A 55,646-nucleotide genomic window follows, 5' to 3' on the forward strand; every position below is an offset into this window, starting at 1 on the left:
TCATATGTGCATCGGTTGATGCCCTTGACCTCGTTGATGATCCGGGTTGCCGTTTCACCAAGGAACTCATGGCTGAACGGGTAGTAATCCGCCGTCATCCCGTCGACCGATGTGACGGCGCGCAACGCACAGGCGTAGTCATATGTGCGCCCGTCGCCCATCACGCCGACGGTGCGTACGGGAAGGATGGCGACGAAAGCCTGCCAGATGTCGTCATAAAGCCCGTGTTTGCGGATCTGATCGATGTAGATCGCGTCGGCCTCGCGCAGAATCTCCAGCTTTTCGCGGGTGATCTCGCCGGGGCAGCGAATGGCCAGGCCCGGTCCGGGGAAGGGGTGGCGCCCGATGAAGCTCTGCGGCAGACCAAGCTCGCGACCCAAGGCACGTACCTCGTCCTTGAACAATTCGCGTAGCGGTTCGACCAGTTTCAGGCCCATCTTTTCCGGCAGGCCACCCACGTTGTGGTGGGACTTGATCGTTACAGAAGGTCCGCCCGAGAACGACACCGATTCGATCACATCAGGATAGAGAGTGCCCTGAGCCAGGAATTCGGCGCCGTCGATGGTATCGGCGTGTTTCTGGAACACGTCGATGAACAGTTTTCCGATGATCTTGCGCTTGGTCTCGGGGTCGCTCTGACCTTCCAGTTCGCCAAGGAACAGCTCGGATTCGTCGGCGTGGATCAACTGAATGTTGTAGTTGTCCCGGAACATGCCGACGACTTCTTCGGCCTCATTCTTGCGCAGCAGCCCGTGATCGACGAACACGCAGGTCAGCTGATCCCCGATTGCTTCGTGAATAAGGATCGCGGCAACCGAGCTGTCGACGCCACCGGACAATCCGCAAATGACCTTTTTGTCTCCGACTTGTTCGCGGATCTTGCGGATCATCTCTTCGCGATAGGCGCCCATGGTCCAGTCACCCTTGAACCCGGCCAGCTTGACGAAGTTTTCATACAGTTTCGCGCCCTTTGGCGTATGGTGTACCTCGGGGTGAAACTGCACGGCATAGAAATGCCGCGATGGATCAGCCGTGATCGCATAAGGTGCGTTGGGCGAGGTTCCGAAAACCTCGAACCCCGGTGCGATTTCACTGACATGGTCGCCGTGGCTCATCCAGACTTGTTCATCGCCGTCCGCGAACCAGCCTTTCAGGATATCCAGTTTGTCTTTGGGTGTAACAAAGGCGCGACCAAACTCGGCTGTGCCATGGCCGCTTTCGACCTTGCCGCCAAGCTGATGCATCATCACCTGCTGTCCATAGCAGATGCCCAGGATCGGAACGCCAAAATCAAAAATCTCTTGCGGAACACGGGGCGAGCCCTCGCGCGTCACGCTGTCCGGACCGCCCGAGAAAATCACGGCGCGCGGCGCCATTTCCCGCACGAAATCCATCGTGACATTCTGGTAAGGGTGAATTTCACAATAGACATTCAACTCGCGCAGGCGGCGGGCGATAAGCTGCGTAACCTGGCTGCCGAAGTCGATGATCAGAAGGCGGTCGTGGGATGTCTGGGTCATAACCGGCTCATAAGTTGCAAGCCTTGCATGTGCAAGCGGTATGGCGTCATTTGGTGCAAAAGCTGAGTCAATCCGGCGGAAAGATCAGGTGCCATGTCAAAGATCGAGTTCAGAACGGCTGCTGTGGCGGATGCAGACGAGGTAACGCGTTGTCTGGGAAGTGCCTATGCAGATGCGATGAGCCGGATCGAGGATCTGCCGGACGTTACTGCCGGAATCGCGGATGACATCAAGACCCACCGCGTCATGCTTGCGATATCCGGTGGTATAGTCGGGGTGATCGTTTTTGACCAAGTTGACGACGCAATCATGGTGTTCAACCTTGCGGTTTCGCCCGAAGCCCAAGGGCAGGGGGTTGCGCGGCGATTGATGCAGTTTGCCGAAGAAGAAGCACAGGCGCGGAATCTATCCAAGTTGAAGTTGCGAACTCATAAAATGATGAAAGACACGATTGCGATGTATCGGCACATGGGCTGGAAAGTGACGGATCAGGCGGGCAGCGGCCTTACCATGGAGAAAGCGTTGGCGGTCGATCCTGACTGACCGGTTGCTTCTTGGTGGGGCGGCAATGTCGCTTTTCCCCCCAGAGCGCCGCAATCCCTATGCTTGAGTTCCGGCAAACCTGTATCAAAACGCTCAATCTAACCAATCAGACGGGATTTTCTCATGGCAGAGGCAAACACCCGGCGCAGGGCGAGAGGTGGCGGTGGCGCTGCCCGCCGTGCCGAGCGTACCGCAGTTCGTATCGAGACTGCGAAATACATCGAACGCAACATTCCGAATTTCGAGATCCTCAACGAAGAGGCGCTTGAGATTATCGAAAACAACGCTGAAACCGTGCTGGAAGAAATCGGCGTCAACTTTGTCGACAACCCGGCCGCTTTGGAACGTTGGCGCGACGCAGGCGCGGATATTGACGGTGAGCGTGTGCGCATTCCGCGAGGTCTGGCCCGTGAACTGATCAAGACAGCCCCCAGCCAGTTTACCCAGCACGCCCGCAACCCCGAAAAATCGGTTGTGATCGGTGGCCGCAACATGGTTCTGGCCCCGGTCTACGGTCCTCCGTTCGTACGTGATGCGCAGGGTGGACGCCGCTATGCAACCATGGACGATTTCAACAAGTTCGTGAAACTTGCCTATATGTCCAAGTGGTTGCACCACTCGGGCGGTACGGTGTGTGAGCCGACCGACATTCCGGTGAACAAGCGCCATCTGGACATGCTGAAGGCGCATATGACCCTGTCGGACAAACCCTTCATGGGCTCGGTGACCGATCCCAGCCGGGCACAGGATTCGGTTGAAATGTGCGAAATCCTATTCGGTAAGGAGTTCGTGCAGGAAAACACAGTGATGACTTCGCTGACCAACATCAACTCGCCGTTGACATTCGACGATGTGATGATGGGCTCGCTGGAAGTTTATGCGCGCAACAATCAGGCCTGCATCATCTCGCCCTTCATCGTGGGCGGTGCGATGGCGCCGGTCTCGGTGGCCGGTACTTTGACGCAGGTTCTGGCCGAGGTCATGGCCGGCGTTGCCTACAGCCAGATCATCCGTCCGGGTGCCCCCGCGATTTTCGGTGCATTCGTGACATCGATCGATATGAACTCGGGTGCGCCGACCTTCGGCACACCAGAAGCCGCGCATATCACGTATGGTGCAGGTCAGCTAGCGCGTCGTCTGAACCTGCCATACCGGTCGGCCGGATCGTTCTGCGGCTCGAAGCTGCCGGATGCGCAGGCAGCGTATGAAACAGCGAATTCGCTGAACATGGGTCTGCTGTCGGGCGTGAACTTCATGCTGCATTCCTGCGGCTGGCTGGAAGGCGGTCTGGTCGCCGATTTCGAGAAGTTCGTCATGGATGCGGATCAGTTGGGAGTGCTGCATTCGCTGGCCAAGGGCGTTGCATATGATGAAAACGCGCAGGCCATGGACGCAATCCGCGAAGTCGGGCCGGGTGGTCACTATCTCGGTTGTGCCCACACGCAGGCCAACTTCAAGGAATCCTTCTGGAAATCCGAAGTGCTGGATTACAAGCCATATGAAACCTGGCAGGAAGAAGGCGCGCGTGACACACGGGCTTTGGCGACGGCACGGGTTGAACATTTGCTGGCCAATTATCAGCAACCCCAGATTGACCCGGATATCGCAGCGGCGCTGGAAGCCTATATCGCCGAGAAAAAGGCCTCCATGCCGGATGCATTCGGTTGATTATTGAAGAACCGAGGCGCGGCTGGCCTGATACAGCTGCGCCTCACCCAACAGCGCAATAAGAAGATCCAGATGCCGCACCAATGAATAGGCGGCATCATCTTCTTTTCGCAGTTCATTTACCTCTCTTTCCATCTCGAGCAAACGCAGCAGCGCCTGACCTGAACCGGGCAGCGACCCGTATCCCAGGATGCGTTGCAGATGCCTGTCCCGATTGTAATCCCGCGCCCCGAATCTGGCAGCACGCGCCAACATGCGTGGGCGGCGGAGGGTTGCGATCATTGTCATCAGGTCCTGCATGTCATGTGTCCCTTTTCAGAAAATTGATGGGTCCTGTTTGACACAACCTAAGCGGGTGTTGCCTTAGTCAGAGTCTCCCCGAACGATGGTTTCACGACTGTTTATCTTTTTGAATCAAATCTGGTTCTTGCCTTGTGTGGTTAACGAACGAGTAACGAATGGACCTCTAGTTAGATTTGGTTAACCCACATTCCGAGGGCGAAAAGTGGCAGTTTGTTTTGTCGACGAGGGCAAATAATTATGGAAAACAACATGGCTTTCACCATTCCGGCATGGGTTCCAGAAGGGGCGCAAAGATACCTTGCTCATACCGAGACCGGTCGCTCGATCCGCGATATCGCGCGATCAGCCGGGTGCCATGCGTCAACTATCCTCAGGCAAATTCGACGCATCGAAATGCGCCGCGACGACCCATTGGTGGATGCGGCGTTGCAATCGCTTGCAGAGACACATTTTTCAGCTTCGGATTGCGCCGACGGTCCGGCAAGCGGGTCAGAAAACGCGGCTGAAGAAGAGTTTGAAAATGAGGCATTGCGTGTGTTGCGCCGCCTGAGCGAGACGGGTTCGGTCCTTGCCGTGGCCGAGGAAATGGACAAGGCGGTCGTCGTACGCGACACCGGCAATGCCGGGGCAACAAGAACCGCGGTCGTAGAGTGCAGGATCGCGCAGGCCTTGGCCTTGAAAGACTGGATAACCTGTGACAATCCCGGTCGTATTTCGCGATATCGGATTTCCGCAGCCGGGCGAACGGCGCTAAGTCATCTGATCGCCAAGGCAGAAAACAAGGCGCGTGCCGGGACTGACTTTGGTTTTGCCGAAGCTCAAACTCCCTTTCAGGGCAGGTCTTCAGGCGGGTCCGCCGAGCGGGTCAAGCGCATTCGGTACAGTGCCGCGGAAAGCCCGTTGATTGCATTGTCGCGCAGACGGGATCGTGACGGAAAACCGTTTCTGGATGAATCCCTTGTCAGCGCCGGCGAGCGCTTGCGCGAAGATTTCGAGCTGGCACAGATTGGGCCTCAGGTTTCACAGAACTGGGATCGTTTTCTGACGACAGGTGGTCGAAGCAGCTTTGACAGTGAAAGCCATGGAGGAAAGGGGGCTTCTGATGCGAAGGACCGCGTTGCTCGCGCCTTGTCCGACCTGGGGCCGGGGTTGAGTGATGTTGCGTTGCGATGCTGTTGCTATCTGGAAGGGTTGGAGCTGGCGGAAAAGCGAATGGGTTGGTCAGCACGGTCCGGAAAGATCGTCCTGCGGATCGCCTTGCAACGGCTGAAACGGCATTATCAGGAACAGGCGGAACGAGACCGGATGATCGGCTGAACAGAAAAAAGGCCCGGTGTATACGGGCCTTTTCTTTGGATTTGCGGCTTAGGCCATTTCAGGTTCTACTGACGCCTTCAGGTGCTTCATCAGGTTTTCCGGCGAGGACACGCCATAGGGGTCTTCCGGGCAGTTATCCATCAGTCCGGGCTCTTCGAACCACGCCTCGACAACGCCATCATTGACGATGGCCGCGTAGCGCCACGAACGCATTCCGAAACCCAGATTGTCCTTTTCGACCAACATGCCCATTTTCCGGGTGAACTCCCCCGATCCGTCGGGGATGACTTTTACGTTCTTCAGGTTCTGATCCTGGGCCCATTTGTTCATCACGAAGCTGTCGTTGACGGACATGCAGTAAATCTCGTCGATCCCCATGGCCTTGAAATCGGCATAGCCGTTCTCAAATCCAGGCAGCTGATAAGTCGAACAGGTCGGGGTGAACGCACCCGGCAATGAGAACAGGATCACGCGCTTACCGGCGAAATAGTCGGCTGTTGTCTTGTCTTCCCAACGGAATGGGTTTGGTCCTTCGATGGAATCGTCGCGGACACGGGTGTGAAAGGTCACGTCGGGCAGTTTTGCGCCGGTTTTCATAGTCAAACTCCTGTGATTCACATATGATTTTGGTGTGAGTTAAAACAGTTCCAAACCGCATTCAATCGCGTAAACGCTGGGATGGCGAATAAGGCCAACCTCTTGCTAAATATCGGATTTAAATCGCAAATACGAATATGCGCATGATGCCCTTCTGCGCTTGCGAGGATGCAACGCATAGCGGCTATGCGCCGCTGGTGTAACACCGCGCTTCTGTCTATGTTATGAGCGACAAGAGTTGACCCAAAGTCAGGAAAACGACCGTGCGAGATCTGAAGATCCCCGAACAGCGCCATCCGGAAAAAGCCCACCGTCCGGACAATGCACAGCCCAAGAAACCAAGTTGGATCAGGGTCAAGGCACCTGGCGGCAAAGGCTATGCGGATACGCGGCGGATCATGCGCGACAACAATCTGGTAACGGTCTGCGAAGAAGCAGGGTGCCCCAACGTAGGGGAATGCTGGAGCCAGGGTCATGCCACCATGATGATCATGGGCGAGATTTGTACGCGCGGCTGTACTTTCTGCAACATTGCAACCGGTCGCCCCGACGACCTTGACGCGTTTGAGCCCGGTCGCGTGGCCCATGCGGTGGAAAAACTTGGCCTGAACCACGTGGTGATCACCTCGGTGGACCGTGACGATCTGCAAGACGGTGGGGCCGAGCATTTTGCGCAAACCATTCGCGCGGTGCGTCATCGGTCTCCGAAAACCACGATTGAGATTCTGACGCCTGACTTCCTGAAATGTGATGAGGATGTCCTTGAGATTGTGGTCGAAGCGAAACCGGATGTGTTCAACCACAATCTGGAAACGGTGCCGGGTCTCTACCCCGAAGTGCGCCCGGGTGCGCGATACTTCCATTCCCTGCGCCTGCTACAGCGCGTGAAAGAGCTTGATCCGTCGATCTTCACCAAATCGGGCATCATGGTCGGGTTGGGTGAAAACGAACAGCAAGTGCGTCAGGTCATGGATGACATGCGCGCGGCGGATATCGATTTCCTGACCATCGGCCAGTACCTGCAACCGACCCCGAAACATCACGGAGTGGATCGGTTCGTAACCCCGGAAGAGTTCGCATCTTACGAAAAGGCGGCCTATGGCAAGGGGTTCCTGATGGTATCCGCGACACCTCTGACCCGGTCTTCATACCATGCGGGCGACGATTTCGCCCGGCTTCGCGCGGCCCGGCAAGCAAAGCTACAGCAAGCGTGACGCCAGAGCGGATCGCGCAGCTCATCCGCCTGCGCCACGAGTTTCATCAACAGCCAGAGCTTTCGGGGCAGGAGGAGAATACCGCAGCGCGGGTTGCGGATCTTTTGCGCCAAGCGGATGCGGACAGGGTTCTGTGCGGCATCGGCGGGCACGGTGTTGCTGCCGTTTACGACAGCGGTGTTCCCGGCCCAACAGTTGGAATTCGATGCGAACTGGATGGGCTGCCAATTCAGGAACTCTCGGATCTGGCTTATGCGTCTAAGATTGCAGGCAAAGGGCATCTGTGCGGCCATGATGGCCACATGGTGATGGTCCTCGGGGTTGCAGAAGCGTTGAAGGACCAGCGCCCGAAGTCCGGCCGCGTGGTTCTGATTTTCCAACCCGCCGAAGAAACCGGACATGGTGCGATTGCTTGCCGGGCCGATCCTCAGTTCGCTGAGGTTTCGCCTGACATCGTGCTGTCTCTGCATAATTTGCCGGGGCTGGAACTGGGGGCGGTAGAACTGTGTGAAGGCCCCGCGAACTGCGCCTCGCGCGGGATGCAAATCGTTCTGACAGGCAAGACCTCACACGCAGCCGCCCCCAAGGACGGCGTGTCACCGGCAGGTGCTTTGTCCACGTTGATGCCGGCATTGGCCAACCTGGGGGCGGGCGGTGACTTGGATGACGCCTACGCTCTGACCACGGTCACCCATGCCACACTGGGCGAGCGGACAGTTGGCGTCGCACCGGGGCAGGCCGAGTTATGGGTGACCCTGCGCACGGTTTCGGACGCGCGGATGGAGAGCCTGATGGCCGAGACGGAAACTCTGGTCAGAAAGACGGCGAAGGCCGAAGGGCTGGCGGTGGAAATCAGATATCACGAGGTGTTCGAAGCCTGCGTCAATGACCGAAAAGCCGTTGCTGTTTTGGCAAAGGCCTGTGCCAAACAGGGCGTCGCGTGCAGGCTGGTCGATCAACCACAGCGCTTTTCCGAAGACTTCGGCCAGTTTGGCAAAGGCGCGCAGGCGGCCATGTTCTGGTTGGGGGCGGGGCAGGACCATCCGCAACTGCACAACCCGGATTACGATTTCCCGGATGCGCTTATTCCGATTGGAACCGGGATTTTCCTGAGCGCGATTGATGTCGTGCTTCGCAAAACCTGCTAGACGCGATCCACTTACTTGACCAGATCACCAACGATTCCAACGGCTTCTATAACTGTCTTCGTATCATCAGATATAGAGAGAATTTCATCATCCACCCGGATATAGCGCTGGCCGGGGCCCAACGGCTTAAGCTTCCAGTTGCCGAGATCGTCAATGTAGTCGAAACTCAGATCATCGGGCAATTTCTGGCCACGCGTATATCTTTTGATTTGACCGGGCGGAACAGCTTTGCCGTTTGACTTGATAGATTTCTCTACCTTGTTTTTATTGGCACCTTGCCCTTTGACCTTGTTGTCTTTTGCAGCACCCGAACTTGCAAGTGCCACGATCGCCGTAACGACAGCAGCTGTCGCGACTACACGCTTCATCCATAGTCCTCCCAAGCTGATAGGAAGGGTAAGGGGGGCAATGATGCCTGTCTATTGCTATTCGGTTTTTTGAATTTGGGGCGCTGGGTCGACACTCAAGTTGCCCGACAATAGTACATTTAGTTGTCGGTAAACCGAACCTTGCCGATAAACGGCAGGTTGCGGTTGCGCTGCGCGTAGTCGATCCCGTAACCCACGACGAATTCATCCGGAATTTCAAAGCCAATCCAGTCTGACCGGAAATCAACTTCGCGACGGCTGGGTTTGTCGAGCAGGGCAATCGACTTGAGCCGTTTCGGCTTGCGGCTGCGCAGCAGGTTGGTGACGTGGTTCAGCGTGTGCCCGGTGTCGACGATATCTTCGACAACAAGCACGTCACGGCCTTCGATCGCGCCGCGCAAGTCCTTGAGAATGCGCACTTCCCGGCTGCTCTCCATCGAATCGCCGTAAGAGGACGCCTCAAGAAAATCTACCTCGATTGGAAGATCCAGCTCACGTACTAGATCAGCGATGAAGACGAAACTGCCGCGCAGCAATCCTACGACGACAAGCTTGTCCGTATCGCCGAACTCATCCGTAATTTCGCGGCATAACTCTTCGATTCGGGCGGCGATGGCCTTGGCCGAGATCATCTCATCTATCACATATGCGCGGTTAGTCATCGCAGCCCCCTTGATCTTTGGCGCGCAACATACGACATGACGCGCCATTGTCACCTGCAAATACCGGACATCATGCCAATCCATTCGGAAACCCGCCACCTGCCATACACAGCCCAGCAGATGTATGATCTTGTTGCGGATGTGGGCAATTACCCCAAGTTTCTGCCCTGGTGCGCCGCGGCCCGGATCCGCAAGACCTATGCGGTTGGTGAGGCCGAGGTGATGGAGGCCGATCTGGTCATCTCGTTCAAAGTTTTCCGCGAACGGTTCGGCAGCCGGGTGACCCTGTTTTCCGATCAGAAAAAGATCGATACCGAGTATCTGGACGGGCCTTTCAAATACATGAAATCCGACTGGCAGTTCGAGGACGCGCCCGATGGGGGCTGCAACGTCTCGTTCCATGTGGATTTCGAGTTCAAGAACGCCATCCTGCAAGGGATCATCGGCGTTGTGTTCAACGAAGCCATGCAGCGGATCGTCCGCGCCTTCGAGGCGCGTGCGAAAGAACTCTACGGCTAGGCCTTTACCCTGCAAGGGCGCACGCTAGACTGCGCCCATGACGGATTTCACGGCAGCATTGGCCACCTTCGCGGCGGGCCCGGTTTCAACGACGGCTCAGGCGCGGATTGTCACGTCGCTGTCCGTTCTGGATTGGATGGCAGTTGGTCGTGCTGGGGCGTCCGAGCCGGTGTCCTGCATCGTTCGCGATATGGTCCTGGCCGAGGGCGGGAACGCTCAGGCCCACCTGTTCGGAGGGGGCGCGGCCCCATTGCGCGGCGCGGCTTTGGTGAATGGAACCATATCCCACGCGCTGGATTACGATGACACGCATTTCGCGCATATCGGGCATCCGTCAGTCGCCATTCTGCCTGCGGCCCTTGCCGTGGCCGAGTGGGATGACCGCATTCTGGTCGATCTTCTCGAAGCCGCGCTGGTCGGTATGGAAACGTCAATCCGTGTCGGCCTGTGGCTGGGCAGGGGGCATTATCAGGCCGGGTTTCACCAGACAGCGACATCCGGTGCATTCGGGGCCGCTGTTGCCGTGGGGCGGTTGCTAGGATTGGATGAAACCCAGATGCGCTCCGTTTTGGGTTTGACGGCAACGCGCGCGGCCGGGCTCAAGGCCCAGTTCGGAACCATGGGCAAGCCTTACAATGCCGGGCTAGCCGCTTCGGCCGGGGTCGAGGCGGCTGTGCTTGTTCAGCGTGGATTTCAGCCCAACGCCGACGCGTTGGGAGGCACGTATGGATTTGGCGCGACCCATCAGGGTGCAGCGGATCAAGGCGCGCTGGAGGGTTTGGGCGATGAATGGTTGTTCGAAACGGTAAGCCACAAGTTCCACGCCTGTTGTCACGGCCTGCACGCGGCGTTGGAAGCGGCGCGCGCGCTGGACATCGCGGAACCCGAAGTGGCCGAGATCAAAATCAAAACCCATCCCCGTTGGATGAGTGTGTGCAATCAGCTGTCGCCCACAACCGGGCTGGGGGCCAAGTTCTCTTACCGGACGGTCATCGCGATGCAGGCGCTGGGGTACGATACGGCTTTGCCGGGCAGCTACACCGACAAGGTCTGCGCGGACCCGCGCATTACGTCTCTGCAAGACCGCATCACGGTCGAAGCGGATGAAAGCCTGTCGGAAACGCAGGCGCACCTGGCCTTGCTGCGCCGTGACGGTATTCGCCGCGAGGCGACGCATGACCTGATGACCCCAATGTCGCTGTCTGACCGCGAGGATCGTGTGCGCGCCAAAGCGTCGAAGCTGATCGGAACGGATGAGGCGGACGCGATCTGGTCGATGCTGCGCACCGGCGGTCGCGCCCGTGATCTGGCCGAACGTATGGCGGGTTAAGCCACGCGCCAGTGCAGCGGAAAGCCCGGGTCGAACACAGTGACAGGTCCATCGCCCGTGTCGATCTTTGACGGGTATGCAACCGGCTCGCCCTTGGTCAGGGTGATCGTCTCTTCGTTCACGGGCAGGCGGTAAAAGCCCGGCCCGTTGAGAGAGACGAACGCCTCGAGCTTGTCCAGCGCACCTTCGCGGTCGAACATCTCGGCCACCAGAGACATGGTATTCGTCGCAGTGAAACACCCCGCGCAGCCGCAGGCCATTTCCTTGTTGGCATCCGTGTGCGGAGCGCTGTCCGTGCCCAGGAAGAACCGCGCGTCACCCGACGTGGCGGCCGCCAGCAGGGCCAGGCGGTGTTCCTCGCGCTTGGCGACCGGCAGGCAATAGTAATGCGGTTTGATCCCGCCCACCAGAATATGGTTGCGGTTGATGATCAGGTGGTGCGCGGTGATCGTCGCGCCCAGATCCGCCTCGTTGGCTTTGACATAGTCCACGCCATTGGACGTGGTAATATGTTCCATCACCACGCGCAGGCCCGGCGTCGACTTGCGGATCGGGTCCAGAACGCGGTCGATGAACACGGCCTCGCGGTCAAAGATGTCGATCTCGGCGTCGGTCACTTCGCCATGAACACACATGGGCAGGCCGATCTCGGCCATTTTCTCCAGCACGGGGCGCACCTTGTCAAAGTCACGCACGCCCGAGGCCGAATTGGTCGTGGCCCCCGCCGGGTACAGCTTGACCGCTTTTATCAGCCCGCTGGCATGTGCGGCCGCGACGTCCTGCGCATCTGTATCCTCGGTCAGGTACAGGGTCATCAGTGGCTCGAACGTCATGCCGTCGGGCAACGCAGCCATGATACGGTCACGGTAAGCGGCGGCCTGATCGCCGCGTACAACCGGTGGCACGAGGTTCGGCATTATGATCGCACGGGCGAAATGACGGGCGGTTTCGGGCAGAACGGCCTGCAACATGGCGCCATCGCGCAGATGCAGATGCCAGTCGTCGGGGCGGTGGATCGTGAGGGTATCAGTCATGATCTTCCGCTAGCATAGCTGCCCTGAAAGACCAACCAGCCCGGAACGTGTTGGCGAAAAAACTTGTCAACCAACCGGAACGTCGTAGCTCTGACAGGGGCTAGGGCCTTGACGCAAAGGCGCATGCGTGACCTGTTTGTCCGCGAAGAAGAGAGGGGTTCCATGACGCAGCCAAATTCCATCGATGCCGTACAGCAGGTGCTGGGAAGTCAGGGCTATGTCTGCGGACGCGCCCTTGCCACGGTTGTGTTCCTGTCGCTGAAGCTTGGACGCCCGTTGTTTCTGGAAGGCGAGGCGGGTGTCGGAAAGACGGAAATCGCCAAGGCGCTGGCATCCGGTCTGAACCGCCGCTTGATCCGGTTGCAGTGCTACGAAGGTCTGGACGCGTCCACGGCCGTTTACGAATGGAACTTTCCGGCGCAGATGGTCGCGATCCGAACGGCCGAAGCTTCGGGCGGAGCCGACCGAGGCGCGTTGCAGGCGGAACTGTTTTCGGATGAATACCTGATCGAACGCCCGCTGCTTCAGGCAATGCGCCCGGACGAAAACGGTGCACCGGTTCTGTTGATTGACGAACTGGACCGGACCGATGAACCGTTCGAAGCCTTTCTGCTGGAGGCCCTCAGTGATTTTCAGGTCACGATCCCTGAACTGGGCACTGTTGCAGCACCCGAACCACCCATTGTGATTGTCACGTCGAACCGGACGCGGGAAGTGCACGATGCCCTCAAGCGTCGCTGCCTGTATCACTGGGTCGATTATCCCGATTTCGAACGCGAGATCGAAATTCTGCACGCGCGCGCGCCCGAGGCCGCCGATGCGCTCAGCCGCGAAGTCGTGGCTTTCGTTCAGCGTCTGCGCACCGAGGACCTGTTCAAGAAGCCCGGCGTGGCCGAAACCATTGACTGGGCCAAATGTCTGCTGGCGCTGGACGTGATGAACCTCAGCCCCGAGGTGATCGGTGACACGCTGGGGGCGATCCTGAAATATCAGGACGACATTCAAAAACTTCAGGGGTCCGAGGCCAAACGCATCCTCGACGAGGCCAAGGCCACGCTCGAACCGGTCTGATGTTTCATCTTTTTCCAAATACTCCGGGGGCATGGGGCCAGAGCCCCCATTACGTCTGATGGCCGAGCAAATCCCGCTGGATATTCCCGACAACCCGAAGCTGGCGCAGAACATCACCCATTTTGCCCGCGCGCTGCGGAAGGCGGGGCTGCCGATTGGTCCGGGGCGCGTGATCGATGCAATTCGCGCGGTACAAGCTGCGGGTTTCACCCAGAAACGGGATTTCTACTGGACGCTGCACGCCTGTTTCGTGAACCGCCCCGAACATCGCACGGTGTTTGCACAGGTCTTCCGAATGTACTGGCGCGACCCGCGATATATGGAACACATGATGGCCATGATGCTTCCTGCCATTCGGGGCGTGCAGGAGGATCGCAAGGCGGATGCTGGCGAAAAACGCGCGGCTGAGGCCCTTCTGGACGGTGTCGAACAGGACGCGCCCGAACAGCCGGTGCAAGACGAAGGCGAAACCGAAATCGAGATTGATGCAACGCAGACGGCATCGTCCGAGGAGCGTCTTCGCAATCTGGACTTCGAACAGATGAGCACCGCCGAAATCGCGCAAGCCAAGCGCGTTCTGGCGCGGTTGACCCTGCCGGTCAAACCGATTGAATCGCGCCGCGGACAGGCCAGTCATCTGGGGCACCGTATCGACCGCGCCCGCACCTTGCGCGCAGCCATGCGGCAAGGGGGCGAATTGCGCGATATCGCACGGCTAGAGCCCAAACCGCGGTGGCCAAACCTTGTGGCCCTGTGCGACATCTCAGGTTCAATGAGCCAGTACAGCCGTGCCATCCTGCATTTCCTGCACACGGTCTCGAACGCCAAGGGGGCAGGTTGGGCCAAGGTTCATGCCTTCACTTTCGGCACACGCCTGACCAATATTACCCGCCACCTGCATCATCGGGACGTTGACGCAGCGCTTGCAGCTGCCGGGGCCGAGGCGCAGGATTGGGAAGGGGGCACACGCATCGGCGACTGTCTGCATCAGTTCAACAGAGACTGGTCAAGACGTGTCATGGGGCAGGGGGCCGTTGTTCTGCTGATCACCGACGGTTTGGAGCGGGGTGACCCGGAGAGCCTCGAGAAAGAGATCGAGCGGCTGCACCTGTCCTCAAAACGCCTGATCTGGCTGAATCCGCTGCTGCGCTGGGACGGGTTTGCCCCCAAGGCTCAGGGGGTGGCAGCCATGCTGCCCCATGTCGACAGTTTCAGGGCAGGGCATTCCATAGCCTCGCTCGAAGATCTGGCCTCTGTGATCTCACAACCCGATGACCAGGGGCAGAAAGCACGGCTGTTGGCCGCGCTTTCCGAATAGTTGCCTATGACAACTGTTCTTCGTTGCACTTACGCGCCATCTCCATGGCTTTGTACGTGCCGGTCAGATCGACGGTAAATGCATAGGATGTCTCGGGAAACACGATCATGACCTTTTTCTTGGCCAGATCATCCGCGAATTGCGGGCTGTCTGACAGGACATAGCCACCGGAATAGCCCTTGGTGATATTGCCTTTCATGCCTGTGGCTTCACCCAGATAGATGTTGTCCCCGATCAGGATGGCCACTTCTTGCGTCTCGCCACGTTTGATGTCGGTCTCGGCTTTGGTGAACACCCCCACATATCCCACGCCGCGATCTTCGGTCAGGCCCATCTGAACGACGTTTTCCGCATCGTCCACGGCCTCGATCAGGCAGGACTTCTTTTCGTTGTCGATGAAGACTTTCCAGCCTTCTACTTCTCCGTAGCGTTCGAATGTGTCAGCCCACGCTGCGGTTGAAGTCAAAAGGCCAACCACTGCGCCCAGTGCAAGAAAATGTTTCAACTGCTTGTCTCCGAAAAAATGTGTTTGATACGCGGCTCGGTCGCTTGGCCGGCTGCCCGCGCAGGCTAAAACCCGTGGCACTAACAATCAATGCTGTGATTTCTTGAATGCAGTTCAGGCCTTAGCTTCTGCTCGCTGGGTTCAATATAGACGTTTTGACAGGGGCGTCGCGCTTTTCATCACGCCAATCCTGCTTATGTTGGGAAACAGACGACGTCTGGAGGTTCTGATGGAGCGATTCGACAACAGCCCGGAAACGGCACTGAAGTGGCACCGCGATGGCAGCGGCGCCGCCCTTGCCACGGTTGTCGAAACCTGGGGCAGCGCGCCGCGTCGGGTTGGTTCCCAGCTGGTGATCGGCGGCGATGGCCGGATCGAAGGCTCGGTGTCGGGCGGCTGTGTCGAAGGCGCGGTGATCGTCGAAGCGCTTGAGGCCATTGACGAAGGCGAAGCCCGCTTGCTGGAATTCGGGGTGAGCGACGAAGATGCCTTTGCGGTCGGGCTGGCTTGTGGTGGAACCATTCGCGTCCTCGTCGAACCCGTTGGAAAGGTTCTGCCCGAACCGATGCTGGCGGAACTGGTTGCAGCCCGCGCAAGGCGCGAACCCATCGCTTATGAAGTCAATACCGATACCGGGCACAGAGCCTTGCGCCGAAACGCCTATGCCGAACGGCTGCGCATGGATCGATCAGGTTTTGAAGAAGATGGCCGGACCTTTGTGGCCGTTCACAACCCGCCGCTGCGATTGATCATTGTCGGTGCGGTTCACATCGCGCAGGCGCTGGTGCCGATGGCGCGAATTGCCGGGTATGATCCGACCATTATCGACCCGCGCGACGCATTTGCCTCCAACGCCCGTTTCCCGGGGGAAACGATCCTCACGGATTGGCCGGATGAGGCCGTTGCAAAACTCGGGCTGGATGCGCGCACCGCAATTGTCCTGCTGACGCATGATCCAAAGCTGGATGATCCGGCATTGCAAGCTGCACTGGATGCGGATGTGTTCTATATCGGTGCATTGGGATCGACACGCACCCATTCCAAACGCGTCGAACGTATGAAGGCGGCGGGTTTCAGTGATAAGCAAATCTCGAGGATTCATGGGCCAATCGGGTTGGATATCGGGGCTGCCGGCCCATCCGAGATTGCCGTTGCAGTTCTGGCGCAGATGACGGCCGTTCTACGAGGCAGGGCATGAGGTTTGGTCCGGTAGCAGTCTCCGAAGCGAAAGGTGCCATTCTAGCCCATTCGGTGACGGCTGACGGGCAAAAGCTGCGCAAGGGGCTGTCACTGCGGGCAGAGCATGTGGCGCAGTTGACGCAGGCGGACATCCGCGAAGTGATCGTTGCCCGCCTTGAACCCGGCGATTGCCACGAAGACGAGGCCGCACGTCATTTGGCCGCAGCTCTTGCGCCAGATGCGGCGTCGGCCAATCTGCGCGTGACCGATGCGTTCACCGGCCGGGTCAACCTGTTGGCGGACGGGCCGGGCGTGGCGGTTCTGGATGTGGATGCGCTGGAAATGTTCAATCGGGTCAACCCGATGATTACGGTTGCGACGGTTCCGCAATACCAGCAGATGGGCCCGAAGGGCATGGTCGCTACCATCAAGGTAATCTCATATGCCGTGCCAGAAGCAGATGTTCGGCGGGCCGCCAATCTGGCGCAAGGGGCCGTGCGTCTGGCAAGACCCGTTCACAAGACGGCAGGTTTGATCGTTACGGATATCCCCGGAGGCCCCCCCAATGACAAGGGGATCGCCGCCATTCGCGGACGGACCGAAGCCCTGGGTCTGGATTTGTGTGATGTGCAGATCGTGCCGCATCGCGTGGATGCGCTGGCCAAGGCGGTTTCCAGAACGACCGGTGATTTGCTGATGATCCTGACTGGTTCCGCGACCTCGGACCCGGACGATGTTGCGCCGTCTGCTGTTCGGCTTGCCGGCGGGCAGGTGGATCGGTTCGGTATGCCGGTTGATCCGGGGAACCTGCTGTTTCTGGGTTCGATGCAGGATCGACCGGTGATCGGGTTGCCCGGGTGCGCGCGATCTCCGGCGTTGAACGGGGCGGATTGGGTTCTGTCACGGGTTGCCTGCGGGATCGAAACGACCGGGGCAGATATTGCCGGAATGGGTGTCGGGGGATTGCTGAAGGAAATCCCGACCAGACCTCAGCCGCGCGCCAAACGAAAAGAATGATCCGCTGCTGATCCTGAGCGGGGCTGAATTCTGAGGTTGACGCCAGAGGCTTTGACGGATCCGGCCTATGGTTTTCTGAGCTTTGGCAATACGCCGTGTCGCCAATATGCTCCGGTATCCTCCCGCGCTTTCTGATAGGCATCCACTCTTTCTCTGGCGGTCTCTCCGCCGGCGTCAAACAGATGCCCCAGCAGACATTCAAGAACGGCCATTGCCCCCGAAAAACTGGAAAACGGGTGCAAGGTTCGTGTGCTGACAGGCAGGACGACATCCGGTTCCACCCCCGGCGCGATAACCTCGCTATCCGACAACAGGATGATGCGCATCGAACGGTCCCGAGCATACCGCATCGCCTGAATCGTGTCGGCGGAATAGGGGTGAACCGTGATGGCGAACAGACAATCCTCGGCGGTGGCTTCGACCAGATCGTCGATGGCCGAACCCATGTGGCGGGGCACCAGCTGAAGCCCGGGATGGGCCATGCGTCCGGCGTAGTGAAAGTAATAGGCCAGCGCATGGCTGGATCGTGTGGCCGTCACATAACAGCGGCGCGCCGACCTGATGTGCGCGACGGCCTGTTTAGTCAAATGAGGGGCCATGAGGCGCAGCGATCTGGACACGACGTTTATTTCGTTCTGCGCAAACCGTGCCTGCGCCGCACCAAACTGCCCTTGTTCCTTTAGGTGTTCCAGCCAGTCCTGCCCAAACCTGTCCTCACCGTCGGTTGTCAGAGCGCTTCGAAATGGGCGTCGAAAAGCGTTAAAGCTGTCAAACCCCATGCGTTGCGCCAGCCGGATCAGAACGTTCGTGCTGATGCCGATGCGATCGGTGGTGGTTCGGATCGAATTCAGCGCAAACTCGGCGGGATGATCGATGATGTACTTTACAGCGACCTGCATTTGCGCAGGCATTTCATCGATCTCGCGGCGCATTTGCGTAACGATGGCAGTTAGAGCGCGGGTCATGCGACAAGCAAAACATATGTTTTCCAATTGGTAAATTGAAAACGAAACTTGAGATCATTAGCTGAGGACAGACGAACACGAGGGCGCAATGACCGAGAGCACAGTGAAAACCACCGGGCAGCCATATATACTGGTTGCTCCGAACGGGGCCCGGCGGGGCCGCGCGGATCACCCGGGCTTGCCAGTCACGACGGATCAGATCGTCGCAACGGCGCGGGGCTGTCACGAGGCTGGTGCGAATGGCATACACCTGCATGTACGGGATGCCGACGGACACCACACGTTGGATGCCGGATTGTATCGCGAAACAATCGCGGAACTGAAAAGGGTGGTGCCGGGCATGGATGTGCAGATCACCACCGAGGCAGCAGGCGTGTTCGACGTATCGTCACAGTTTGAATGTCTGCAACGGGTCCGGCCTGAATGGGCCTCGATTTCAGTCCGGGAAATCGCGCGGGCCCTTGATCTTGCGCCTCGGGTCTATGCGCTATGTGCGGCTCAGGGCACGCGGGTTCAGCATATTCTCTACGATTCAGAAGATGTGAAGCTGCTGGAAGACTGGCAGTCAAAAGGTATCGTCCAGACGGACCAGACAGACCGGTTGCTTGTGTTGGGGCGCTACAGTCAAAATCAGCAATCCGTGCCAACGGATCTGGATGCGTTTCCGTCCAGCCCGGCCAATTGGATGGTGTGCGCTTTTGGGACGCAGGAACATGACTGTCTGGTCGAAACCGCACGGCGCGGCGGCGATCTGCGTGTTGGATTCGAAAACAGCCTGACGGCACCGGATGGCACGCTCTGGGCTGACAACGCGGCCTCGGTCGCGGCTTTGGTTGAAACACTTGGAAGGACCGGAACATGAGCCATGTTTTCCCACGCCACACCAAATCTGAACTTCCCGTCGCGGCGGGTGGCGACGGCGCTTACCTGATCGATGCCGACGGCAAGCGATATCTGGATTGCGGCGATGCGGCCGTGTCCTGTCTGGGGCATTCCAATCCGGCAGTGATCCGGGCCGTGCAACAGCAGGTGGAGCAGATCGCATTTGCCCATACCGGGTTCATGACCTCGGAACCGGCCGAGGCATTGGCGGATCTGCTGATCCAGCACGCGCCGGGGGATCTGGACCGGGTGTATTTCGTCTCGGGCGGGTCCGAGGCGACCGAAGCGGCCATCAAATTGGCGCGCCAGTATTTTCTGGAAATCGGGCAGCCCGAGCGCCGCCACGTGATCGCGCGCAAGCAAAGCTACCATGGCAACACTCTGGGGGCCTTGTCTGCCGGGGGAAATGCCTGGAGACGGGCTCAATTCGCGCCGATGCTGATCGAAATGACCCATATCTCGGCCTGCTATGAATATGCCGAAAAGCCCGGGGATGAGAGCAGCTTTGACTATGGTCAGCGCGTCGCCAACGAGCTGGAGGCGGAAATTCTGCGCCTTGGGCCTGAAACGGTTATGGCCTTCATGGCCGAGCCGGTTGTCGGCGCTACGCTTGGCGCGGTTCCGGCGGTTGAGGGGTATTTCAAACGCATCCGGGAAATCTGCGACCAATACGGCGTGCTGCTGATTCTGGATGAGGTGATGTGTGGCATGGGGCGCACCGGTCATTTGTTCGCCTGTGATCACGACGGTGTTGCACCGGATATTCTGTGCATCGCCAAAGGGTTGGGCGCAGGATATCAACCGATCGGGGCGATGCAGTGCACCGATAAGATTTTCGGTGCGATTCGGGATGGGTCAGGGTTTTTTCAACATGGGCACACCTATATCGGCCATCCTGTCGCCACGGCTGCGGCTCTTGCGGTGGTCCGTGAACTGACAGAGCGTGATTTACCGGCGCGCGCCGGACGCATGGGCAGCAAACTGCAATCCGCACTGGAAGCCGCGTTTGGACAGCACCCGAATGTGGGCGATTTGCGTGGCCGTGGCCTGTTCCGGGGTGTGGAACTGGTGGCCGATCGCGAGACGAAGAACCCGTTTGATCCATCCCTGGGCATTGCCGGAAAGATAAAGAAGGCAGCACTTGCCGAAGGGTTGATCTGTTATCCCATGGCGGGCACCCGGGATGGCCGGAACGGAGACCATATCCTGCTCGCGCCGCCTTTCATCATAGAAGAGGACCAGGTAGGCGAACTTGTCAGCAAACTGGAACGCTCTTTTTCAGCCGTTTTCTGACAATACCGTGAGCACCCTGTTTGCCTGCGACACGTTTGCTATGTGTCGTGGGCAATGGATCTGGAAAAGGCGACGTCCATGGTGCTGGATATCTGGCGCAGTTTCCGAGCGCTCCCTTCCTGGGTGCAGATCTGGGTGGCCGTTGTTTTGGTGCCGGTAAACCTGCTTCCGTTGGCATTTCTGGATCAGCCACAGGGGTACCTGATTGCATTGCTTGCAGTTTCAGGCATGGCGCTGAACGTACCGATCATGGTGGCTGCCCGCGGGATGAGCGGTGCGATGGCCTTGCCGCACATTCTGTGCTGGGTGCCACTGGTCATCATCGTGACGCTTCTGTTGTTTTCCGAAGACCCCCTGAGCCCAGCCTTTGCCGGCTTTCTCCGGGTGCTTCTGATCGTCGATATCACCTCGCTGGTGTTCGATTTCCGGGACGTGGCCCGTTGGTTGAAAAGCAGGAAGGCGACTTAAAAAAAGCCCCTTCAAAGGCGAAGGGGCTTTGTTCGTTTCGGTATTTGGGCCGGGTTATTTCTGCGGAAGGGGGCCGATCATCATGATCATCTGACGGCCTTCCATTTTCGGCATGTTTTCGATCTTACCCAGTTCTTTGACGTCCTCAGCGACACGCTCCAGCAATTCGCGGCCCAGGTTCTGGTGTGCCATTTCGCGGCCACGAAAACGCAGGGTGACTTTCACCTTGTCGCCGTTTTCCAGAAACTTGAAGACGTTGCGCATCTTCACGTCATAGTCATGCGTGTCGGTGTTGGGTCGAAACTTGACCTCTTTCACCTCGATGATCTTTTGCTTCTTGCGGGCTTCGGCTTCGCGTTTCTGCGTTTCATATTTGAATTTGCCGAAGTCCATGATCTTGCAGACCGGTGGGTTCGCATTGGGCGAAATTTCGACCAGATCAAGACCGGCATCGGCGGCCATCTGCATGGCTTTGGCGGGATGAACCACCCCGACATTTTCACCTTCGGCACCAATCAGGCGGATTTCGGGGGCACGGATCTTGTCATTGACGCGCGGGCCGGTGTCACGTTGTGGCGGCGCGTTGTGAGGTCTGCGGGCTATGGGTTCATTCCTTTGATAATTGCAGAATTTCGAGCCCGGAATTTAAACCGGGCCGAGCCGCACTTCAAGCGTCATAAACACCGGTAGTTGCGAAAAAACAGTGTTTTGTTCGGTGTTTTTTGCGTTCGGGGCCACAAAGCTCTGAACGCAGCCTGCCTTTAGCCGACAAAGGCTTTTTCAATCACGAACTCCTTGGGTTCGGAATTCGCGCCTTCGCGCAGACCGAAACCCTCAAGGATTTCCTTGATGTCCAGATTGAATGCCAGCGAACCGCAGACCATGGCGCGGTCGGTTTCGGGCTTGATTCCGCCTTCGATGCCCAGATCCCTGAACACGGTACCATCCTTCAGCAGGTCGGTGATCCGACCCATCTTGGGGCTCTCTTCGCGCGTGGTCGTCGGGTAATAGCGGATCTTGTCAGCGAAGCCTTCGCCAATCAGTTCGGCCAGCATTTCATCCTGACGGATGCTGTCGATCAATTGGCGGCCATATTCCAGTTCAGCCACTTCGCGGCAGGTGTGGGTGATGATGACCTCGTCATAATCTTCATATGTTTGCGGTTCACGCAGCAGCGAAGCAAACGGGGCAAAGCCGGTGCCGGTTGCAAAGAACCACAAACGCTTGCCGGGCAGCAGGGCGTCATGCACCAATGTGCCAACCGGCTTGGGGCGCAGGATGATCTGGTCACCGGGCTTGATATGCTGGAGCTTCGACGTCAGCGGGCCGTTCTGAACCTTGATCGAATAGAACTCCAGCTCATCGTCCCACGAAGGCGAGGCGATTGAATAGGCGCGCAGCAATGGCTTGCCATTGTCGCCCAGCAGACCAATCATCACGAACTCGCCCGAGCGAAAACGCAGCGAGGCGGGGCGCGTCACCTTGAAAGAGAACAGGCTGTCGGTCCAATGCTTGACCTCGGTTACGGTTTGCGCGTCCGGCAGGACGGGGGCCTTCACGGCAGTTGCTTCGCTCACGGGCTTCATCTCTGTCATCGTTTACCTGCCGGTCTGCTAAACCGACATCTCCGTTTAATCATTGATCCAGGTCAGGAAAAGGGGACAGATTGCCCCCTTTGTGTCACAAGCCGGCGATGTGCGGCTTTTAACCGCGCAAACGGGCCTGATAGTTGTTCTCTTTCCAGTTGGCCCGGGAAAGCCACTGATCTTCGGGCTGGCGGTCTGCCAGGTCTCCGTCAATCTCAACTTCGTCAAAGCCGCTGCGACGCGCCATGGCGTATTGGTCTGCCAGAACATGACCCTTGGCGCGCAAGCGTCCCGTATAGCCCTTCAGGCGCAGGGTGCGGGCGATGGTAAAGCCGCGACCGTCGGCAAAGGATGGAAAATCCACCCGGACCAACCTGGCACTGCCCAAACGGTCAAAAAGCTCATCCGGGTCCGTGTCCGAGCTGACGTCCAGCGCAACCACGTCATTTGCGGCATCGTCCAGAGTGACAAAGCCGTCGGTCCAGTCATCGGGCGAAAAGCCCTCATCCGTTACGATTACGTTCATGTTTTCTCTCCGATGCGCACCATCTTGCCATCGACAAAATGTATGCCGCATTCTTCCTTGTTCTGATCGCGCCAGCGTCCGGCGCGGGGGTCTTCGCCTTCTTTGACCGGCGAGGTGCAGGGCGCACAGCCGATCGATGGGTATCCCTTGGCCACCAGCGGATGCCGGGGCAGGTTGTTTTCTTCCATATAGGCGCGCACATCGCCCGGCGCCCAATGGGCCAGCGGATTGACCTTGATCCGGCCCGTGCCATCTTCGACCTCGAAGAACTCGAGCGCGGCGCGCGTGCCGGACTGGAACCGTTTCCGGCCGGTAATCCAACCGCAATAGCCTGTCAGGGCTTGTTGCAACGGAAAGGTCTTGCGCAGGTTGCAGCACGCATCCGTATCCCGCAGGCGTAGCGCGCCATAGGGGTCTTCGCGTTGCAGTTCTTCGTCATCCGCCCGAATGATCTTGATGTTCCTGAGCCCCAGACGCTCGCTGACTTCCTGTTGGTATTCCAGCGTTTCGGTAAACAGCAGTTGAGTATCCACGAACAACACCGGTGTCATCTTGTCGACCACCGCAGCCATATGCAGCAACACCACCGATTCCGCACCGAAGCTTGAGACCAGAGCAAGTTCGTCGATCTCTTCAAGGGCGCCATGCATCACGTCATGGGCGCTGTGGTGACGGAACCGGGCATTCAATGCGTTGACCTTCTCAGTCAGGTCGCTGCGGTCTTTGCCCAGTTCCGTTTGGATCAGGTCAAGCGGCATTCGCCCGAGCCTCGGGGTAGAGGGCGGCCTTGAACGGCTCCATGCCGACGCGGCGATAGGTCATCAGAAAGGTCTCTTCAGCACTCTCGCGCAGATCCAGGTAGGTGTCGACGATGCGTTCCACGGCCGGCACGATCTCATCATAGGCAAAGCCCGGACCGGTGCGGTCGCCGATTGCGGCCGTCTCGGTGGCGTCACCACCCAGGGTGATCTGGTAGTTTTCGACGCCTGCACGATCCAGACCCAGGATGCCGATATGGCCCACATGGTGGTGGCCACAGGCGTTGATGCAGCCCGAGATCTTGATCTTCAGGTGCCCGATGTCATGCTCCAGCTTCAAATCCTCAAAGCGGGCCGCGATTTCCTGAGCAACCGGGATCGAGCGGGCCGTCGCCAGCGCGCAGTAATCCATGCCGGGGCAGGCGATGATATCGCTGATCAGGCCGATATTGGCGGTGGCCAGTTCGTGTTCCTTCAGCTTCGCATGAATGGCAGGCAGGTCCGATTTGTGGACATGCGGCAGGATCACGTTCTGCTCATGGCTGATACGCAGCTCGTCATAGGCGAACTCTTCGGCCAGATCGGCCATCACGCGCATCTGCTCGGCGGTCGCATCACCCGGCGTTGCCCCGTGCTTCTTGATCGAGATCGTGACGATCGAGTGGTCCGCCTGCTTGTGCGGCGCGATGTTGGTATCGACCCACGACCGGAAAACCGGATCGTTGGTATAGGCGCTTTCAAACGACGCAACCGAACCTTCGCGGAAGGCCGGAGGCGCAAAATGGCCCTTGATCTCATCCAGCAGGGCCATGTCGGCGCCCTTGAACTGCGGGCGCACCTGCAAGAAACGCGCGTTCACCTTGGCGCGGATGGCGTCGATGCCGTGTTCATGCACGGTGATCTTGATGCGCGCCTTGTACTTGTTGTCGCGGCGACCGATCTGGTTCCAGACCGAGACGGTGGCTTCCAGATAGGCCAGCAGATCATCGAATGCGACGAATTCGGACAGTTCCTTGCCGATCATGGGCGTCCGGCCCAGGCCGCCACCGACGATGACGCGCGCGCCCAGAACGCCGTCACGTTCGACCAGTTGCAGGCCGATGTCATGCGCTTTGATCACGGCGCGGTCGTTTTCCGAACCGGTAATCGCGATCTTGAACTTGCGCGGCATGAACTGGAATTCCGGGTGGTCGGTCGACCACTGGCGCAGAAGCTCAGCATAGGGGCGCGGGTCGGCGACCTCATCCGCTGCGGCACCGGCGAAATGGTCGGCGGTCACGTTGCGGATGGTGTTGCCCGAGGTCTGGATGGCATGCATGCCGACCTCGGCCAGTGCGTCCAGCATGTCCGGCACATCTTTCAGTTTCGGCCAGTTGTACTGGATGTTCTGACGGGTGGTGAAATGGCCATAGCCCTTGTCCCACTTTTCTGCCAGCAGGGCCAATTGGCGCATCTGGGCGCTGTTCAGCGTGCCGTAGGGAATGGCCACCCGCAGCATGTATGCGTGCAGTTGCAGATACAGGCCGTTCATCAGGCGCAGCGGCTTGAATTCGTCTTCGGTCAGCGAGCCGTCAATGCGGCGCTCGACCTGAGCACGGAACTGCGCGTTACGCTCTGCCAGGAAATCTTTGTCAAACTCGGAGTAGCGATACATGTCTAGCTGTCCTTGGTTGCAGCCCCGAACCCGGGGCCTTGAAGGGGAGAGAGAAGGGCCAGAGGTCAGGCCCGGGGCTGCGGGGAAGCTTCCTGTTTGCCGTGGGCATAGTTGGACGGACCAGTGCGGCGGAAGTCTTCCCGGAAATGGGTGGGCTCGGGGCCGTTTTCGCCAGCAACGGCATCGGCCAGATAGGCGCCCACGATTTTGTTTGCCTGACGCGCGGCATCCAGCAGGCGAACCTGCGCATGTGCCTCGTCGGTGATCAGTTCTGCTTCGCTCAGGTCACGGGACCAGCGGTCATCTTCGGTCAGATAAACCACGTCACCTTCGAGCAAGTCATTTGCAGTGACGACTTTGGGGGTAAAAGCGCGGGCCATCAGGCAAGCTCCTTGTTGAATTCGGTTACAGCCTGCGTCGCTTGGCGCGGGGCAAGGCCATAGAAAGTCAGGGCCGGTCCATCCATTTCGGCGGCGGCCAGATCGGTGGGCAACTGGTCCAAGGTGGTGGCCAAAATCCGTTGGTCTGGGCGCGATGCATTCTCGACCAGGGTAATGGGCGTGGCGCGATCGGCGCCGTGCATGATCAGACGGCCCTGAATGAACCGAGCGGATTTCTTGCCCATGTAGATCGCTGCAACGGAACCCGGCTGAGCCAAAGCGTTCCAATCGTGATCCGCGAATCCTCGCATGTCGTGCCCGGTCAAAAACCGCACCGATGAGTTGCGCCCGCGGCGGGTCAGGCTTTGGCCGATGCCAGCCACTGCGGCAGAGGCCGCCGTGATGCCGGGAATGATCTGCCAGGGTATACCGGCCGCATCCACGGCCTCGATTTCTTCGTCCAGACGACCAAAGACCGTGGGATCACCCGATTTCAGCCGCACCACGCGGTTGCCATTCAGGGCGTATTCAACCAGAAGCGCGTCGATATCACTTTGCTTCCACGAGGGGCCGAACCCGGCCTTGCCGACATCTACCAAAACGGCCTTTTGAGCGGCCATGTCCAGCACGGGTTTGCTGATGAGGCGATCGTGCAGCACCACATCCGCCTGCTCAAACGCAGTCAGCGCCTTGAGCGTCAGCAACTCGGGGTCACCGGGCCCAGCGCCGACAAAGTCGACATGGCCTATGGGGTTGGTCGTGTGAAAATCCTGCATCGGATCGTCTCGGGTGTTGTTTGACTTGACCCTCAATATAGGAAATATTCCCATCAAAGCGCCATATCGCGGCTGAAATAAGGACAAATGTTCCGAAATTCGGGAAAACCGGAACAGGGGCATCGAAACAGAAGGAAAATTGGAATGTCGGTGCGGATAGACGACACGGATCGAAAAATTCTGGCCGAGCTGCAACGGGACGCAGGCCAATCTTTGGACGAAATTGCGGCTCGGGTCGGCAGTTCAAAGACGCCTGTCTGGAATCGCATTCGCAAGCTCAAAGGGGCGGGAATCATCGGCCAGCAAACGGTTCTGCTGGATGCCGAGGCACTTGGGTTCGAAGCCACCTTTTTTGTTTTGATCCGCACCTCGGAACATGAGGCGGATTGGCAACGTAAATTCCTGAAAGCATTGAAGGATCACCCCGAAGTGCAAGAGGCGCACCGGTTGGCGGGTGATATCGACTATATTCTGAAGGTCCGGGTCAAGAACGCACGTGCCTATGATCAGTTCTACCAGTCGCTCATCTCGGAGGTGCGCGTGCATAACGTCACGGCGTTGTTGTCCATGGAAGAGATCAAATCCACGACGATGCTGCCGCTGAATGCGTTGGCCAAGGGGGCTTAGAAACCGAGGCTCTGCCGCCTCCACCCGTTCCGCGCGCGTTCTTCGGGGTGTTTTGAGCCAGATGAGTTGATGGGGGGCATCCGGCCGGATTCATAAGCGCCAGAGGCATCGGCAATCTGCGCGAGTTGGAATGGTCAAGTTCTGACCAACAGCTGATTCAACCCGTGAAAGTGATAGCTGTCCGAATAATGCGGTGGTGCAACCAGTTGCAGGTCTGGACAGCTTTCGAACAGGATCGGCAAAGCGATACGCATTTCCAGACGCGCCAGAGGTGCCCCCACACAGAAATGAATTCCGCCCCCAAAGCTTGCGTTGACTTCAATCGGACGGCGCGGCTGAAACATGTTCGGTTCAGCCCAGACAACGGGGTCGCGGTTGGCCGCGCCAAGCAACAATGCCACTTGATCGCCGCGTTTGAATGAATGGCCGAACAGGTCGACGTCCTCATAGGCGTAACGCGTGAACATGTGCAGAGGCGGGTCATAGCGCAGGATCTCTTCGATGGTTGCGTCGAGTCCATCCGGTGCCAGGACGTCGGGGCCGGCACCAGTCTGCAACAGGGTTTTCACCCCGTTCCCCAGTGAATGCACGGTAGCCTCGTGGCCTGCGTTAAGCAGCAAGATGCAGGTGGCAACCAGTTCGTCCAGTGACAGTTTCTGGCCTTCTTCTTCGGCGCTTATCAACCGGGTTATCAGATCGTCCCGTGGATCATTGCGCCGCAACGCTATGTATTCCTTCAGGAATTCGGTGAACTCCTGTGATGATTTGGCGGCCCTGTCTTCGGTGTCCTGCGTGCGGTTGGCCTGATACATGGCAACCATATCGTGTGACCACTGTAACAGGTCGGGCGCCATCGCTTCAGGGACGCCCAAAAGCCGGCAGATCGTGATCACGGGCACCTGAGTGCAATAGGCTTCCAACAGATCGAACGACTTATGAGGGAAGCCTTTGATCAGGTCGTGGCAAAGGTCTTCGATGGACGGTTGCAGCGCAGAAATCGCCCGTGACGTGAAGGCGCGCATAACCAACGACCGAAGGCGTGTGTGCCTGGGTGGTTCTGCTTCAAGCAGTGAATGGGCCTCGATGGCCAGCCAGGGCGCCAGGTGGGCTGGACCTTGCTCTGCCAGTTCGGGCGGTACCTCGCGGCCAAATCTGCGGTCCCGAAACAGGGCGCGAACCGCGCGGTATGAAACCGCGGCGACCATATCGTAGTCCTGCCAATAGAACAGATCGCCTGCGCGTCGCGTCTTGTCGTAGAACGGGTAGGGGTTTTGGACGAAACCCGGGTCTGTCGGCGATTGCGAAAAAGACTTCATGCGCCTCACACTTGCCATGCGGCGCGTTGAATGCAAGACCCTGTCTATGCACAGGGTTTGGTTCATTTCCGGTTTTTTGCTCGCCGTCGGGCTATTGTCGGGGTTTGTCTGGTCTTATGGCTATCGACAGGCCCTGTCTCAGTTGAGCGAGAAGGCAGAGGCCGATCTTGAGCTGGCGGCTGACCGGCTGAGCACGCAGATGCAGGTGTACCAGGAACTTGCCGTGCTGATGGCGACACATCCCGTTTTGCATGAACTGGAAACCCAGGCCGACAGACGCCAGGCTCGGGAAATGCTGCTGGACGTTGCAGACAAGACTGCCGCCGTAAACATGATGTACCTGGATACGAACGGGCAGGTGCTGGTATCGGCGCAGCCGGTGTCCCAGCGCAACATGGCCGGGCACCCAGCTTTCCGCCGCGCGATGCAGGGCGCCCTAGGCAGTGCGCATGAGGTTGTACCTTCGGGCGATGACCGGATCTATTCCTACGCCGCCCCCGCTTTTGGCCCGTCTGGCCAGATCGAAGGCGCGCTGATGGTTGTTGCTGATGTTCAGGACGTTGAACAGACGTGGCGCGGCAGTACCGAAGCGGTTTTCTTTGTCGATTCCGATGGTGTTGTTTTCATTTCCAACAGATCCGACCTGTTGTTCTGGCGCCAGGCGGACGGTGAGGCGGGATTGACGCCGCCAGATGGCGCGACCGTTGATTTTTCTTCAAAACAGGTCGGCAGGCACGAGTTGTGGCATTTGAACTGGGGGCGTTACCTGCCACGAGATGCGCTGCATCTGACCCTTGATTTGCCGGTTATCGACATGACTGCCGAGGTTCTGGTGGATGTGGCACCGGCCCTTCAGCTTGCCAGGCTACAGGCGGCGGCCGTCGCGGCGATCTGTCTGGCCTTCGGGGCAATGCTCTTTCTTGCCATGGAGCGGCGGCGGGCACTGGCTGAAGCGAATGCCGTTCTGGAAAGCCGTGTGGCCAAACGTACCCATGACCTGACGGTAGCAAATGCCAGCTTGCGCAAGGAAGTGACGGAACGGGAAGAAGCCGAGGCGGCGCTGCGGCGGGCCCAGGCGGACCTGGTTCAGGCGGGGAAGCTCAGCGCTTTGGGACAAATGTCGGCGGGGATCAGTCATGAACTGAACCAGCCGCTTATGGCCATACGGCAATTTGCGGATAACGGCTCAGCGTTCATGACGCGGGGAAAACCTGAAATGGCCGCCGAGAATCTGGGCCGGATCTCGGAAATGGCGGCGCGGATGGCGCGGATCATCAAGAACCTTCGCGCCTTTGCCCGCAACGAAAGCGAACCAATGGGGCGTGTTGACCTGATACAGGTTCTCAACACCGCTGTTGAACTGACAGAGGCCCGCCTGCGAGACGACGATGTAACCCTGAACTGGACCACCCCGAATGGCGCTGTGTATGTTTGGGGGGGTGAAGTACGTTTGGTGCAGGTATTCGTGAATCTGATCAACAATGCGGCGGATGCAATGCTGGGGCGACCAAAACGGATTATAACGATAACGCTGCGAAAAGGTGCCCGGCTGAGTGTTTCCCTACAGGACACAGGCCCCGGCATTGAAGACCCCGATCGGATGTTCGAGCCCTTCTATTCGACGAAAAGCGTTGGATCGTCGGAAGGTTTGGGGCTGGGGCTTTCGATTTCATACGGGCTGGTTCAAAGTTTCGGTGGTGATATTCGGGGCGCGAACACGGCGGATGGGGCCATGTTCACCGTCGAACTGGAACCTTGCGACAAGGAAGAGGCCGCATGATGCGCAGGGTTTTGTTGGTCGATGATGATGCAGCCGTACGCGAGGCCCTGTCTCAGACTCTGGAATTGGCGGACTATCTGCCAACGACTGCGGGGTCTTTTGTGGCGGCCAAGGATCACATCAGTCGCGATTTTCCCGGTGTCATCATCTCGGATATCCGCATGCCGGGGCGGGACGGATTCCATCTTTTGTCATATGCCCGAGAGGTCGATCCGGATCTTCCCGTGGTTCTTCTAACGGGTGAGGGCGATATTCCCATGGCCGTCGATGCCATGGGAAAGGGTGCGTTCGATTTTCTGGAAAAGCCGTGCGCCGCTTCCGACCTTCTGGAGGTGCTTGAACGCGCCTTTGCATCCCGTTCGCAAGTATTGGAGCAAAGGGCGGCGAAATCCGAGCTGGAACGAGGAGACCCGGCCGCGCGTTTGCTGTTCGGTCTGTCGCCGCAGGCCGAGGCCCTGCGCGAGCGGGTTCGGACCGTCGCTCCGACAGGTGCCGAAGTTCTTGTGACGGGACCGCCAGGCAGCGGCATCTCGAAGGTCGCCGAGGTCGTGCATCTGATGTCACCAGCAGGGCAGGGCCCGTTTGTCAAACGCACGGCCTCCAGCCTCAGCCCCGACGACCTGGCCAAAAGCTGCGAGGATGCGGCAGGTGGGTCATTGTTTCTGGACGAAGTCTCGGCCATGCCCCATGCCACGCAATTTGCGGCGTTGGAGATCATCGAGCAGGGGCCGGGCGGGCGTATCATTGCGGGAACGACCGCTGATCTTTCAGCGCTGAGTTCTGAAGGCCGGTTCAATGCAGACCTGTTTTACAGGCTGGATGTCATGCGGGTGCGTATTCCATCGCTGGCAGAACGCCCCGACGACATTCCGGTGATCTTCCGCCATTACGTTGCACAGGCCGCAGAACAGGCGGGGATCGTGGCGCCGGAAATCTCGTCCGAGCATCTGGCGTCGCTAATGGCCAGCGACTGGCCGGGGAATGCGCGATCCCTGATGTCAGCCGCGATGCGCTTCGTGCTGGGAATGCCGGAAGAAGTCGCGCAGGCAACTGATCTGGGGCTCAGCGAACAGATGGCGCGGGTGGAGCGGTCGCTGCTCATCGCGGCGCTGGGTCGTCACAACGGCAAGGCATCAGATGCGGCGAAGGCATTGAAACTGCCGCGCAAGACATTTTACGACAAGCTGGCACGGTACCAGATTCGGGCCGAGGATTACCGGCGGTAACGGTCGGGCTCCCGCCACCTTTTTCCGCATTAACATGCGTCTAAAGCTGTTGGGCCGGGCAGCCCGCTGTCGCGGGCTGCGGTTTCGCACCAGTTGATTCGGGTGTTTTGATTCGCAGGGTGTGCGGATTTCCGCACAAACTGGAAGATTGCTGTGCGGAATCTCGCACTCGGGGTTTCGAATGGATCGAGTATACATTGCAAAACGCTTCATAACATTTTGAAATAAATAATATTAATAGAAAATTGAGGGGCAAAAAACAAATCGTTGAGTGGATCGTGCCGATTCGTTTCACTTCGCTTCATCTGACACCGAATTGGTGTCGAAGGACAGTTTCAAGGAAGTCTGGGAGGAAAAGACAGATGAAATTCCTGACAACGGCCGCAACCGCTCTGGCGCTGACAGTCACAGCCACCGCAGGCATGGCAGCCTGTGACGATGGTGAAATCGTCGTCAAGTTCGCGCATGTGACCAACACTGACAAACACCCCAAGGGCATCGCCGCATCGCTGCTGGAACAGCGCGTCAATGATGAGATGAACGGCGTGATGTGCATGGAGGTCTATCCGAACTCGACCCTGTACAACGACGACAAGGTGCTGGAAGCGATGTTGCAGGGCGACGTTCAGCTGGCCGCGCCGTCACTGTCGAAGTTCGAGAAGTTCACCAAGCAGTTCCGCCTGTTTGACCTGCCGTTCATGTTCAAGAACATCGATGCAGTGGATGCATTCCAGGCTTCGGCTGATGGTCAGGCGATGAAGGACAGCATGCAGCGCCGTGGCCTTCAGGGTCTGGCCTTCTGGCACAACGGCATGAAGCAAATGTCGGCCAACAAGCCGCTGGTCGATCCGTCGGATGCAAACGGTCTGAAGTTCCGCGTGCAGTCTTCGGACGTTCTGGTGGCACAGATGGAGGCCATTGGTGGCAGCCCGCAAAAAATGGCGTTCTCGGAAGTTTACGGCGCGCTGCAACAGGGGGTTGTGGATGGTCAGGAAAACACCTGGTCGAACATCTATGGCAAGAAGTTCTTCGAGGTGCAGGACGGCATCACCGAGACCAACCACGGCATCATCGACTATCTGGTCGTAACCTCTGTCGACTGGCTGGACAGCCTGGATCCGGACGTACGTGACCAGTTCCAGACCATTCTGGCTGAAGTCACGGAAACACGGAACAAAGAGGCCTTTGCCGTGAACGAAGCAGCCAAAGCTTCGATCGTTGAAGCAGGCGGTGTCATCCGCGAATTGACCCCGGAACAGCGTCAGGCCTGGGTTGATGCGATGAAGCCTGTTTGGGACCAGTTCGCAGGTGACGTGGGTCAGGACAAGATCGACGCGGCTCAGGCCATCAACGCCGGCTTCTGAATCTGGCTAAAGGCCGCGCGTCCGGGGACTGGGGAGTATTCGACGCGCTGGCCGGGCGGGCTGAACAAGCCCGCCCAACACTCTCTCATCACAAAAAATGCGGGGACAGAAAGATGTCTGGTGCGAATTCCGGCCAAGGCGGGCTGGTCGACCATATCGAAGAAACCCTGATCGCGTGTCTGTTGGGCCTGATGACGGTCGTGACATTTGCCAACGTGATCGCGCGGTTTGTTTTCAATTCCAATATCCTGTGGGCGCTTGAACTGACGGTGTTCACTTTTGGCTGGCTGGTGCTGCTTGGCGCCTCTTACGCGGTCAAGAAACATTCTCATCTGGGTGTTGATGCGATCCTGAACATGCTGGCCCCAGCGCCGCGTCGCATCCTAGCGCTTATCGCTGTGGGGTGCTGTCTGGTGTTTTCGCTGCTGTTGCTGAAAGGCGCCTACGATTACTGGGCCGTCTTCGCGGATCTGCCGCCGACATCCGGACGCTGGTTCCCGACGGGGTTCAATTTCGACGCCCGCAGCCAGAGTTTCTACGAAGTGGACGATATCCCAATGGTCGCTCCGCTGCGGTTTCTGGAAGACCTGATCAACTATGGCGAAGGGTACGAGAAGCTGCCCAAGGTTGTGCCATACCTGGTGCTTCCGGTGTCGATGTTGCTGCTGGTGATCCGGTTCGCCCAGGTTGCCGTTCAGATCTGGCGTGGTGAAACAGACCGCCTTGTTGCCAGCCACGAAGTCGAGGACGAGATCGAAGAAGTCCGCGCTCAGCAGGGAGAGCACAACTGATGGACGTCGTACTTCTTTTCTCGATGGTCATTGGCCTGTTGCTGATCGGTGTTCCGATTGCAGTTGCGCTTGGCCTCAGCTCGACCCTGTTCCTGCTGATCTATTCTGATAGTTCGCTCGCATCTGTGGCGGGCACTCTGTTCGAGGCTTTTGAAGGGCACTTTACCCTGCTGGCGATCCCGTTCTTCATTCTGGCCTCGTCTTTCATGACGACCGGCGGTGTGGCGCGGCGGATCATCCGGTTCTCAATAGCCTGTGTCGGGCATTTGCCAGGCGGTCTGGCGATTGCCGGTGTCTTTGCCTGCATGCTGTTCGCAGCCCTGTCCGGGTCGTCTCCGGCGACCGTGGTCGCCATTGGCTCGATCGTCATCGCGGGGATGCGTCAGGTGGGCTATTCCAAGGAATTTGCCGCCGGTGTGATCTGCAACGCGGGGACGCTGGGTATTCTGATCCCTCCGTCCATCGTCATGGTCGTATATGCCGCCGCTGTTGAAGTCTCGGTTGGGCGCATGTTCCTTGCAGGTGTTATTCCCGGTCTGATGGCCGGTTTGATGCTGATGATCACCATCTATGTCATGGCCAAGGTCAAGAACCTGCCCAAGGGCGAATGGAAAGGCTGGGGAGAGGTCTTTGCCTCGGCCCGTGAGGCCGGTTGGGGTCTTTTCCTGATCGTCATCATTCTGGGTGGTATCTATGGTGGCATCTTCACGCCGACCGAAGCCGCCGCAGTCGCCGCGGTCTATGCGTTCTTCATTGCCAGCTTTGTGTACAAGGACATGGGCCCGCTGAGTACGGAAGAAGGCTCACGGAACCTGCCGCTGCTGAAAAAGCCCTATGCGCTGATCACGGCGTTCTTTCATCCGGACACCAAGCATACGCTGTTCGAGGCGGGCAAGCTGACGGTCACCCTGCTGTTTGTCATCGCCAACGCGCTGATCCTCAAGCATGTTCTGACCGACGAGCAAGTACCGCAGCATATTGCCGAGGCGATGCTGTCGGCGGGTCTTGGCCCGGTCGCTTTCCTGATCGTGGTGAACGTGATCCTGCTGATCGGCGGTCAGTTCATGGAACCGTCTGGCCTGCTGGTCATCGTGGCGCCCCTGGTGTTCCCGATCGCTATCGAGCTGGGCATCGACCCGATCCATCTGGGTATCATCATGGTGGTCAATATGGAGATCGGGATGATCACGCCTCCGGTTGGTCTGAACCTGTTCGTGACTTCGGGCGTTGCTGGTATGCCGATGATGAGCGTTGTGAAGGCGGCGCTGCCGTTCCTGGCCGTGCTGTTCGTCTTCCTGATCATGGTGACGTATATTCCATGGATTTCGACCTTCCTGCCCAACACGTTCATGGGCCCCGAGATCATAACGAACTAGCAGGAAAAACCCGTTCCGAACCGGCGCGCGGTTCGGAACCCTCAGGTCGGGTGGCCGTATTTCGCCAGATAGTCCCTGACCCACCGGATGCCTCCGTACGCCCGCCGCCGGCGCGCGCCCCAGGATCCGATGTTGTCATTGACAAGTTCGTGCGGATTGGGCCGTCCGTTGAAGATCACGATCTTGGGACGTCGCGGCAGTTTCCGGTATGGCTTGTAGATCAGGCCGAACGGCCAGTACGGCACCAGGTGAATCAGGCCGGTGCACCAGTTCTTGGGGAAACACCGGCGTTTGTAGGCCTGGGCCGAGATATAGTCCTGGTCGTTTTCGTATTTCGGCAAATGGATGTCACCGTCAAAGGCGTCGAACAGGTGGAACTGCTCTGACGGGAAAAAGGCCACCACGGATGAATTTCCACGGGTGACCTTGTTCATCAGCCACGGCACAAGGTCCCAGACGCCAGCCGGAATCATCCGCCAGACGAAGCCCCGGAACTTGGGCATAAGATACAGCCCGCCCTTGTCCAGCGTAATCTGGAACAGCGGATCGAGATCACCGGTGATCAGCAGGTCGAGGTCCAGGAACAGTGCCGCATCGTATTGGCCGACGATCCGGCGGTCGAACATCTGAAGCTTGGGCCATTTTCCATGCGCCCACAGCGGGCGGTCCAGCTGGGGAAAGGCAAAGGGCTGCTGTTTGATGCCGGGTTCGAGCCCCGTGAAATCATCGGAAATACAGATGAAATCATGTTCAAGCGACAGGTTGTCCTGAACCGCCCTGTACAGCAGGTTCACGTATTCGGGGCCATAGGCATCGCCCCATTTCATGCAGATGACACAGACTTTCATTGTTTCCGGTCCCAGGTTTCGGGTGATCGTGCGGCCAGGCCGCATTCAAGTGGCAGTAGATGGGTCAGGCCTGTTCGAGCGCCGAGATGATGCCCGAGAAATCACGGGCCTTCAGACTGGCCCCGCCGACCAGCGCACCGTCCACGTTCGACACGCCGAAAATTTCGGCCGCATTGCCGGGTTTCACCGAACCACCATAAAGCAGGCGGACGGAACGGCCCACACCTTCGCCAAAGCGGCGCTCCAGTCGGGCGCGCATGAAGTCGTGAACTTCCCCGATTTCTTCCAGGGTGGGAACTTTGCCGGTGCCAATTGCCCAGATCGGTTCATACGCGACGATCAGGTTCTCGCCGGTCGACTGATCCGGGATCGACCCGGACATCTGGCCGCCGATGATGTCGAGCGTATTGGCCGCTTCGCGCTGCTCAAGGCTTTCGCCGACGCAGATGATCGCTTTCAGCCCCGCATCCATCGCTGCGCGCGCCTTGGCCCGCACATCCTCGTCATGTTCTCCGTGGTCCACACGGCGTTCGGAATGGCCCAGGATGACCGATGTTGCACCGGCATCCACCAGCATATCCGCACTGATATCTCCGGTATGCGCGCCTGATTTTTCGGCATGACAGTCCTGACCGCCGACAGAGATGGCAGTGCCCTGAACGGCAATTGATGCGCGGCTGAGCAATGTGGCCGGCGGGCAAATCAGGATATCCACAGATGCTGTCGGGTGGATCTGAGACAGTGCCTTCAACTCGGTCAGCTCAGCGCCGGTCCCATTCATTTTCCAGTTCCCAGCCGCCAGTTTCTGCCGCATTTCGGTATCTCCCTGATCATCCGATGATTTTGGGATGCGGATAGCATTGTCAGGACCATCTTACAATTCTGCTCGCAGGTTGATCCCGGGCGGAAAAATCGAAGATCGGTCCGCATGCGACGTTCAATTGAAAGGTAATGAGGCGGGCTTAGCCTTGTTGGGCGATGTTTTCATCGAACTTGATCGATTCTCCGCAGCCGCAGGCATCGACGACGTTCGGGTTCTTGAATTTGAAGCCGGCTTCCAACAACGACACTTCGTAATCGATCTCGGTTCCGAACAGGAACATCTGGGCCATGGGCGCAATCATGATGCGCGCGCCATCCTGTTCGACGACTTCATCATGAGGATCTGCCTGATCGACATATTCCATGGTGTATTCCATGCCTGCACAGCCGCCTTTTTTGACGCCGATGCGCAAACCAGCGTGACCGCCTGATTTCATCAGGCGGGTAATCTGCTCTGCGGCTTTGGGCGTCATAGTCACAGCCTGTTTGCCGGGGATGCCGAACATGTAAGTCTCCGTTGTCGCGCGTTACACCCAATCTAGGGTCCAAGGCTCTTATGCTCAAGGCAAGGAAGCGCAAAGAATCCGAATTCGCTGTAAAGCTCTGGTGTGTCCGCGCAGCCGATCCGCAAACTTGCTTTGACGCACGATGCAGGAGTAGCATTGGCCCAATGGATTGATGACCCTTCATTTGGACGCTCGTGCAGAAAGAAAGAGAAATAAAATGAATAAGTTAACTGTCGATATTAAGGCATCAACGCTCATGATGGCACTGGTTTCCGTGACCGCCTGTGCGATGTCCGACGAAGCTTGGGCAGCCACGGGATCAGAACGGCATCCGGTGAATTGTGCAACGGCGGAAGGGGATCTGCGTGCGATTGCATCGGAAAAGAAACATGCGGAAGACAAACAATTGGAAAGCATTGCTGCCATAACTCCTGCCGGTGCTCTGTTGGGGCTGGTCACGGGGACCGAGCAAAAAAGGCTGCAAATGCTGTCAGGTGACTACATCAAGCAACTGGACGCCAGAGCGGCAGAGATCAAGGAAACCTGCAAACTGAATTGATCGCCGTTGTCGGAACGGCAAATGAAAAAAGGACCGTTCTCGGGCAAGAACGGCCCATGTTCTTGAGCTGGGACGCGGGGGGCGGTCATGGCATACCCAGCCGATGGCACAGCAAACGCGAATGCCACCGTCAGATGTTATCCGTCAGGAATGTGACAGGGACTGCATGATAAGGTGACGAAAATGCCAAAGTTTCGTGACAGTTGGCTGGGGCCTGTGCCGGATGGCTACATAAAGCCCAATTCCAGGCGCGCCTCATCTGACATCATCTCCATGCCCCAGGGCGGTTCCCAGGTCAGTTCGACATCAACTTCCTTGACGCCCGCAACAGGCTCAATGGCCTCGACAATCCAGCCGGGCATGTCGCCCGCGACCGGACATCCGGGTGCTGTCAGGGTCATGATGACCTTCACTGCGTTGTCCGGAGAAATGTCGATCGTATAGATCAGGCCCAGGTCATAGATGTTGACCGGAATTTCCGGATCGTAAACCGTGCGGCACGCTTCGACGACAGCCTCGTAAAGCGGGTGTTCAATCGTTGACGGCGCAATCAGCGGGGTGCCTTCAAACTGTTCGCTCGGGTGGGTCATCTTTGCCTCGGGTCAGTTGCCTGAGTGATTATATAGGGAATACCTGCAACAGCGTCCAGTGGGGGAGTGACGCTCGGGTGAGCGTCACTGTGTCTTAGTCGTTGATGTCATGCGTGAAGGTTTTGACCTGACCATGCGGCAAGGCAAACAGCCTGCGCAGGACAAGCCATGCGATCAACGAAAGAACTGCGAAGATCAGCGCGAGAACATGCAACGATACTGTCATGCCGGGGATGACCAGGATTAGACCGGTAATCGCGGCCCCGATCGCAAAGCCCAGAAAGATGAACCCGGGCAGAACGATTTCCAGGATCCCCAGAGCCAGCGCGGCCGCCAGCCAGATCCACCAGGTCAGCCAAAAGGGATCAGCCATCATCTACCTCCTTTGAGCATTTTGAACGCGTCACCAAAGGCTTCGAGTGCATTGGCAGGCACAACTATGGTCTGCTTGCCGGAACCGTTGCCCAGTGCATTAAGGGCCTCAACCTGCTTCAGCGCAACCTGATACTGTGCCGCTTCTATGCCATTGTCCTGAATTGCCTTGGCAACAACGCCGGTCGCATAAGCTTCGGCCTCGGCCTGAATGCGGCGGGCCTTGGCTGTTTGCTCGGCGGCATACAACTCGGCATCGGCCTGTAGCTCGACCGAGCGTTTCAGACCTTCGGCCTCGGTCACCTGCGCGCGGCGGGCGCGTTCTGCGTTCAGCTGTTGCAGCATGGCATCGCGGGTGGCCTGATCCAGATTCACATCCAGAATCTCGGCACGGGTCACTTCGATTCCCCAATCATCCACTGCGGTTTCAACGCTTTCCTGAATGCGTGAAATCAGTTGCGATCGGTTCGATTGTACTTCGTCGAGATCCATCTTGCCAATCTCGGCCCGGACAATGCCAGCAACGGTGGTTGCAATCGCACCATCAACATCGCGGATTCGATAGACTGTCTTTTCCGGCTCGAGAATACGGTAAAAGACTGAGGTGTCGATCTGCACCAGAACGTTGTCCTTGGTGATCGCGTCTTGCGTCGCGTTCGGTAACTGGCGTTCAAGGATCGAGATCTTGTGGCGGGCGACGTCCAGAAACGGAACAATGAAATTGATGCCGGGGCCAAGCACCGAATGCAGTCTTCCAAACCGTTCAACCACATATTTTTCGGATTGCGGAACGATCTTGATGCCCTTGAAAATAACGATGACCACCAGCACGGCGGCCAGCAGGTAAATGATGTTTGACGAAAGCAGTCCGATGATCTGATCTTCGGTCATTCTGTCCTCTTTTTATTGTGTACTATGGTATACATATGGGAATTGAGTCGCGGGTTTTCAACTCTGGTATGGAGGGAAAACCGCCAGATGCAAACGCCTCACTATGGGAATTCAGCATTGAGCTGAACTGCTGTGACTGCTTTGCATCCCGGCTTGTTTGCGGTATCGGGCGGGGATGAAATTGATTATCGATACGGATCCCGGCATCGACGATGCCATGGCGATCGCCTATGCCGCCGCTGCGTCTGAATTTGACCTGATCGGCCTGACCACGGTGTTCGGCAATACGCATGTTCAACAATCCAGCCGCAATGCCCGTTTCCTGCTGGACAAGCTGGGCCTGGACCTTCCTGTGGCAGAAGGTGCGCCTTTCCCGCTGGGGGCTGACATGCACGTCCCCTCGGACCATGTCCACGGCCCTGAAGGGTTTGGCGATCTGATCGAAATTCCCCAGATCGGACGGAACCATGATCTTCCTGCCGCAGAGTTCCTGGCCGAGATGGCCCGGATGCACAAAAATGAATTGGTCGTGTGTGCGGTCGGACCACTGACCAACATTGCCAACGCCATGCGATTGGACCCGGAATTTGCCGGTAATCTTGGCCGGTTGGTGATCATGGGCGGTGCCGTCTACTGCAAGGGCAACGTTACCGACCATGCAGAAGCCAACATCTATCACGATGCGGTTGCCGCGGATGAGGTCTTTTCCTCTCCGCCCGAGACCGTGCTGGTTGGTTTGGACGTTACCCTGAAAACACTCTACGAGACCGCAGATTTCGAAGCCTTGGCGCAAAAATCGCCCGGCATGGGGTCTTTTCTGCGCGATATCTCTCGTTTTTACCTGAAATTCTATAAAGAAATCGGCGGATTGGAAGGGTGCGGGCTGCATGATTCAACCGCCGTGATCGCCTGTTCGCACGGGGCCATGTTCGACATGGTCGAAACCGGGCTGCGTGTCGTGACGGAAGGCGACCGGATAGGTGCGACGCAACCTGACCCGGATCGTCCTGTGGTTCGTGTGTGTCGCGATGTGGATGGGGCAGGGGTCGTGCGTCTGTTTACCGAACGTGTTGCGTCCTTGCCCTGACGGGTTGCAAAGACCGATCGGATCGGGCAAATCCTGCCCGGTTCGGCGATCCGAGGCGATGACATGACCCAGCAATTCTCTTTCAAGCTCAAGTCCACAGACGGCAAGGCCCGTACCGGTGTTATAAGCACTCCGCGTGGCGAAGTGCGTACACCTGCCTTCATGCCAGTTGGCACTGCGGCGACGGTCAAGGCGATGATGCCCGAAAGCGTTCGGGCCACAGGGGCCGATATTCTGCTGGGCAACACCTATCATCTTATGCTGCGTCCCACGGCCGAACGCATTGATCGTCTGGGCGGGTTGCACAAATTCATGAACTGGGACCGTCCCATTCTGACGGACTCGGGGGGGTTTCAGGTCATGTCATTGGCCGGTTTGCGCAAGCTGACCGAAAAGGGTGTGACCTTCAAATCCCATATCGATGGGTCGAAACACGAGCTAACGCCGGAACGGTCAATGGAGATTCAACGCCTTCTTGGCTCCGATATCGTGATGTGCTTCGACGAATGCCCTGCATTGCCTGCAAATCGCGACCGGATCGCCGAATCCATGCGTTTGTCGATGCGTTGGGCCGAGCGGTCCCGTGACGCATTCGGGGATCGCCCGGGGCATGCTCTGTTCGGTATCATGCAGGGTGGTCTTGAGCAGGACCTGCGGGAAGAAAGCGCCGAGGCGTTGAAGAGCATCGGTTTTGAAGGCTACGCCGTTGGCGGTCTGGCGGTGGGCGAGGGGCAGGAGGCCATGTTCGACTGTCTCGATTATGCGCCTGATTTCCTGCCCATGGACAAGCCGCGTTACCTGATGGGCGTTGGCAAGCCGGATGATATAGTCGGAGCAGTGGCGCGCGGGATCGACATGATGGATTGCGTCTTGCCCTCCCGCTCGGGTCGTACAGGTCAGGTGTTCACCCGCTATGGCGTGGTGAACATCAAGAACGCGCGCCATGCGGACGATCCGCGCCCGCTGGATGAAAACTGTTCGTGCCCGGCCTGCGCGAATTACTCACGCGCCTATCTGCACCATGTGTTCCGCGCCAACGAGATGATCTCGGGTATGTTGCTGACCTGGCACAACCTTCATTACTTTCAGGAAATCATGCAGGGGATGCGGGACGCGATCGCTGAGGGCACCTTTGATGCGTGGCAGGCCGCGTTCCATGCGCAACGCGCGCAGGGCGATATCGAGCCCCTGTAACCTGCCCATTCGGGTGACATTTGCGTGGTTTTCCGGTATTCTGAAACAACTTTGTTCAAAGTTGTTTTTGTTTGTGGCTCGGAGAATTGTTGATGTTCCGCCTTTTCCTCGGCGCAGTTGTTTTTTGCGCCACCCCTGCAATTTCAGACGTCTGGACTTTTGAAACCCCATCCGAAAACATTCAGTGTTCAGTGGGAGAAAGCGCGGATTCATCGGACATCCAGTGCACGATTATTGAAAAATACGGCCCGCCTGCGATGCCGCGCCCCGCGAATTGTCGAACTGACTGGGGGCATGATTTCCTGATGTTCGATACCGGCCCAGTGGAAATGCTGTGCCAGCCGCTGAACCGGAACCGGGACGGATTTGACCGTGCGGAATACGGTGTCACCGGTCGGTTCGGAGGATTCACCTGCGCCTCTTCCACGAAAGGTCTGGAATGTCGCAACCGGGACGGCCACGGGTTTTTTCTGTCTCGGGCGATGCAGCGGGTGTTCTGACCCTGAATTTGCGCATTGCATATGCATGTCGCACTAATTTCGGTGGATATGTCCCCGGGACATCTTGCAGTCCCGAAAACCTCGGTTCATGCTGCGACACATTACATGGCGGTAAGGTTGAAAAAGGGCGATGAGGCCCCACCTTTATCGTCCAAGACAGGAGATGGCCGGATGTTGCCTCGATGAGGGACAAGCGCCATCTTGCCAACGATAAGGATAGAGCATGCAAGAGCCTCTGAACTCCTCATACCCCGTTCTGCCGCTGCGCGATATTGTGGTGTTCCCGCATATGATCGTGCCGCTCTTCGTGGGCCGAGACAAATCCGTCCGCGCGCTGGAAGAGGTGATGCAGGACGACAAGCAAATTCTGTTGTCCAGCCAGATTGATCCGGGCGTCGATGACCCGGATGAGGACGGTATTTACCGGTCCGGCGTCCTGGCCAATGTGCTGCAACTGCTGAAACTGCCCGACGGCACCGTCAAAGTGCTTGTCGAAGGACAGGCGCGCGTGCAGATCACCGAGTTTCTTGAAAACGATGAGTTTTTCGAAGCACGGGCGGAATATCTGACCGAGATACCGGGTGACGTCACCACGACTGAAGCCCTGTTGCGCACCGTCGCGGACGAGTTCGAACGCTATGCCAAGGTGCGCAAGAACATCCCTGAAGAAGCGCTGACGGCTGTGGGTGAAACCACCGAGCCTGCAAAACTGGCCGACCTTGTGTCGGGCCATCTGGGCATCGAGGTCGAACAAAAGCAGGATCTGCTGGAAACACTCAGCGTCAGCGAGCGGCTTGAAAAAGTCTATGGTCTGATGCAGGGCGAAATGTCGGTCTTGCAGGTTGAGAAAAAGATCAAGACCCGCGTCAAATCCCAGATGGAGAAGACGCAGCGCGAGTATTATTTGAATGAGCAGATGAAGGCCATTCAGAAAGAGCTTGGCGATGGTGAGGACGGCGCGAATGAGATCGCCGAACTGGAAGCCAAGATCGCCGAGACCAAGCTGTCGAAGGAAGCGCGCGAGAAGGCGGAAGGCGAGCTGAAGAAGCTCAAGAACATGTCGCCCATGTCGGCCGAAGCAACCGTGGTGCGCAATTATCTGGATTGGATTCTGTCTTTGCCGTGGGGCACCAAATCCCGCGTCAAAAAGGACTTGGCGCGCGCGCAGGACATTCTGGACGCCGATCACTATGGCCTTGAGAAGGTCAAGGAGCGGATCGTTGAATATCTGGCCGTTCAGCAGCGTTCGAGAAAGCTGAAAGGCCCGATCATGTGCCTCGTGGGCCCTCCGGGCGTGGGTAAGACCTCGCTTGGTAAGTCCGTTGCGCGGGCGACCGGGCGCGAGTTCATTCGTATCAGCCTGGGTGGTGTGCGCGACGAATCCGAGATCCGCGGCCACCGCCGGACCTATATCGGCTCGATGCCCGGCAAGATCATTCAGGCGCTGAAAAAGGCGAAAACCACGAACCCGCTCATTCTGCTCGATGAGATCGACAAGATGGGGCAGGATTTCCGTGGTGATCCGGCCTCGGCGATGCTGGAAGTGTTGGACCCGGAACAAAACAGCACGTTCATGGATCACTACCTTGAGGTCGAATATGACCTGTCCAATGTGATGTTCCTGACCACGTCCAACAGCTACAACATGCCAGGGCCACTGCTGGACCGGATGGAGATCCTTCCTCTGGCCGGCTATACCGAGGATGAAAAGCGCGAGATCGCCAAGCAGCACCTGATCGCCAAGCAGGTCAAAAACCACGGTCTGAAGGACAAGGAATTTGAACTGACCGATGAGGCGCTGACCGCGATCATCCGGTTCTACACCCGCGAAGCCGGCGTGCGGAACCTCGAGCGTGAAATCGCCAAAGTGGCACGGAAGGCGCTGACCAAGATCATCAAGAAAGAGGCGGAAACCGTTACGGTCACGCCTGAGAACCTGGATGAGTTCCTGGGTGTGCCGAAATTCCGTTACGGTCTGGCCGAGCAGGACGATCAGGTCGGTGTCGTGACCGGTTTGGCCTGGACCTCGGTGGGGGGCGATCTGCTGCATATCGAGGCGCTGAAGCTGCCCGGTAAGGGTCGGATGAAGACAACCGGCAAGCTGGGCGATGTGATGAAGGAATCCATCGATGCGGCATCGTCTTATGTGCGGTCGATTTCTCCGAAGATCGGAGTGAAGCCGCCGCAGTTCGACAAGATCGACATCCACGTGCACGTGCCCGATGGCGCAACGCCCAAGGATGGTCCGTCGGCTGGTCTGGCGATGGTGACTTCGATTGTCTCGGTTCTGACAGGTATTCCTGTTCGTAAAGACATCGCCATGACGGGCGAGGTCTCGTTGCGCGGGAACGCAATGCCAATTGGCGGCTTGAAAGAGAAACTGCTGGCTGCGTTGCGCGGTGGTATCAAGACGGTCCTGATCCCGGAAGAAAACGAAAAGGACCTGGCGGATATTCCGGACAATGTGAAGGAAGGCTTGAAGATCATCCCGGTCAAGCACGTCTCGGAGGTTCTTGAGCATTCTCTGGTTCGTACACCGGAACCGGTTGAATGGGACGAAGCAGCCGAGGAGGCCGCCGCAGCCGCCGCAGCCTCGTCAGAGGCGACGGGACCCTCGGCCACGGCACATTAAGCAGATTGAGCGAATGAAAAAGGCGGGGCGAATGCTCTGCCTTTTTTACAATCCAATGACCGGTTGCTTTGGATCAAGTATTTCTTCTTCCGCTATGTATTCCTTGAACTTTTTAGGTGGCAGAGCCGAACGAACGGCAAGTACGAATATGATCGACGAAAACAGGATGCAAAGCAGAAGGTCCCACCCAAACGGGATCTGCTTCAACGATCCGGCTCCGAATTGCCCAAGGAATGAGATCAACCCAAGACCGGAGAAATAAGGCACAAGCCACAGGGCCTCGGTAACGTCCATTTCGTCCAAACGTCCCCGGAATCGGATCAGCAACAGAATACTGCCGACAATCAGCGCGATGCCAAGCCGCCAGACCGTGTCCCATCCGCTCCAATAGACGATCAGCGTGGCGATGGCGAAAGCGGACAGCGCGACAAGACGCACGGCCGGTATTCGGATCGATCTGGGATGATCTGGCAACAGGTTTCTCAGGCAAACCACGGCTATTGGCCCGACGGCAAATGACAAGACGATGGCTGCACCGTTCAGGGCAATGACGGTGGTAAAGGGTACTGTCAGCAGGAAAACCGTTCCGATCAGAAAGTTCAGCGCCAGCGCCCACAGCGGAACCCCGAATGACGACAATGTCTGCAACCGTCTGGGCAGGAAACCGTTTTTTGAAAGGGCGAGGGCGATACGGGCGTTCGACCCGGTTGCGACCAGCCCGTTGCCAAAGGGGCCTATCACGGATCCGACATTCAGCAAGCTCAGAAACCAGACCAGCCCGACAGACATGATGATGGCGTCCAGTGGTCCTTCGCCTCCAAAGCTCAACTGCGCCCATCCTTTGGACAGCATGGATGGGTCCAGCGCACCGATGAAGGCCACTTGCAGACCAAGGTAGATGAAGGCGCAAAGAACAATCGACAACACCAATGCGGCCGGAATCGCGAACTTTGGATTTCGAACTTCGCCAGCCATATCAACCACATGGCGAAAGCCAATGAATGAAAAAATAACGCCCCCGGTTGAAACGGCGGCCATGATACCCTGCGCGCCGTAGGGCGCAAACCCTTCCGGTTGCGTGAAGTTCTCGATGTTGAACCGGCTTGCGACAAGAAGAACGGACAGGACAACAGGGATGGCGATCTTGGCCCAGGTCAGCGCTGCATTGACGCGCGTGAAGAACTTGACCCCAAGCGCATTCACCGCGACGAACAGCAGCATGAAAACCAGCGCGACGAAAACACCCGCCCCGGTCAAGCCACCTGTCTCGGCCGTATGCAACCAAGGCGCATACGGCGCCAGGTATTTCAGCATGGCTTCGACTTCGATGGGTGCTGTGGTGTTGTAGCCGATCCAGGCAGTCCATCCCATGGCCATCGAAACGATGTTGCCATGCGAAAAATGTGGCACGCGCGCGATCCCTCCGGGAATGGGCAGCATGGCGGAAATCTCTGCGAAGGTGATGGCCAATATGAACATGGCAACCGCGCCGATTATCCACGAGATCGTGGCCGCAGGCCCGGCATGCTGAACCGCCAGAAGGGGGCCGAACAACCAGCCCGAACCGATGATTCCTCCGACTGAGATGAAGGTCAGTCCCAGTAGGCCGATGTCGCGCTTCAACCCCGTCATGGTGATCTCAGCCTTTGCGTGTGGCCTGTTGTCGGGCCAAATAGGGCACGATAGCCGCCGAACGCGCGACATGGCAAGCCCGCTGGTTCCAAGCGAAAATCCGAAAAGGGGGTGGTGGGTGATAAGAGATTTGAACTCCTGACATCTTCGATGTGAACGAAGCGCTCTACCACTGAGCTAATCACCCATGACACGCGGTCATATCTTCCCCGGGGGTGCGCTGCAAGCGAAATTGAACAATTCGCGAGGGCAAAAAACAGCGGGCAAACAAAAAACTGGATTCTGACAAAAAACTGCAAAACGCCGCTTGACGCTGCCCGACCGTGGCCATAATACACCCAAACGTTCAGCAATGAACATGCAGCGGGCGGTTGTAGCTCAGTTGGTTAGAGTACCGGCCTGTCACGCCGGGGGTCGCGGGTTCGAGCCCCGTCAACCGCGCCATCGCTGCCAACCTTGGTCCAGGATAAAGGCCATGAAATAGATGCGCGGTTGTAGCTCAGTTGGTTAGAGTACCGGCCTGTCACGCCGGGGGTCGCGGGTTCGAGCCCCGTCAACCGCGCCATTTTCTTCTCAAAACCGTCGGTCCGCCAGATAGCCAGGCATTGCGCTGTACGATTCCATGCCCATCGTTTGATTTGGTCGGCGAAAACCTGTACGTTCACTAAATGTTCTAACTTTTCTGTTGGAGACTCGGGCAAGCTCGCCTATCTCTAAACCACTTGTTTGTTGGGGGCCGGAAATGGCTGAGCTGAAGAATATAGAGGTGCGCGGCGCGCGCGAGCATAACCTCAAGGGCATTGATGTCGACATCCCTCGGGATCAGTTGGTGGTGATCACCGGGCTGTCCGGTTCGGGCAAGTCGTCGCTGGCGTTTGACACGATTTATGCCGAAGGTCAGCGCCGTTATGTCGAAAGCCTGTCTGCCTATGCGCGGCAGTTTCTCGACATGATGGAAAAGCCCGATGTTGACCATATCAGTGGACTGTCTCCGGCGATCTCCATTGAACAGAAAACGACCTCGAAAAACCCGCGATCAACCGTGGGAACCGTCACCGAAATTTATGATTACCTGCGCCTGCTGTTCGCGCGCGCAGGTACGCCGTACAGCCCGGCCACCGGCCAGCCGATCGAGGCGCAGCAGGTGCAGGACATGGTCGACCGCATCATGACGATGGAGGAGGGCACGCGGGGTTATCTGCTGGCTCCGATCGTGCGCGACCGGAAAGGTGAGTACCGGAAGGAATTTCTGGAACTGCGCAAGCAGGGGTTCCAGCGCGTGAAGGTGGATGGCCAATTCTACGAACTGGACGAGCCCCCGACATTGGACAAGAAGTTCCGCCATGACATTGACGTGGTCGTTGACCGGATCGTCGTGCGCGAGGGGATGGAGACCCGCCTTGCCGACAGCCTGCGCACCGCGTTGGACCTGGCCGATGGCATCGCGATTCTGGAAACCGCGCCACGGGAAGGGGAGCCGGAACGTATTACCTTCAGCGAAAACTTTGCCTGCCCGGTCAGCGGTTTCACTATCCCCGAGATTGAACCACGCCTGTTTTCGTTCAATGCGCCATTCGGAGCCTGCCCGGATTGTGACGGGTTGGGGGTCGAGCTGTTCTTTGACGAGCGACTCGTGGTGCCGGATCAGACGTTGAAGCTGTATGACGGGGCCCTGGCGCCATGGAGGAAAGGCAAGTCGCCGTATTTCCTTCAGACCATCGAAGCCATCGCGCGCCATTATGAGTTTGACAAGAACACGCCCTGGAAAGACCTGCCCGGCAAAGTGCAGCAGGTTTTCCTGCGGGGCTCTGGCGATGAGGAAATCCAGTTCCGCTATGACGAGGGCGGACGGGTGTACCAGGTGACGCGCAGTTTCGAAGGCGTGATTCCGAATATGGAACGGCGATATCGCGAAACTGACAGCGCGTGGATCCGTGAGGAATTCGAGAGGTACCAAAACAACCGTCCATGCGGCACCTGCGAAGGGTATCGTCTGCGCGCCGAAGCCTTGGCCGTGAAAATCGCCGGGCTGCATGTCGGTCAGGTGGTGCAAATGTCCATCCGCGAAGCGCTTGCCTGGATCGAGGATGCTCCGAACCATCTGAGCGCTCAGAAGAACGAGATCGCCCGGGCTATTCTGAAGGAAATTCGCGAGCGGTTGGGCTTCCTGAATAACGTTGGGTTGGAATACCTTACGCTGTCTCGTTCAAGTGGAACGCTGTCTGGCGGCGAAAGCCAGCGTATTCGTCTGGCCAGCCAGATCGGCTCGGGCCTGACCGGGGTTCTTTACGTGTTGGACGAGCCCTCGATCGGCTTGCACCAGCGTGACAATGACCGGTTGCTTGGTACGCTCAAGAATCTGCGGGATCAGGGCAACACCGTGATTGTTGTCGAACATGACGAGGAAGCCATCCGCGAAGCCGATTATGTGTTCGACATTGGTCCTGGTGCGGGCGTGCATGGCGGGCAGGTGGTCAGCCACGGCACGCCCGAGCAGATCGCGGCTGATGCGGCCTCGATCACGGGGCAGTATCTGTCGGGCGTACGCGAGATTCCAGTGCCTGCCGAGCGGCGCAAGGGGACCAAGAAAAAGGTAACAGTGGTAAAGGCTTCGGGCAACAACCTCAAGGACGTGACGGCCGAGTTTCCCTTGGGCAAGTTCGTTTGTGTCACGGGTGTATCTGGCGGCGGCAAGTCGACCCTGACGATTGAGACGTTGTTCAAGACCGCCTCGATGCGCCTGAATGGCGCGCGTCAAACGCCTGCGCCGTGTGAGACAATCAAGGGTTTGGAGCATCTGGACAAGGTCATCGATATCGACCAGCGCCCGATCGGGCGGACTCCGCGGTCGAATCCGGCAACCTATACCGGGGCCTTCACCCCGATCCGCGACTGGTTCGCCGGGCTGCCCGAGGCCAAGGCGCGGGGCTACAAGCCGGGTCGTTTCAGCTTCAACGTCAAGGGGGGAAGGTGCGAGGCGTGTCAGGGCGACGGCGTCATCAAGATCGAGATGCACTTCCTTCCCGACGTCTATGTCACCTGCGAAACCTGCAAGGGCGCGCGGTACAATCGCGAGACGCTTGAGATCAAGTTCAAGGGCAAGTCCATTGCGGATGTGCTTGATATGACGGTGGAAGACGCGCAGGAGTTTTTCAAGGCCGTTCCATCAATCCGCGACAAGATGGATGCGCTGGCCCGCGTTGGTCTTGGCTATATCAAGGTGGGTCAACAGGCGACCACGCTTTCGGGTGGTGAGGCGCAGCGCGTGAAACTGTCCAAGGAACTGTCGAAACGATCAACCGGGCGGACGCTTTATATTCTGGACGAACCAACCACGGGTCTGCATTTCGAAGATGTGCGCAAGCTGTTGGAAGTGCTTCATGAATTGGTCGATCAGGGCAATACTGTCGTGGTGATCGAACACAATCTGGACGTGGTGAAAACCGCCGACCATATCATCGACATCGGGCCTGAAGGCGGCGACGGCGGTGGTGAGATCGTAGCCGTCGGAGCACCTGAAGAAATCGCTCAAGTCGAACGCAGCCATACCGGTAGGTATCTGAAAACCATGCTCAACCCGGATCGGGTGGCGGCGGAGTAGGCGGCTTCAGGCTGTCTTCGCTCCACCGCCTGTCCAATCTAGTTTTTCTTGGTTGGGCAGGTGCTGATGCCCAACACCGAGTATATCGGGCATGTATTCAGCAGACCCGTGACCAACGGCACGATGCCGATCCACATCCAGGTTCCGTATCCCAACAGAGCGCCCAGAATAAGCGCGGCGCCTATTGCGATCCGAAGCGTTTTGTCGAGTCCACCCATGTTTTTGGTCATCACGTAAGAATCCTTTCCAATAGGTTGCACCCTTTGGATATCAAACATTCCGTGGGTGGAATATGACTTGGATCAACTTCGCCCACGCTTTTCAAACCGAGGCAGCATGGCGCTGAAATCGCGGCCCAGACCGTCCTCGTTTTCGACGAATTGCTCGTAAAGTGCAGTCGCGGCCTGTCCCATCGGTGTATCCGCATCCGCACTGGATGCGGCCTGTTGGCTAAGACGCAGGTCCTTCAGCATCAACTCGGCTGCAAATCCAGGAGTATAGTCATTGTCGGCAGGGCTTTGCGGGCCAACGCCTGGGGCAGGGCAATAGGCGTTCATTGTCCAGCTGTACCCCGATGAGGTGCTGACCACATCGAACATCTTTTGGCGGTCCAAACCCAGTTTGTCGGCCAGGGCAAAGGCCTCGCACGTGGCGATCATGGTGACGCCGAGGATCATGTTGTTGCAAATCTTGGCGGCCTGGCCTGCTCCGGCTTCGCCGCAGTGAACCGCTTTCTGCCCCATGATGTCGAACAGAGGAGCAGCCTTTGCAAATGCGTCGTCTGACCCACCGGCCATGAATGTCAGGGTGCCACCTGCCGCGCCGCCGACACCCCCCGAAACCGGAGCGTCGACGAACAGCAGACCAGCGCCGCTGGCCTGTTCCGCGACTGCGCGTGCGCTGTCCACGTCAACTGTCGAGCAATCGATCAGCACCGCACCCTTCGCCATGGCGGGAATGATCTGATCCGCAACTGACCGCAGGATGGCGCCATTCGGCAGCATGGTAATGACTTCATCGGCAGAGGCGACGGCTTCGGTCGCAGTACCGGCCTGCGTCACCCCGTCAACGGCAACGCCCGCCGTGTCGAATCCGAGAACCTGATGGCCGGCCTTTGCCAGATTGGCCGCCATGGGTGCCCCCATGTTTCCCAGCCCTATGAACCCGATCTGCATCTCTCAGTCCTCCTCGAATGTCAGGGTGTCCGCACCCAGTGGCTGCAACATTTTCGAGACGGCCACCAGGGGGACGTCCATATCGGGAAACTGCCAGTTCGGGTTGCGGTCTTTGTCTATGATCTGCGCGCGGATGCCTTCCAGAAAGTCACCATGCTCCATCGCCCGGTGGGTAAAGCGGTATTCCATCTCCAAGGCGCGCCGCATGGTCAGCGAGGGGCCACGCAGACGGTGCAGCATCTCGATCGTGCAGGCCACGGAAAGCGGCGCGTTTTTCGTTATTTTTTCCAGAGTTTTGTCTGCAAATTCCTGATCGTCATTGCGCAGGCTGATCAGGATGTCGCCCAGAGTTTCACCGGAAAAATGCTTGTCGATTTCGGTTTGCAACTCTGCCAATTCGCCCTTGGGTGGTGTTTCGGCATGATCGGCCACCAGTTCCGCATTTCCAGACGCTTCCAGCAATTCGATCAGATCAGACCATTGCGATTGCGGTATGAAATGGTCGGCAAACCCCGCAAAGATCGCGTCCGCAGGCCCCATTCTGAAGCCCGTGGTCCCAAGGAATTCACCCAGTCGCCCCGGTGCAAGGGCCAGCATCAAAGACCCGCCGACATCCGGAACCAAGCCAATCGAGCATTCCGGCATTGCAATCCTGGAGCTTTCTCCGACGACGCGGTGGCTGCCATGGCAGCCGATTCCGACACCTCCGCCCATGGTAAACCCCTGAAGAAAACTGATGACCGGTTTGGGATATTCGAAGATCAGGGCATTCAGACGATATTCATCGCGCCAGAACTTCTGACCATAGGCATAATCGCCCTTGGTGCCCGTTTCATAAAGTTCGGCGATGTCACCCCCCGCACAAAAGGCTTTTTCCCCCTCGGCGTCCAGAACGATCAGGTCAACGGCATCGTCTTCCCGCCAGTTGCGCATCGCCGTGTCGATGGCCATGCACATGTCATAGCTCAGCGCGTTCAGCGCATGAGGACGGGTCAGGGTGATGCGACCGGCACGGCCTGTGGTGCGGATTTCAATATCTGACATTGGGGCCTCAGCGATTGGCGAGCAACTGGCGTGAAACGATCACGCGCATAATCTCATTCGTGCCTTCCAAAATCTGATGCACGCGAAGATCGCGCACAAGCTTTTCGATGCCGTAATCCGCAAGATATCCGTACCCGCCATGCAGTTGCAGGCACTGATCCACCACCTTCGATCCGGTTTCGGTCACGAATTTCTTGGCCATGGCGCAGAATTTCGTGGCATCGGGCGCGCCGTTGTCCAGTTTCCACGCCGCCTGACGCAGGAAGGTGCGGGCGGCCTGCAATTCGATCTCCATATCCGCCAGACGGAACTGAAGCGCCTGGAACTGATCGATGGATTGGCCGAACGCCTTGCGCTCGGACATGTATTGCAGGGTCATTTCAAGCCCGGCTTGGGCAGCCCCAAGAGAACAGGCCGCGATATTGAGCCGCCCGCCATCGAGGCCCATCATCGCGTATTTGAAGCCGTCGCCTTCGGTGCCCACGAGGTTGCCTGCGGGAATTTTGCAGTCGTCGAACTGAACCTGCGCGGTGGGTTGGCTTTTCCAGCCCATTTTCTGTTCCAGCGCCCCAAAGCTGAGCCCCGGCGTGCCGTCTTCGACATATACGGTCGAGATCCCCTTGGGCCCATCCTGACCGGTGCGTACCATGCAAACATAGGCATCCGAATAGCCACCGCCCGAGATGAACGCCTTGGTGCCATTCAACGTATAACCTTCGTTGGTCCGTTCGGCGCGGGTTTTCAGCGCCGCCGCGTCAGAGCCGGAACCGGGTTCCGTCAGGCAATAGCTCAGAACCGTATTCAGGCTCAGAACATCCGGCATGATGCGTGCCTTGAGGTCGTCATCCGCGAAATTGTCCAACATCTTGGCGCACATGTTGTGGATCGACAGGAAGGCAGCGACCGAAGGACAGGCCATCGACAGGGCCTCGAAAACCAGCGTGGCATCCAGGCGGGTCAGGTTTGAGCCTCCGCTTTCCTCGGATACGTAAAGCGCGCCGAAACCAAGTTCGCCTATCTGGGGCCACAAGGTTTTGGGAATGGTTCCGTCTGCCTCCCACTGGCGCGCAAAGGGGGCGATGTTTTCCTGCCCGAACGCGTGCGCCATGTCGAATATGGCTGTTTGCTCCTCGCTGAGTGCGAAATCCATGACGCTCCCTCCCGTCGGCAATGAATTGAACGGTTGTTTATTTCTGAATTCTTACAGAAATTTTGCAGGCGCAACAATGAGTCGGTTGAAACGGATCACAAGCCGGAAACGTTCAGAGATCGGCGTGAAATTCCTCGATCAGGTGGCGCACGACGGCTTGCCCCGGATCGTCCCCCCGCGCTGTTGCCTCGGCATGAATACGGCGTTGGCGCGTGGCGGAAGTGCCGTTTTCAGCAATCTGCCTGAGCCGTGCGAGTTCAGTCATCGTGCCAAGCGCTTCGGTGTCTTCAGCCAACAACCCCATGAGGTCGCCGATCAGTTCAGACATGGGCTTGACCGACCGGTCGCCGAAATCAATCAGCCCTTCACCCACTCCGTAGCGTTGAGCGCGCCAGCGGTTTTCGCCGATCAGAAAACGATCATATTGCCGCCAGCGCAGGTTGCGGTCTTTCAGGCGGCACAGCATCCGGGTCAAGGCCTGCACCAGCGCCGCCAACGACAACGTGTGCTCCAGCCGGGGCTGAACATCCATGATCCGTGTTTCCAAAGTCGGGAAACGATGCGAAGGGCGCAGATCCCACCAGATCTTGGTGGTGTCTTCTATGACGCCAAGCTCGACCAGAATACCCGTGGTCCGTTCATACTCGCTCCAACTGGCAAAAACTGGCGGCAGCCCGGTGCGGGGCAGGTTGTCGAACACCGTCAGCCGGTATGAAGACAGGCCGGTATCCTCGCCGTTCCAGTAAGGCGAAGAAGTGGACAGCGCCAGGAGATGCGGCAGAAAGTATGACAGTTGCGGCATCAGGTCGGCCCGAAGCGCAGGGTCTTCGACCCCAACATGAACATGCATCCCGCAGATCAGCATCCGCCGGGCAACGCCGCCGAGTGCGTGTTGCAACGCGTCATACCGTTCTTTCCGGGTGTGGTGTTGATCTTTCCAGTTGGCGAAGGGATGGCACGAGACGGCGATAGGGGACAGGTTGTATTCACCCGCCCGTTTCGACACGCATGACCGCAGCCGCTTCAGATCTTCGCGCGCTGAAGCGACCGTGGTGTGTGGTCTGGTTCCAACCTCTATCTGACATTGCAGGAACTCGGGGCTGACCTGACCTTCGAAATCGCTTTGGCAGGCCGCCATCAACGCTTCGGGGGCTTCGGACAATTGCAGGCTGTCACGATCCACCAACAGGTATTCTTCTTCGATCCCGAGTGTAAATTCCTGCTGCATGGGGCCCCTCCCAGTTGTCAGTTCCATCAGTGAATACGGAAATTTTCGTTTTGCCAAGGGTTTGCCCGGCTTGCCCTTGCAGTGAAACGGTTTGCAACGGTAAGGAACATTGCATCACAGATCGCGGAGCCAGCGCCTTGAAACCCAGAAAATTCCCGAAGATCAACGCAGCCCTTGAAGAATTGGGGGTGAAACTGGTCGACAGAGTTACGGAACAGGATGAACGGGCGCGGCTGGAAGCCTTCGAAGCGGCAGGAGGGTTGACGCGCCCCGCCTATGCGTTGTCGCCGGGGATGGAGGGGTTCGACATCTCGCAACTGGTGGCGGAATACGAGCGTCACAAAACAGCCCTTGAGGCGCTGAAAGATCCCGCACGCAACCAGACCGGTTATCGTATCGGCAATGGTTACTATAACAGCCCGGATGCGGATGCATTGTATCTGATGATCCGCCGCTTTCAGCCCAAACGCGTGATCGAAGTCGGATGCGGCAATTCCACCCGTGTGACCCGTCAGGCAATCATCGACGGCAATCTGGATACCACCATTACCGCGGTTGATCCGTACCCACGCGCCGATATCGCCCATGTGGTCGACCGGTTCGAGCAGAAACGTCTTGAAGATACAGACCCGGCCCTGTTCGCTGAGCTGGAGGCCGGAGACATTCTGTTCATCGATTCCAGCCATGTTGTGCGGATGAGCAACGATGTCGCCCATCTGTTCTGCCGCATCATA

55 protein-coding genes and 3 tRNA genes (2 of these 58 cut by a window edge) are annotated in these 55,646 nt (G+C 58.0%); 29 read left to right on the forward strand and 29 right to left on the reverse strand.

The genetic code is table 11. The annotated features are described in order from the left end of the window. Positions 1-1,520 carry the 5' portion of a glutamine-hydrolyzing GMP synthase gene (gene guaA, locus NOR97_RS06615; RefSeq protein WP_257600618.1) on the reverse strand. The gene continues 40 nt to the left of window position 1, outside the view, so the window shows 1,520 of its 1,560 coding nt (coding positions 1-1,520); its start codon is at positions 1,518-1,520; its stop codon lies beyond the left edge, outside the window. Positions 1,521-1,613: 93 nt separating this feature from the next. Here guaA and NOR97_RS06620 point away from each other — a divergent pair, with 93 nt between their 5' ends. Together NOR97_RS06620 and NOR97_RS06625 are read left to right on the forward strand one after the other, a co-directional pair. After that, positions 1,614-2,063, forward strand: coding sequence for a GNAT family N-acetyltransferase (locus tag NOR97_RS06620; RefSeq protein ID WP_257600619.1), 450 nt, complete (start codon positions 1,614-1,616; stop codon positions 2,061-2,063). A gap of 123 nt (positions 2,064-2,186) precedes the next feature. Beyond that, entirely contained in the window at positions 2,187-3,731 is a 1,545-nt protein-coding gene (locus tag NOR97_RS06625) for a trimethylamine methyltransferase family protein (protein WP_170344554.1), read from the forward strand. Here NOR97_RS06625 and NOR97_RS06630 read toward each other — a convergent pair whose 3' ends face one another. Next, positions 3,732-4,031, reverse strand: a complete 300-nt coding sequence (locus NOR97_RS06630) for a DUF6477 family protein (protein WP_224855542.1) — start codon at positions 4,029-4,031, stop codon at positions 3,732-3,734. A gap of 240 nt (positions 4,032-4,271) precedes the next feature. Between NOR97_RS06630 and NOR97_RS06635 the strand changes: the two genes are divergently transcribed. Beyond that, the gene (locus NOR97_RS06635) at positions 4,272-5,351 is read left to right on the forward strand and encodes a DUF6456 domain-containing protein (RefSeq protein WP_257600621.1); all 1,080 of its coding nucleotides are present in this window, start codon (positions 4,272-4,274) and stop codon (positions 5,349-5,351) included. 48 nt (positions 5,352-5,399) lie between these two features. Here the strand turns inward: NOR97_RS06635 and NOR97_RS06640 are convergent, their stop codons facing one another. Continuing rightward, positions 5,400-5,948, reverse strand: a complete 549-nt coding sequence (locus NOR97_RS06640) for a peroxiredoxin (protein ID WP_257600622.1) — start codon at positions 5,946-5,948, stop codon at positions 5,400-5,402. A 263-nt stretch (positions 5,949-6,211) separates the two neighbouring features. Here NOR97_RS06640 and lipA point away from each other — a divergent pair, with 263 nt between their 5' ends. Both lipA and NOR97_RS06650 read left to right on the forward strand, forming a co-directional pair. Then, complete coding sequence (gene lipA / locus NOR97_RS06645; protein WP_117869117.1) at positions 6,212-7,162, forward strand: lipoyl synthase; 951 nt, start codon at positions 6,212-6,214, stop codon at positions 7,160-7,162. Then, positions 7,159-8,310, forward strand: a complete 1,152-nt coding sequence (locus NOR97_RS06650) for an amidohydrolase (RefSeq protein ID WP_257600623.1) — start codon at positions 7,159-7,161, stop codon at positions 8,308-8,310. The genes lipA and NOR97_RS06650 overlap by 4 nt, the downstream gene beginning before the upstream one ends. 11 nt (positions 8,311-8,321) lie before the next feature. Here NOR97_RS06650 and NOR97_RS06655 read toward each other — a convergent pair whose 3' ends face one another. Further along, positions 8,322-8,678 carry a hypothetical protein gene (locus NOR97_RS06655; protein WP_257600624.1) on the reverse strand — a complete coding sequence of 119 codons (357 nt, stop codon included), beginning with the start codon at positions 8,676-8,678 and terminating at the stop codon, positions 8,322-8,324. Positions 8,679-8,797: 119 nt separating this feature from the next. Continuing rightward, on the reverse strand, positions 8,798-9,340 hold the full coding sequence (hpt, locus tag NOR97_RS06660) for a hypoxanthine phosphoribosyltransferase (RefSeq protein ID WP_257600625.1): 543 nt from the start codon (positions 9,338-9,340) through the stop codon (positions 8,798-8,800). 72 nt (positions 9,341-9,412) lie between these two features. Between hpt and NOR97_RS06665 the strand changes: the two genes are divergently transcribed. Beyond that, the gene (locus NOR97_RS06665) at positions 9,413-9,859 is read left to right on the forward strand and encodes a type II toxin-antitoxin system RatA family toxin (protein WP_257600840.1); all 447 of its coding nucleotides are present in this window, start codon (positions 9,413-9,415) and stop codon (positions 9,857-9,859) included. A 37-nt stretch (positions 9,860-9,896) separates the two neighbouring features. Next, positions 9,897-11,189, forward strand: coding sequence for an MmgE/PrpD family protein (locus NOR97_RS06670; RefSeq protein ID WP_257600626.1), 1,293 nt, complete (start codon positions 9,897-9,899; stop codon positions 11,187-11,189). Here NOR97_RS06670 and pyrC read toward each other — a convergent pair. After that, entirely contained in the window at positions 11,186-12,223 is a 1,038-nt protein-coding gene (gene pyrC, locus NOR97_RS06675; protein ID WP_257600627.1) for a dihydroorotase, read from the reverse strand. The genes NOR97_RS06670 and pyrC overlap by 4 nt on opposite strands. A gap of 162 nt (positions 12,224-12,385) precedes the next feature. Between pyrC and NOR97_RS06680 the strand changes: the two genes are divergently transcribed. After that, positions 12,386-13,294, forward strand: coding sequence for a MoxR family ATPase (locus NOR97_RS06680; protein WP_257600628.1), 909 nt, complete (start codon positions 12,386-12,388; stop codon positions 13,292-13,294). A gap of 58 nt (positions 13,295-13,352) precedes the next feature. Beyond that, complete coding sequence (locus NOR97_RS06685; protein WP_257600629.1) at positions 13,353-14,612, forward strand: VWA domain-containing protein; 1,260 nt, start codon at positions 13,353-13,355, stop codon at positions 14,610-14,612. 4 nt (positions 14,613-14,616) lie between these two features. Here NOR97_RS06685 and NOR97_RS06690 read toward each other — a convergent pair whose 3' ends face one another. Further along, positions 14,617-15,117 carry a hypothetical protein gene (locus NOR97_RS06690; RefSeq protein ID WP_171613864.1) on the reverse strand — a complete coding sequence of 167 codons (501 nt, stop codon included), beginning with the start codon at positions 15,115-15,117 and terminating at the stop codon, positions 14,617-14,619. A gap of 229 nt (positions 15,118-15,346) precedes the next feature. On the opposite strand from NOR97_RS06690, the gene NOR97_RS06695 reads away from it, so the two are divergent. Next, complete coding sequence (locus tag NOR97_RS06695; protein WP_171613866.1) at positions 15,347-16,315, forward strand: XdhC family protein; 969 nt, start codon at positions 15,347-15,349, stop codon at positions 16,313-16,315. Beyond that, a complete protein-coding gene (locus tag NOR97_RS06700) occupies positions 16,312-17,313 on the forward strand; it encodes a molybdopterin-binding protein (protein WP_257600631.1) in 1,002 nt (333 codons plus the stop codon). The genes NOR97_RS06695 and NOR97_RS06700 overlap by 4 nt, the downstream gene beginning before the upstream one ends. Before the next feature lie 65 nt (positions 17,314-17,378). Here NOR97_RS06700 and NOR97_RS06705 read toward each other — a convergent pair whose 3' ends face one another. Continuing rightward, positions 17,379-18,278 carry a MurR/RpiR family transcriptional regulator gene (locus NOR97_RS06705; protein WP_257600632.1) on the reverse strand — a complete coding sequence of 300 codons (900 nt, stop codon included), beginning with the start codon at positions 18,276-18,278 and terminating at the stop codon, positions 17,379-17,381. Between the two features lie 88 nt (positions 18,279-18,366). On the opposite strand from NOR97_RS06705, the gene NOR97_RS06710 reads away from it, so the two are divergent. From NOR97_RS06710 to NOR97_RS06720, 3 genes are read left to right on the forward strand one after another with little or no spacing between them, the layout of a single operon-like run. Beyond that, positions 18,367-19,140: a 3-keto-5-aminohexanoate cleavage protein gene (locus NOR97_RS06710; RefSeq protein ID WP_257600633.1), complete on the forward strand. Its 774-nt coding sequence runs from the start codon at positions 18,367-18,369 to the stop codon at positions 19,138-19,140. Further along, positions 19,137-20,453, forward strand: a complete 1,317-nt coding sequence (locus NOR97_RS06715) for an aspartate aminotransferase family protein (protein WP_257600634.1) — start codon at positions 19,137-19,139, stop codon at positions 20,451-20,453. The genes NOR97_RS06710 and NOR97_RS06715 overlap by 4 nt, the downstream gene beginning before the upstream one ends. 54 nt (positions 20,454-20,507) lie before the next feature. Then, positions 20,508-20,921, forward strand: coding sequence for a hypothetical protein (locus NOR97_RS06720; RefSeq protein ID WP_257600635.1), 414 nt, complete (start codon positions 20,508-20,510; stop codon positions 20,919-20,921). Between the two features lie 54 nt (positions 20,922-20,975). On the opposite strand, the gene infC is transcribed toward NOR97_RS06720, so the two are convergent. The 7 genes from infC to cobA all read right to left on the reverse strand — a co-directional run bounded on the left by infC (position 20,976) and on the right by cobA (position 26,655). Further along, entirely contained in the window at positions 20,976-21,524 is a 549-nt protein-coding gene (gene infC, locus NOR97_RS06725; protein WP_170344745.1) for a translation initiation factor IF-3, read from the reverse strand. Between the two features lie 158 nt (positions 21,525-21,682). Then, positions 21,683-22,516, reverse strand: coding sequence for a ferredoxin--NADP reductase (locus NOR97_RS06730; protein ID WP_171639581.1), 834 nt, complete (start codon positions 22,514-22,516; stop codon positions 21,683-21,685). Between the two features lie 109 nt (positions 22,517-22,625). Further along, positions 22,626-23,033, reverse strand: coding sequence for a DUF934 domain-containing protein (locus tag NOR97_RS06735; protein WP_170344527.1), 408 nt, complete (start codon positions 23,031-23,033; stop codon positions 22,626-22,628). Then, positions 23,030-23,791, reverse strand: coding sequence for a phosphoadenylyl-sulfate reductase (locus NOR97_RS06740; protein WP_257600638.1), 762 nt, complete (start codon positions 23,789-23,791; stop codon positions 23,030-23,032). The genes NOR97_RS06735 and NOR97_RS06740 overlap by 4 nt, the downstream gene beginning before the upstream one ends. After that, positions 23,781-25,445 (reverse strand): nitrite/sulfite reductase, encoded by a 1,665-nt coding sequence (locus tag NOR97_RS06745; protein ID WP_257600639.1) that lies wholly within the window; start codon positions 25,443-25,445, stop codon positions 23,781-23,783. Before NOR97_RS06745 ends, NOR97_RS06740 begins: the two co-directional genes overlap by 11 nt. A gap of 65 nt (positions 25,446-25,510) precedes the next feature. Next, positions 25,511-25,825 (reverse strand): DUF2849 domain-containing protein, encoded by a 315-nt coding sequence (locus tag NOR97_RS06750; protein WP_170344520.1) that lies wholly within the window; start codon positions 25,823-25,825, stop codon positions 25,511-25,513. After that, positions 25,825-26,655, reverse strand: a complete 831-nt coding sequence (gene cobA, locus NOR97_RS06755; RefSeq protein ID WP_306979653.1) for a uroporphyrinogen-III C-methyltransferase — start codon at positions 26,653-26,655, stop codon at positions 25,825-25,827. The genes NOR97_RS06750 and cobA overlap by 1 nt, the downstream gene beginning before the upstream one ends. A gap of 90 nt (positions 26,656-26,745) precedes the next feature. Between cobA and NOR97_RS06760 the strand changes: the two genes are divergently transcribed. Then, the gene (locus NOR97_RS06760) at positions 26,746-27,228 is read left to right on the forward strand and encodes an Lrp/AsnC family transcriptional regulator (RefSeq protein ID WP_170344518.1); all 483 of its coding nucleotides are present in this window, start codon (positions 26,746-26,748) and stop codon (positions 27,226-27,228) included. Between the two features lie 134 nt (positions 27,229-27,362). On the opposite strand, the gene NOR97_RS06765 is transcribed toward NOR97_RS06760, so the two are convergent. Continuing rightward, positions 27,363-28,544 carry a cytochrome P450 gene (locus NOR97_RS06765; RefSeq protein ID WP_257600640.1) on the reverse strand — a complete coding sequence of 394 codons (1,182 nt, stop codon included), beginning with the start codon at positions 28,542-28,544 and terminating at the stop codon, positions 27,363-27,365. On the opposite strand from NOR97_RS06765, the gene NOR97_RS06770 reads away from it, so the two are divergent. The 5 genes from NOR97_RS06770 to NOR97_RS06790 all read left to right on the forward strand — a co-directional run bounded on the left by NOR97_RS06770 (position 28,543) and on the right by NOR97_RS06790 (position 35,081). Beyond that, positions 28,543-30,324: an ATP-binding protein gene (locus NOR97_RS06770; RefSeq protein ID WP_257600641.1), complete on the forward strand. Its 1,782-nt coding sequence runs from the start codon at positions 28,543-28,545 to the stop codon at positions 30,322-30,324. The genes NOR97_RS06765 and NOR97_RS06770 overlap by 2 nt on opposite strands. Then, complete coding sequence (locus NOR97_RS06775) at positions 30,321-31,550, forward strand: sigma-54 dependent transcriptional regulator (RefSeq protein WP_257600642.1); 1,230 nt, start codon at positions 30,321-30,323, stop codon at positions 31,548-31,550. The genes NOR97_RS06770 and NOR97_RS06775 overlap by 4 nt, the downstream gene beginning before the upstream one ends. 362 nt (positions 31,551-31,912) lie before the next feature. Then, a complete protein-coding gene (locus tag NOR97_RS06780; RefSeq protein WP_171116152.1) occupies positions 31,913-32,914 on the forward strand; it encodes a DctP family TRAP transporter solute-binding subunit in 1,002 nt (333 codons plus the stop codon). A 113-nt stretch (positions 32,915-33,027) separates the two neighbouring features. Beyond that, a complete protein-coding gene (locus tag NOR97_RS06785; RefSeq protein ID WP_152457843.1) occupies positions 33,028-33,705 on the forward strand; it encodes a TRAP transporter small permease in 678 nt (225 codons plus the stop codon). Then, positions 33,705-35,081 (forward strand): TRAP transporter large permease, encoded by a 1,377-nt coding sequence (locus tag NOR97_RS06790; RefSeq protein WP_170344513.1) that lies wholly within the window; start codon positions 33,705-33,707, stop codon positions 35,079-35,081. The genes NOR97_RS06785 and NOR97_RS06790 overlap by 1 nt, the downstream gene beginning before the upstream one ends. A gap of 41 nt (positions 35,082-35,122) precedes the next feature. Here the strand turns inward: NOR97_RS06790 and NOR97_RS06795 are convergent, their stop codons facing one another. The 3 genes from NOR97_RS06795 to NOR97_RS06805 all read right to left on the reverse strand — a co-directional run bounded on the left by NOR97_RS06795 (position 35,123) and on the right by NOR97_RS06805 (position 37,257). After that, a complete protein-coding gene (locus NOR97_RS06795) occupies positions 35,123-35,929 on the reverse strand; it encodes a hypothetical protein (RefSeq protein ID WP_257600643.1) in 807 nt (268 codons plus the stop codon). Positions 35,930-35,993: 64 nt separating this feature from the next. Further along, the gene (gene tpiA, locus NOR97_RS06800) at positions 35,994-36,743 is read right to left on the reverse strand and encodes a triose-phosphate isomerase (protein WP_257600644.1); all 750 of its coding nucleotides are present in this window, start codon (positions 36,741-36,743) and stop codon (positions 35,994-35,996) included. Between the two features lie 148 nt (positions 36,744-36,891). Then, the gene (locus tag NOR97_RS06805) at positions 36,892-37,257 is read right to left on the reverse strand and encodes an iron-sulfur cluster assembly accessory protein (protein WP_170344510.1); all 366 of its coding nucleotides are present in this window, start codon (positions 37,255-37,257) and stop codon (positions 36,892-36,894) included. Positions 37,258-37,429: 172 nt separating this feature from the next. On the opposite strand from NOR97_RS06805, the gene NOR97_RS06810 reads away from it, so the two are divergent. Further along, complete coding sequence (locus tag NOR97_RS06810) at positions 37,430-37,816, forward strand: hypothetical protein (protein WP_257600645.1); 387 nt, start codon at positions 37,430-37,432, stop codon at positions 37,814-37,816. Between the two features lie 227 nt (positions 37,817-38,043). Here the strand turns inward: NOR97_RS06810 and NOR97_RS06815 are convergent, their stop codons facing one another. The 3 genes from NOR97_RS06815 to NOR97_RS06825 form a co-directional block, all read right to left on the reverse strand. Beyond that, a complete protein-coding gene (locus tag NOR97_RS06815; RefSeq protein WP_152457849.1) occupies positions 38,044-38,406 on the reverse strand; it encodes an SUF system Fe-S cluster assembly protein in 363 nt (120 codons plus the stop codon). Positions 38,407-38,500: 94 nt separating this feature from the next. Continuing rightward, positions 38,501-38,779, reverse strand: coding sequence for an NfeD family protein (locus tag NOR97_RS06820; protein WP_170344509.1), 279 nt, complete (start codon positions 38,777-38,779; stop codon positions 38,501-38,503). Further along, positions 38,779-39,669 carry an SPFH domain-containing protein gene (locus NOR97_RS06825; RefSeq protein ID WP_170344508.1) on the reverse strand — a complete coding sequence of 297 codons (891 nt, stop codon included), beginning with the start codon at positions 39,667-39,669 and terminating at the stop codon, positions 38,779-38,781. The genes NOR97_RS06820 and NOR97_RS06825 overlap by 1 nt, the downstream gene beginning before the upstream one ends. A 175-nt stretch (positions 39,670-39,844) precedes the next feature. Here NOR97_RS06825 and NOR97_RS06830 point away from each other — a divergent pair, with 175 nt between their 5' ends. The 4 genes from NOR97_RS06830 (at position 39,845) to lon (ending at position 45,082) form a co-directional block, all read left to right on the forward strand. After that, a complete protein-coding gene (locus NOR97_RS06830; RefSeq protein WP_257600646.1) occupies positions 39,845-40,756 on the forward strand; it encodes a nucleoside hydrolase in 912 nt (303 codons plus the stop codon). 63 nt (positions 40,757-40,819) lie between these two features. Further along, positions 40,820-41,950: a tRNA guanosine(34) transglycosylase Tgt gene (tgt, locus tag NOR97_RS06835; protein WP_257600647.1), complete on the forward strand. Its 1,131-nt coding sequence runs from the start codon at positions 40,820-40,822 to the stop codon at positions 41,948-41,950. Positions 41,951-42,042: 92 nt separating this feature from the next. Continuing rightward, entirely contained in the window at positions 42,043-42,450 is a 408-nt protein-coding gene (locus NOR97_RS06840; RefSeq protein ID WP_257600648.1) for a DUF6636 domain-containing protein, read from the forward strand. A 223-nt stretch (positions 42,451-42,673) separates the two neighbouring features. Next, a complete protein-coding gene (gene lon, locus NOR97_RS06845; protein WP_257600649.1) occupies positions 42,674-45,082 on the forward strand; it encodes an endopeptidase La in 2,409 nt (802 codons plus the stop codon). Between the two features lie 45 nt (positions 45,083-45,127). Here lon and NOR97_RS06850 read toward each other — a convergent pair whose 3' ends face one another. After that, a complete protein-coding gene (locus tag NOR97_RS06850; RefSeq protein WP_257600650.1) occupies positions 45,128-46,714 on the reverse strand; it encodes an APC family permease in 1,587 nt (528 codons plus the stop codon). A gap of 112 nt (positions 46,715-46,826) precedes the next feature. Continuing rightward, positions 46,827-46,901 (reverse strand) — tRNA-Val (locus tag NOR97_RS06855). Between the two features lie 180 nt (positions 46,902-47,081). Here NOR97_RS06855 and NOR97_RS06860 point away from each other — a divergent pair. From NOR97_RS06860 to uvrA, 3 genes are all read left to right on the forward strand, one after another. After that, positions 47,082-47,158 (forward strand) — tRNA-Asp (locus NOR97_RS06860). 44 nt (positions 47,159-47,202) lie between these two features. After that, positions 47,203-47,279 (forward strand) — tRNA-Asp (locus NOR97_RS06865). A gap of 177 nt (positions 47,280-47,456) precedes the next feature. Continuing rightward, positions 47,457-50,315: an excinuclease ABC subunit UvrA gene (uvrA, locus tag NOR97_RS06870; protein WP_257600651.1), complete on the forward strand. Its 2,859-nt coding sequence runs from the start codon at positions 47,457-47,459 to the stop codon at positions 50,313-50,315. Positions 50,316-50,353: 38 nt separating this feature from the next. Here uvrA and NOR97_RS06875 read toward each other — a convergent pair whose 3' ends face one another. From NOR97_RS06875 to NOR97_RS06895, 5 genes are all read right to left on the reverse strand, one after another. Further along, positions 50,354-50,545 (reverse strand): DUF2892 domain-containing protein, encoded by a 192-nt coding sequence (locus tag NOR97_RS06875; protein WP_306979674.1) that lies wholly within the window; start codon positions 50,543-50,545, stop codon positions 50,354-50,356. Between the two features lie 72 nt (positions 50,546-50,617). Continuing rightward, positions 50,618-51,490, reverse strand: a complete 873-nt coding sequence (gene mmsB, locus NOR97_RS06880) for a 3-hydroxyisobutyrate dehydrogenase (RefSeq protein WP_257600653.1) — start codon at positions 51,488-51,490, stop codon at positions 50,618-50,620. 3 nt (positions 51,491-51,493) lie between these two features. Then, positions 51,494-52,534, reverse strand: coding sequence for an enoyl-CoA hydratase/isomerase family protein (locus NOR97_RS06885; protein ID WP_257600654.1), 1,041 nt, complete (start codon positions 52,532-52,534; stop codon positions 51,494-51,496). A 7-nt stretch (positions 52,535-52,541) separates the two neighbouring features. Continuing rightward, a complete protein-coding gene (locus NOR97_RS06890; protein WP_257600655.1) occupies positions 52,542-53,684 on the reverse strand; it encodes an acyl-CoA dehydrogenase family protein in 1,143 nt (380 codons plus the stop codon). 112 nt (positions 53,685-53,796) lie between these two features. Next, a complete protein-coding gene (locus tag NOR97_RS06895) occupies positions 53,797-54,912 on the reverse strand; it encodes a carboxylate-amine ligase (RefSeq protein WP_171725914.1) in 1,116 nt (371 codons plus the stop codon). Between the two features lie 137 nt (positions 54,913-55,049). Between NOR97_RS06895 and NOR97_RS06900 the strand changes: the two genes are divergently transcribed. Further along, a protein-coding gene (locus tag NOR97_RS06900) for a class I SAM-dependent methyltransferase (protein WP_257600656.1) crosses the window boundary here: on the forward strand, positions 55,050-55,646 show its 5' portion. 255 nt of this gene lie beyond the right edge of the window; 597 of the gene's 852 nt are visible here — the first part of the coding sequence; its start codon is at positions 55,050-55,052; the stop codon falls past the right edge of the window.

The sequence above is a fragment of the Ruegeria sp. YS9 genome, from assembly GCF_024628725.1.
Taxonomy (GTDB): Bacteria; Pseudomonadota; Alphaproteobacteria; order Rhodobacterales; family Rhodobacteraceae; genus Ruegeria; species Ruegeria atlantica_C.

Bases quoted from the DNA above. Each gene is read 5' to 3' on its own strand.
- NOR97_RS06620 (WP_257600619.1), top strand. From the start codon at position 1,614: ATGTCAAAGATCGAGTTCAGAACGGCTGCTGTGGCGGATGCAGACGAG.
- NOR97_RS06625 (WP_170344554.1), top strand. From the start codon at position 2,187: ATGGCAGAGGCAAACACCCGGCGCAGGGCGAGAGGTGGCGGTGGCGCT.
- NOR97_RS06630 (WP_224855542.1), bottom strand. From the start codon at position 4,031: ATGCAGGACCTGATGACAATGATCGCAACCCTCCGCCGCCCACGCATG.
- NOR97_RS06635 (WP_257600621.1), top strand. From the start codon at position 4,272: ATGGAAAACAACATGGCTTTCACCATTCCGGCATGGGTTCCAGAAGGG.
- NOR97_RS06640 (WP_257600622.1), bottom strand. From the start codon at position 5,948: ATGAAAACCGGCGCAAAACTGCCCGACGTGACCTTTCACACCCGTGTC.
- NOR97_RS06655 (WP_257600624.1), bottom strand. From the start codon at position 8,678: ATGAAGCGTGTAGTCGCGACAGCTGCTGTCGTTACGGCGATCGTGGCA.
- hpt (WP_257600625.1), bottom strand. From the start codon at position 9,340: ATGACTAACCGCGCATATGTGATAGATGAGATGATCTCGGCCAAGGCC.
- NOR97_RS06665 (WP_257600840.1), top strand. From the start codon at position 9,413: ATGCCAATCCATTCGGAAACCCGCCACCTGCCATACACAGCCCAGCAG.
- NOR97_RS06670 (WP_257600626.1), top strand. From the start codon at position 9,897: ATGACGGATTTCACGGCAGCATTGGCCACCTTCGCGGCGGGCCCGGTT.
- pyrC (WP_257600627.1), bottom strand. From the start codon at position 12,223: ATGACTGATACCCTCACGATCCACCGCCCCGACGACTGGCATCTGCAT.
- NOR97_RS06680 (WP_257600628.1), top strand. From the start codon at position 12,386: ATGACGCAGCCAAATTCCATCGATGCCGTACAGCAGGTGCTGGGAAGT.
- NOR97_RS06685 (WP_257600629.1), top strand. From the start codon at position 13,353: ATGGCCGAGCAAATCCCGCTGGATATTCCCGACAACCCGAAGCTGGCG.
- NOR97_RS06695 (WP_171613866.1), top strand. From the start codon at position 15,347: ATGGAGCGATTCGACAACAGCCCGGAAACGGCACTGAAGTGGCACCGC.
- NOR97_RS06700 (WP_257600631.1), top strand. From the start codon at position 16,312: ATGAGGTTTGGTCCGGTAGCAGTCTCCGAAGCGAAAGGTGCCATTCTA.
- NOR97_RS06705 (WP_257600632.1), bottom strand. From the start codon at position 18,278: ATGACCCGCGCTCTAACTGCCATCGTTACGCAAATGCGCCGCGAGATC.
- NOR97_RS06710 (WP_257600633.1), top strand. From the start codon at position 18,367: ATGACCGAGAGCACAGTGAAAACCACCGGGCAGCCATATATACTGGTT.
- NOR97_RS06715 (WP_257600634.1), top strand. From the start codon at position 19,137: ATGAGCCATGTTTTCCCACGCCACACCAAATCTGAACTTCCCGTCGCG.
- NOR97_RS06720 (WP_257600635.1), top strand. From the start codon at position 20,508: ATGGATCTGGAAAAGGCGACGTCCATGGTGCTGGATATCTGGCGCAGT.
- NOR97_RS06730 (WP_171639581.1), bottom strand. From the start codon at position 22,516: ATGACAGAGATGAAGCCCGTGAGCGAAGCAACTGCCGTGAAGGCCCCC.
- NOR97_RS06735 (WP_170344527.1), bottom strand. From the start codon at position 23,033: ATGAACGTAATCGTAACGGATGAGGGCTTTTCGCCCGATGACTGGACC.
- NOR97_RS06740 (WP_257600638.1), bottom strand. From the start codon at position 23,791: ATGCCGCTTGACCTGATCCAAACGGAACTGGGCAAAGACCGCAGCGAC.
- NOR97_RS06745 (WP_257600639.1), bottom strand. From the start codon at position 25,445: ATGTATCGCTACTCCGAGTTTGACAAAGATTTCCTGGCAGAGCGTAAC.
- NOR97_RS06750 (WP_170344520.1), bottom strand. From the start codon at position 25,825: ATGGCCCGCGCTTTTACCCCCAAAGTCGTCACTGCAAATGACTTGCTC.
- cobA (WP_306979653.1), bottom strand. From the start codon at position 26,655: ATGGGAATATTTCCTATATTGAGGGTCAAGTCAAACAACACCCGAGAC.
- NOR97_RS06760 (WP_170344518.1), top strand. From the start codon at position 26,746: ATGTCGGTGCGGATAGACGACACGGATCGAAAAATTCTGGCCGAGCTG.
- NOR97_RS06770 (WP_257600641.1), top strand. From the start codon at position 28,543: ATGCGCCTCACACTTGCCATGCGGCGCGTTGAATGCAAGACCCTGTCT.
- NOR97_RS06765 (WP_257600640.1), bottom strand. From the start codon at position 28,544: ATGAAGTCTTTTTCGCAATCGCCGACAGACCCGGGTTTCGTCCAAAAC.
- NOR97_RS06775 (WP_257600642.1), top strand. From the start codon at position 30,321: ATGATGCGCAGGGTTTTGTTGGTCGATGATGATGCAGCCGTACGCGAG.
- NOR97_RS06780 (WP_171116152.1), top strand. From the start codon at position 31,913: ATGAAATTCCTGACAACGGCCGCAACCGCTCTGGCGCTGACAGTCACA.
- NOR97_RS06785 (WP_152457843.1), top strand. From the start codon at position 33,028: ATGTCTGGTGCGAATTCCGGCCAAGGCGGGCTGGTCGACCATATCGAA.
- NOR97_RS06790 (WP_170344513.1), top strand. From the start codon at position 33,705: ATGGACGTCGTACTTCTTTTCTCGATGGTCATTGGCCTGTTGCTGATC.
- NOR97_RS06795 (WP_257600643.1), bottom strand. From the start codon at position 35,929: ATGAAAGTCTGTGTCATCTGCATGAAATGGGGCGATGCCTATGGCCCC.
- tpiA (WP_257600644.1), bottom strand. From the start codon at position 36,743: ATGCGGCAGAAACTGGCGGCTGGGAACTGGAAAATGAATGGGACCGGC.
- NOR97_RS06805 (WP_170344510.1), bottom strand. From the start codon at position 37,257: ATGTTCGGCATCCCCGGCAAACAGGCTGTGACTATGACGCCCAAAGCC.
- NOR97_RS06810 (WP_257600645.1), top strand. From the start codon at position 37,430: ATGACCCTTCATTTGGACGCTCGTGCAGAAAGAAAGAGAAATAAAATG.
- NOR97_RS06815 (WP_152457849.1), bottom strand. From the start codon at position 38,406: ATGACCCACCCGAGCGAACAGTTTGAAGGCACCCCGCTGATTGCGCCG.
- NOR97_RS06820 (WP_170344509.1), bottom strand. From the start codon at position 38,779: ATGGCTGATCCCTTTTGGCTGACCTGGTGGATCTGGCTGGCGGCCGCG.
- NOR97_RS06825 (WP_170344508.1), bottom strand. From the start codon at position 39,669: ATGACCGAAGATCAGATCATCGGACTGCTTTCGTCAAACATCATTTAC.
- NOR97_RS06830 (WP_257600646.1), top strand. From the start codon at position 39,845: ATGAAATTGATTATCGATACGGATCCCGGCATCGACGATGCCATGGCG.
- tgt (WP_257600647.1), top strand. From the start codon at position 40,820: ATGACCCAGCAATTCTCTTTCAAGCTCAAGTCCACAGACGGCAAGGCC.
- NOR97_RS06840 (WP_257600648.1), top strand. From the start codon at position 42,043: ATGTTCCGCCTTTTCCTCGGCGCAGTTGTTTTTTGCGCCACCCCTGCA.
- lon (WP_257600649.1), top strand. From the start codon at position 42,674: ATGCAAGAGCCTCTGAACTCCTCATACCCCGTTCTGCCGCTGCGCGAT.
- NOR97_RS06850 (WP_257600650.1), bottom strand. From the start codon at position 46,714: ATGACGGGGTTGAAGCGCGACATCGGCCTACTGGGACTGACCTTCATC.
- uvrA (WP_257600651.1), top strand. From the start codon at position 47,457: ATGGCTGAGCTGAAGAATATAGAGGTGCGCGGCGCGCGCGAGCATAAC.
- NOR97_RS06875 (WP_306979674.1), bottom strand. From the start codon at position 50,545: ATGACCAAAAACATGGGTGGACTCGACAAAACGCTTCGGATCGCAATA.
- mmsB (WP_257600653.1), bottom strand. From the start codon at position 51,490: ATGCAGATCGGGTTCATAGGGCTGGGAAACATGGGGGCACCCATGGCG.
- NOR97_RS06885 (WP_257600654.1), bottom strand. From the start codon at position 52,534: ATGTCAGATATTGAAATCCGCACCACAGGCCGTGCCGGTCGCATCACC.
- NOR97_RS06890 (WP_257600655.1), bottom strand. From the start codon at position 53,684: ATGGATTTCGCACTCAGCGAGGAGCAAACAGCCATATTCGACATGGCG.
- NOR97_RS06895 (WP_171725914.1), bottom strand. From the start codon at position 54,912: ATGCAGCAGGAATTTACACTCGGGATCGAAGAAGAATACCTGTTGGTG.